Source organism: Acidithrix sp. C25 (genome assembly GCF_904848545.2).
This window is the reverse complement of record NZ_CAJHCI020000007.1, coordinates 461372-519042: the sequence shown is the minus strand read 5'-3', so window position 1 is coordinate 519042 and position 57671 is coordinate 461372. Positions and strand designations below refer to the sequence as shown.

50 protein-coding genes, 2 tRNA genes and 1 pseudogene (2 of these 53 running past the window's edge) are annotated in these 57671 nt (G+C 47.5%); 24 read left to right on the top strand and 29 right to left on the bottom strand.

Features of this window, described 5'->3' with window-relative positions; translation table 11 throughout:
* The 8 genes from ACIDITHRIX25_RS83820 to ACIDITHRIX25_RS83785 all read right to left on the bottom strand — a co-directional run.
* A protein-coding gene (locus ACIDITHRIX25_RS83820) for a bifunctional folylpolyglutamate synthase/dihydrofolate synthase (RefSeq protein WP_201732020.1) crosses the window boundary here: on the bottom strand, window positions 1-386 show its 5' end (the start). Its footprint begins 901 nt before the window's first position; 386 of the gene's 1287 nt are visible here — the first part of the coding sequence; it begins with the start codon at window positions 384-386; its stop codon lies off the left edge, out of view.
* A 35-nt stretch (window positions 387-421) separates the two neighbouring features.
* The gene (gene clpX, locus ACIDITHRIX25_RS83815; RefSeq protein WP_052604114.1) at window positions 422-1693 is read right to left on the bottom strand and encodes an ATP-dependent Clp protease ATP-binding subunit ClpX; all 1272 of its coding nucleotides are present in this window, start codon (window positions 1691-1693) and stop codon (window positions 422-424) included.
* 90 nt (window positions 1694-1783) lie between these two features.
* Window positions 1784-2407 (bottom strand): ATP-dependent Clp protease proteolytic subunit, encoded by a 624-nt coding sequence (locus ACIDITHRIX25_RS83810; protein ID WP_052604101.1) that lies wholly within the window; start codon window positions 2405-2407, stop codon window positions 1784-1786.
* 57 nt (window positions 2408-2464) lie between these two features.
* A complete protein-coding gene (tig, locus tag ACIDITHRIX25_RS83805; protein WP_201732019.1) occupies window positions 2465-4003 on the bottom strand; it encodes a trigger factor in 1539 nt (512 codons plus the stop codon).
* An 897-nt stretch (window positions 4004-4900) separates the two neighbouring features.
* Window positions 4901-5986, bottom strand: a complete 1086-nt coding sequence (gene ychF, locus ACIDITHRIX25_RS83800; protein WP_201732018.1) for a redox-regulated ATPase YchF — start codon at window positions 5984-5986, stop codon at window positions 4901-4903.
* 335 nt (window positions 5987-6321) lie between these two features.
* A tRNA-Gly gene (locus ACIDITHRIX25_RS83795) sits at window positions 6322-6395 on the bottom strand.
* A 1300-nt stretch (window positions 6396-7695) separates the two neighbouring features.
* A tRNA-Pro gene (locus ACIDITHRIX25_RS83790) sits at window positions 7696-7765 on the bottom strand.
* A gap of 100 nt (window positions 7766-7865) precedes the next feature.
* Complete coding sequence (locus tag ACIDITHRIX25_RS83785) at window positions 7866-8378, bottom strand: DedA family protein (protein ID WP_201732017.1); 513 nt, start codon at window positions 8376-8378, stop codon at window positions 7866-7868.
* Window positions 8379-8535: 157 nt separating this feature from the next.
* On the opposite strand from ACIDITHRIX25_RS83785, the gene ACIDITHRIX25_RS83780 reads away from it, so the two are divergent.
* Complete coding sequence (locus ACIDITHRIX25_RS83780) at window positions 8536-9405, top strand: alpha/beta fold hydrolase (protein WP_052604105.1); 870 nt, start codon at window positions 8536-8538, stop codon at window positions 9403-9405.
* Window positions 9406-9816: 411 nt separating this feature from the next.
* On the opposite strand, the pseudogene ACIDITHRIX25_RS83775 reads toward ACIDITHRIX25_RS83780, so the two are convergent.
* A pseudogene (locus tag ACIDITHRIX25_RS83775) lies at window positions 9817-10748 on the bottom strand (IS1595 family transposase).
* 1931 nt (window positions 10749-12679) lie between these two features.
* Between ACIDITHRIX25_RS83775 and ACIDITHRIX25_RS83770 the strand changes: the two are divergent.
* From ACIDITHRIX25_RS83770 to ACIDITHRIX25_RS83725, 10 genes are all read left to right on the top strand, one after another.
* Complete coding sequence (locus ACIDITHRIX25_RS83770; RefSeq protein WP_201732016.1) at window positions 12680-14296, top strand: coiled-coil domain-containing protein; 1617 nt, start codon at window positions 12680-12682, stop codon at window positions 14294-14296.
* Window positions 14297-14570: 274 nt separating this feature from the next.
* Window positions 14571-14741, top strand: a complete 171-nt coding sequence (locus ACIDITHRIX25_RS83765; protein WP_201732015.1) for a hypothetical protein — start codon at window positions 14571-14573, stop codon at window positions 14739-14741.
* A gap of 694 nt (window positions 14742-15435) precedes the next feature.
* Window positions 15436-15756, top strand: coding sequence for a transposase (locus tag ACIDITHRIX25_RS83760; RefSeq protein WP_052604111.1), 321 nt, complete (start codon window positions 15436-15438; stop codon window positions 15754-15756).
* Window positions 15756-16625: an IS3 family transposase gene (locus ACIDITHRIX25_RS83755; protein WP_249685811.1), complete on the top strand. Its 870-nt coding sequence runs from the start codon at window positions 15756-15758 to the stop codon at window positions 16623-16625. The genes ACIDITHRIX25_RS83760 and ACIDITHRIX25_RS83755 overlap by 1 nt, the downstream gene beginning before the upstream one ends.
* A 354-nt stretch (window positions 16626-16979) precedes the next feature.
* Window positions 16980-17165: a hypothetical protein gene (locus ACIDITHRIX25_RS83750; RefSeq protein ID WP_052604475.1), complete on the top strand. Its 186-nt coding sequence runs from the start codon at window positions 16980-16982 to the stop codon at window positions 17163-17165.
* 424 nt (window positions 17166-17589) lie between these two features.
* Window positions 17590-18435: a RecB family exonuclease gene (locus tag ACIDITHRIX25_RS83745; protein WP_052604476.1), complete on the top strand. Its 846-nt coding sequence runs from the start codon at window positions 17590-17592 to the stop codon at window positions 18433-18435.
* Between the two features lie 27 nt (window positions 18436-18462).
* Complete coding sequence (locus tag ACIDITHRIX25_RS83740; protein WP_201732014.1) at window positions 18463-19008, top strand: phosphatase PAP2 family protein; 546 nt, start codon at window positions 18463-18465, stop codon at window positions 19006-19008.
* Window positions 19009-19095: 87 nt separating this feature from the next.
* A complete protein-coding gene (locus ACIDITHRIX25_RS83735) occupies window positions 19096-19500 on the top strand; it encodes an NUDIX hydrolase (protein ID WP_052604478.1) in 405 nt (134 codons plus the stop codon).
* Window positions 19501-19525: 25 nt separating this feature from the next.
* The gene (locus ACIDITHRIX25_RS83730) at window positions 19526-20134 is read left to right on the top strand and encodes a DsbA family protein (RefSeq protein ID WP_201732013.1); all 609 of its coding nucleotides are present in this window, start codon (window positions 19526-19528) and stop codon (window positions 20132-20134) included.
* Window positions 20135-20241: 107 nt separating this feature from the next.
* Complete coding sequence (locus ACIDITHRIX25_RS83725) at window positions 20242-21060, top strand: SDR family oxidoreductase (RefSeq protein ID WP_052604480.1); 819 nt, start codon at window positions 20242-20244, stop codon at window positions 21058-21060.
* Window positions 21061-21199: 139 nt separating this feature from the next.
* Here ACIDITHRIX25_RS83725 and ACIDITHRIX25_RS83720 read toward each other — a convergent pair whose 3' ends face one another.
* The 3 genes from ACIDITHRIX25_RS83720 to ACIDITHRIX25_RS83710 all read right to left on the bottom strand — a co-directional run bounded on the left by ACIDITHRIX25_RS83720 (window position 21200) and on the right by ACIDITHRIX25_RS83710 (window position 22248).
* Window positions 21200-21412 (bottom strand): hypothetical protein, encoded by a 213-nt coding sequence (locus ACIDITHRIX25_RS83720; RefSeq protein WP_201732012.1) that lies wholly within the window; start codon window positions 21410-21412, stop codon window positions 21200-21202.
* Between the two features lie 151 nt (window positions 21413-21563).
* On the bottom strand, window positions 21564-21908 hold the full coding sequence (locus ACIDITHRIX25_RS83715; protein ID WP_213333479.1) for a HAMP domain-containing protein: 345 nt from the start codon (window positions 21906-21908) through the stop codon (window positions 21564-21566).
* Window positions 21909-22104: 196 nt separating this feature from the next.
* Window positions 22105-22248 carry a hypothetical protein gene (locus ACIDITHRIX25_RS83710; protein ID WP_201732010.1) on the bottom strand — a complete coding sequence of 48 codons (144 nt, stop codon included), beginning with the start codon at window positions 22246-22248 and terminating at the stop codon, window positions 22105-22107.
* Between the two features lie 448 nt (window positions 22249-22696).
* Between ACIDITHRIX25_RS83710 and ACIDITHRIX25_RS83705 the strand changes: the two genes are divergently transcribed.
* The 4 genes from ACIDITHRIX25_RS83705 to ACIDITHRIX25_RS83690 all read left to right on the top strand — a co-directional run bounded on the left by ACIDITHRIX25_RS83705 (window position 22697) and on the right by ACIDITHRIX25_RS83690 (window position 25547).
* Window positions 22697-23176, top strand: coding sequence for a hypothetical protein (locus tag ACIDITHRIX25_RS83705; RefSeq protein WP_201732009.1), 480 nt, complete (start codon window positions 22697-22699; stop codon window positions 23174-23176).
* Window positions 23177-23179: 3 nt separating this feature from the next.
* The gene (locus ACIDITHRIX25_RS83700) at window positions 23180-23698 is read left to right on the top strand and encodes a hypothetical protein (RefSeq protein WP_052604483.1); all 519 of its coding nucleotides are present in this window, start codon (window positions 23180-23182) and stop codon (window positions 23696-23698) included.
* A complete protein-coding gene (locus ACIDITHRIX25_RS83695; protein ID WP_052604484.1) occupies window positions 23695-24753 on the top strand; it encodes an FAD:protein FMN transferase in 1059 nt (352 codons plus the stop codon). Before ACIDITHRIX25_RS83700 ends, ACIDITHRIX25_RS83695 begins: the two co-directional genes overlap by 4 nt.
* Before the next feature lie 86 nt (window positions 24754-24839).
* Window positions 24840-25547, top strand: a complete 708-nt coding sequence (locus ACIDITHRIX25_RS83690; protein WP_201732008.1) for a hypothetical protein — start codon at window positions 24840-24842, stop codon at window positions 25545-25547.
* Between the two features lie 142 nt (window positions 25548-25689).
* On the opposite strand, the gene ACIDITHRIX25_RS83685 is transcribed toward ACIDITHRIX25_RS83690, so the two are convergent.
* On the bottom strand, window positions 25690-26742 hold the full coding sequence (locus ACIDITHRIX25_RS83685) for a hypothetical protein (protein WP_201732007.1): 1053 nt from the start codon (window positions 26740-26742) through the stop codon (window positions 25690-25692).
* Between the two features lie 353 nt (window positions 26743-27095).
* Between ACIDITHRIX25_RS83685 and ACIDITHRIX25_RS83680 the strand changes: the two genes are divergently transcribed.
* The 4 genes from ACIDITHRIX25_RS83680 to ACIDITHRIX25_RS83665 all read left to right on the top strand — a co-directional run bounded on the left by ACIDITHRIX25_RS83680 (window position 27096) and on the right by ACIDITHRIX25_RS83665 (window position 31660).
* Complete coding sequence (locus tag ACIDITHRIX25_RS83680; protein ID WP_052604488.1) at window positions 27096-28256, top strand: GAF domain-containing sensor histidine kinase; 1161 nt, start codon at window positions 27096-27098, stop codon at window positions 28254-28256.
* 820 nt (window positions 28257-29076) lie between these two features.
* Window positions 29077-30111: a cell division protein ZapE gene (zapE, locus tag ACIDITHRIX25_RS83675; RefSeq protein ID WP_201732006.1), complete on the top strand. Its 1035-nt coding sequence runs from the start codon at window positions 29077-29079 to the stop codon at window positions 30109-30111.
* A 162-nt stretch (window positions 30112-30273) separates the two neighbouring features.
* Entirely contained in the window at window positions 30274-31035 is a 762-nt protein-coding gene (locus ACIDITHRIX25_RS83670) for a dihydrofolate reductase family protein (protein WP_052604491.1), read from the top strand.
* 73 nt (window positions 31036-31108) lie between these two features.
* Window positions 31109-31660, top strand: coding sequence for a hypothetical protein (locus tag ACIDITHRIX25_RS83665; RefSeq protein WP_201732005.1), 552 nt, complete (start codon window positions 31109-31111; stop codon window positions 31658-31660).
* Between the two features lie 164 nt (window positions 31661-31824).
* On the opposite strand, the gene ACIDITHRIX25_RS83660 is transcribed toward ACIDITHRIX25_RS83665, so the two are convergent.
* The 7 genes from ACIDITHRIX25_RS83660 to ACIDITHRIX25_RS83630 form a co-directional block, all read right to left on the bottom strand.
* On the bottom strand, window positions 31825-32784 hold the full coding sequence (locus ACIDITHRIX25_RS83660; protein ID WP_052604493.1) for an LLM class F420-dependent oxidoreductase: 960 nt from the start codon (window positions 32782-32784) through the stop codon (window positions 31825-31827).
* Between the two features lie 362 nt (window positions 32785-33146).
* Window positions 33147-34658: a DUF5719 family protein gene (locus ACIDITHRIX25_RS83655; RefSeq protein ID WP_201732004.1), complete on the bottom strand. Its 1512-nt coding sequence runs from the start codon at window positions 34656-34658 to the stop codon at window positions 33147-33149.
* 58 nt (window positions 34659-34716) lie between these two features.
* Window positions 34717-37710 (bottom strand): glycosyltransferase family 2 protein, encoded by a 2994-nt coding sequence (locus tag ACIDITHRIX25_RS83650; RefSeq protein ID WP_201732003.1) that lies wholly within the window; start codon window positions 37708-37710, stop codon window positions 34717-34719.
* 273 nt (window positions 37711-37983) lie between these two features.
* Window positions 37984-38901: a GDP-mannose 4,6-dehydratase gene (locus ACIDITHRIX25_RS83645; protein ID WP_052604496.1), complete on the bottom strand. Its 918-nt coding sequence runs from the start codon at window positions 38899-38901 to the stop codon at window positions 37984-37986.
* 1 nt (window position 38902) lies between these two features.
* Complete coding sequence (locus ACIDITHRIX25_RS83640; protein WP_201732001.1) at window positions 38903-40039, bottom strand: glycosyltransferase family 4 protein; 1137 nt, start codon at window positions 40037-40039, stop codon at window positions 38903-38905.
* A gap of 54 nt (window positions 40040-40093) precedes the next feature.
* Window positions 40094-41224: a glycosyltransferase family 4 protein gene (locus tag ACIDITHRIX25_RS83635; protein ID WP_052604498.1), complete on the bottom strand. Its 1131-nt coding sequence runs from the start codon at window positions 41222-41224 to the stop codon at window positions 40094-40096.
* Window positions 41225-41228: 4 nt separating this feature from the next.
* Window positions 41229-42383: a glycosyltransferase family 4 protein gene (locus tag ACIDITHRIX25_RS83630; protein ID WP_201732000.1), complete on the bottom strand. Its 1155-nt coding sequence runs from the start codon at window positions 42381-42383 to the stop codon at window positions 41229-41231.
* Between the two features lie 584 nt (window positions 42384-42967).
* On the opposite strand from ACIDITHRIX25_RS83630, the gene ACIDITHRIX25_RS83625 reads away from it, so the two are divergent.
* The 3 genes from ACIDITHRIX25_RS83625 (at window position 42968) to cofE (ending at window position 45737) form a co-directional block, all read left to right on the top strand.
* Window positions 42968-43942: an NAD(P)H-dependent flavin oxidoreductase gene (locus tag ACIDITHRIX25_RS83625; RefSeq protein WP_201731999.1), complete on the top strand. Its 975-nt coding sequence runs from the start codon at window positions 42968-42970 to the stop codon at window positions 43940-43942.
* A 129-nt stretch (window positions 43943-44071) separates the two neighbouring features.
* Window positions 44072-45013: a 2-phospho-L-lactate transferase gene (gene cofD / locus ACIDITHRIX25_RS83620; protein WP_201731998.1), complete on the top strand. Its 942-nt coding sequence runs from the start codon at window positions 44072-44074 to the stop codon at window positions 45011-45013.
* Window positions 45014-45017: 4 nt separating this feature from the next.
* Window positions 45018-45737, top strand: a complete 720-nt coding sequence (gene cofE / locus ACIDITHRIX25_RS83615; RefSeq protein WP_201731997.1) for a coenzyme F420-0:L-glutamate ligase — start codon at window positions 45018-45020, stop codon at window positions 45735-45737.
* Between the two features lie 77 nt (window positions 45738-45814).
* Here the strand turns inward: cofE and ACIDITHRIX25_RS83610 are convergent, their stop codons facing one another.
* From ACIDITHRIX25_RS83610 to ACIDITHRIX25_RS83570, 9 genes are all read right to left on the bottom strand, one after another.
* A complete protein-coding gene (locus ACIDITHRIX25_RS83610; RefSeq protein WP_160291720.1) occupies window positions 45815-46795 on the bottom strand; it encodes an NAD-dependent epimerase/dehydratase family protein in 981 nt (326 codons plus the stop codon).
* Window positions 46796-46807: 12 nt separating this feature from the next.
* Complete coding sequence (locus ACIDITHRIX25_RS83605) at window positions 46808-47878, bottom strand: nucleotidyltransferase family protein (RefSeq protein ID WP_052604504.1); 1071 nt, start codon at window positions 47876-47878, stop codon at window positions 46808-46810.
* 153 nt (window positions 47879-48031) lie between these two features.
* A complete protein-coding gene (locus ACIDITHRIX25_RS83600; protein ID WP_201731996.1) occupies window positions 48032-48757 on the bottom strand; it encodes a hypothetical protein in 726 nt (241 codons plus the stop codon).
* A 134-nt stretch (window positions 48758-48891) separates the two neighbouring features.
* Window positions 48892-49773, bottom strand: coding sequence for a glycosyltransferase (locus ACIDITHRIX25_RS83595; protein WP_201731995.1), 882 nt, complete (start codon window positions 49771-49773; stop codon window positions 48892-48894).
* Between the two features lie 48 nt (window positions 49774-49821).
* Window positions 49822-50706, bottom strand: a complete 885-nt coding sequence (gene rfbD / locus ACIDITHRIX25_RS83590; RefSeq protein WP_201731994.1) for a dTDP-4-dehydrorhamnose reductase — start codon at window positions 50704-50706, stop codon at window positions 49822-49824.
* A gap of 85 nt (window positions 50707-50791) precedes the next feature.
* The gene (rfbB, locus tag ACIDITHRIX25_RS83585; protein WP_052604508.1) at window positions 50792-51805 is read right to left on the bottom strand and encodes a dTDP-glucose 4,6-dehydratase; all 1014 of its coding nucleotides are present in this window, start codon (window positions 51803-51805) and stop codon (window positions 50792-50794) included.
* 101 nt (window positions 51806-51906) lie between these two features.
* Window positions 51907-52986, bottom strand: coding sequence for a glucose-1-phosphate thymidylyltransferase (locus ACIDITHRIX25_RS83580; protein ID WP_052604509.1), 1080 nt, complete (start codon window positions 52984-52986; stop codon window positions 51907-51909).
* Window positions 52987-53003: 17 nt separating this feature from the next.
* On the bottom strand, window positions 53004-54149 hold the full coding sequence (locus tag ACIDITHRIX25_RS83575) for an acyl-CoA dehydrogenase family protein (protein ID WP_201731993.1): 1146 nt from the start codon (window positions 54147-54149) through the stop codon (window positions 53004-53006).
* 170 nt (window positions 54150-54319) lie between these two features.
* Window positions 54320-55111: a biotin--[acetyl-CoA-carboxylase] ligase gene (locus ACIDITHRIX25_RS83570; RefSeq protein WP_052604510.1), complete on the bottom strand. Its 792-nt coding sequence runs from the start codon at window positions 55109-55111 to the stop codon at window positions 54320-54322.
* 52 nt (window positions 55112-55163) lie between these two features.
* Here ACIDITHRIX25_RS83570 and ACIDITHRIX25_RS83565 point away from each other — a divergent pair, with 52 nt between their 5' ends.
* Window positions 55164-56933, top strand: coding sequence for an acetyl-CoA carboxylase biotin carboxylase subunit (locus tag ACIDITHRIX25_RS83565; RefSeq protein WP_201731992.1), 1770 nt, complete (start codon window positions 55164-55166; stop codon window positions 56931-56933).
* 225 nt (window positions 56934-57158) lie between these two features.
* On the top strand, window positions 57159-57671 hold the 5' portion of the coding sequence (locus ACIDITHRIX25_RS83560) for an amidohydrolase (RefSeq protein ID WP_201731991.1). The gene runs 678 nt beyond the window's last position; 513 of the gene's 1191 nt are visible here — the first part of the coding sequence; the start codon lies at window positions 57159-57161; its stop codon lies off the right edge, out of view.

The following is a 57671-nucleotide window of genomic DNA, read 5'->3' as shown; positions in this document are numbered from 1 at the left end:
AGAGCTGTCACTATCTCAAACCATGAAAGCTCAAGGCCAAGTTGCTCAATTACGCCCTTGACTACCAACAATTCAGAGATCAAAAGGTTGTCATCGATAGCGATATTATCGATTCGAATTCTTTCATTCAAGATGTGAACGTGGGGAGAGGTAAAGAGACCAACACGCCGACCCATAGCGCAAAGAAGTTCGGAAGCAATATGAGAAACGGTACCCTTACCATTTGTTCCTGTTACATGGATGATCTCAAAACTATCCTTGTTAACCCCAAGTGCTTGAAGAACCGCTCGAACGCCTTCCAGCGAAGGTGGGCGTTCAAATTGCCGCGACCTCTCGAAATTTGCATGCGAATCAAGCCACGCCAAGGCATCGTGCTTAGACCACAAGTGCGCACCGCCTTTGAAAGAAATTAACCAATTCGCTAAGAGGCTCGCCTAGAACGCGGAGGCCTCTCGGTCGATTTCTCCTTTGGAATAAGAGTTGGAGCCGCCTTTGAAGAGACCACCTTTGCGTCAATTACACAACGTTGAATGTCATTCCTCGATGGCAATTCATACATTACATCCAGAAGTACTTCCTCCAAGATCGCTCGCAATCCGCGAGCTCCTGTCCCTCTCAGAAGGGCTAGGTCCGCAATCGCCTCAAGACCATCAGTTGTCACCTCGAGTTCCACACCGTCCATCTCAAAGGTGCGACGGTACTGCTTGACTAACGCATTACGAGGTTCAACAAGAATCTCAACTAGCGAATCACGCTTCAGATTCGAAACTGCCCCAACTACTGGCAGCCGTCCAACGAACTCTGGAATAAGACCGTACTTCAAAAGATCTTCTGGTAGTGCGGAATGAAAAAGCTCGGTAGCTTCAAATCGATCGTTAGAAAGATCAGCGCGAAAACCTATGGTCTTTTTACCAATTCGCGACTCAATAATCCGTTCCAATCCAGAAAAAGCACCTCCACAAATAAAAAGAATATTTGTGGTGTCAATCTGTATAAATTCCTGATGAGGATGCTTTCGACCACCTTGTGGCGGAACCGAGGCGACGGTACCCTCTAAAATCTTTAGCAGCGCTTGTTGGACGCCCTCACCAGAGACGTCTCGGGTTATTGAAGGATTCTCAGCTTTTCTAGCGACCTTGTCGATCTCATCTATATAAATAATGCCGGTCTGCGCTCGCTTTACGTCGTAGTCAGCAGCTTGGATCAATTTCAAAAGGATGTTCTCAACATCCTCTCCAACGTAACCTGCTTCTGTTAGAGCTGTCGCGTCAGCGATGGCAAAAGGCACATTCAACATGCGAGCCAAAGTCTGCGCAAGTAGCGTCTTGCCACAACCGGTTGGACCTAACAGCAAGATGTTCGACTTTGAAAGCTCGACCTCTTTATCGAGGGTTGAACTCTGCTGAACTCTCTTGTAATGGTTATAAACCGCAACAGAGAGGATCTTCTTGGCGCGTTCCTGACCAACGACGAACTGATCAAGAAAAGATGAAATCTCTTGGGGCGTAGGCAACTTATCGACTTGAAGATCGGTCTTTACACCCTCATCTTCCGAGATAATATCAACGCAAAGCCGAATACACTCATCACAAATGTAAACACTCGGGCCAGCAATCAGCTTGCGTACCTGCTTCTGAGACATTCCGCAAAAGCTGCACTTTACGACCTCTTGGCCGTCACTGTACTTGACCACTCCCACTTCCTCCAACCTAGGGAATCTATCCTAGCCCCAACTGGCCACCGTGGCTAACCAAGGGAGATCCAAGGATAGCCACATCCATAATTAGTTGACGATGGACCTTGTCTCAATAGCGAGCCTCGAAGCCAAGACCTCGTCAATAATTCCGTATTCCAGGGCCCCAGGTCCATCCAAGATGAAATCTCGATCGGTATCATGCGAAATCCGCTCAACATCTTGTCCTGTATCCGAAGCCAACATCTCGTTGAGAATATCTCGCATACGCAATATCTCTTTGGCCTGAAGCTCAATATCAGTTGCCTGTCCACCAACGCCTCCGTAAGGCTGATGAAGCAGAACCCTAGCATGGGGAAGAGCGTAACGCTTGCCTTTCGCTCCGGCAGCTAATAAAACAGCCGCGGCAGAAGCAGCCTGTCCAAAACAAAAAGTTGATACATCCGGCCTGATAAATCTGATCGTATCATAGATGGCGAAGAGACCAGTGATGTCGCCACCTGGAGAGTTGATATATAGATTTATATCTCTCTCTTGATCCTCATACTCAAGGAAGAGCAACTGTGCACAGATTAAATTTGCAACTGCGTCGTCAATTGGGGTACCTAAGATAATGATTCGCTCACGCAAGAGCCGAGAATAAAGGTCGTAGGACCTCTCGCCGCGACTGGACGACTCAACTACGGTCGGTACCAAATAGTTATATGCTTTCACTTAGCCTCCTACAACTTGGCGATTCGTCTACAGCATCTAACGCTCAAAGCGCTCGATCTATTCGCTATCTTCCGTTACTAACTCTAAATCAACCGATTCTTCTACCTCGACATCTGCCGTCTCGGATCCTTCCAAAGCCTCGGCCTCCTTTGTGGAGACCTCTATCGAAGATGGAGCAACTTCACCAGTTACGTCCCATCGGCTCAACTCGTTTCCATTCGCGTCCACAAACTTCGAATTTTCAAACAACCAGTCGAGGGCCTTTCGCTTTGCAATTTCCACTCTCAAACCAACCAATTGACCGGCCTCACTCAAACGAACACGAACATCCTCAATGTCCACGCCATTCGACAGAGCAATCTTGCCCAGCTCTAGATCGATCTCCTCAGGCGTTGCGTTCAAGCCCTCAGCCTTCGCCAGAGCCCTAAACACCAAGTCAAATCGACTTTCTACAATAGCTTCAGCTGCGATTTGAGTAGATAATTCATCGGCAGTTAAGTTTGCAAGCTCAAGATATTTGGCCAAAGATAGACCACTATTTTCAATCCGGTGTCCGAAGTTGTGAGACATATTCTCAAACTCCATCCTTACCAAAGAGGAAGGAAGTTGCGCCAATCCAGCGATCTCAGCCAGTTTGTTCGTTACGACATGACGCCAAGTATTTCTAAGCATCGACTTGTGATAGTTATCGAGATTCCTCTTGATATCCTCTTGTAGCTCCAAAAGTGTCTCAAATTCAGAGGCTTCAGAGGCAAACGCATCGTCTAACTCGGGCTTTACTAGAGCCTGATGCTCCTTGATGACACCCTTGACGATTGTCGATGCTTTCTCGAAATCGTTCTCTACTGGCTCCAATTCGGGCTCTTGAGCAACGGACTCCTCCGAAATATCTTCTGCTTCTAGATCGTCGAAGTCTAGATCGTCTAGTTGATCCTCGTCAGTTACATCCGTCAATACAAATTCGAAACTTTCGCCAACGGCCTTACCTAGAAGGGCATCAGACAAGCCTTCAAAAGGCTCTGGCGCGCCAATCCTATAGACATAGTCACTGATATCCGTCGGTGCTTCGCTATCATCAGAGGTGACGCTTAGATCTACGGTAACAACTGATCCCTGGGATATTGCACCGTCTGAATCCTCTAATGATCCCAGTGCCTCCCGAAGTCGATCTATCTGTTCGTTGACTTCATCCTCTGAGGCCTCGCCTGCTGGCACCTCGAAAGTTAGATCTCCATAACCTTCGAGATCTAGAGTTGGGCGAACCTCTACGATAACATCGAGCTTCAGAGGACCAGCCTCTTCGCCTTCTAGAACGGTTACCGCTGGCGCCGATATCGGCTCAACCTCGTTCTCAATTATCGCTTGTTCGGCCCAACGATTGCTATTCTCATTGATCGCTTCCATACGAGCAAAACCAGCACCAAGCCTAGACTCAAGGACCTTTCTTGGGGCTTTACCAGGGCGAAATCCTGGCATACGAATTTGGGACGAGACCTTACGAAAGGCCACTTCTACCGCTGGGAGCAACTCCTCTTCGGAGATCTCAACGAGAAGCTTAATTTGATTATTTTCGAGTAGCTCGCTTGAAGAATGCATATGATATCCAAACTAGCGCGAATATAGCAATCTAAGGACATTTATAGGCAAGGCGTTTATAGGTTATGGAAATGAGAGCCCTAAAAACCTACTTTTGTAACGAATCTTGATCAAAAAATAACAAAGCTAACGAGAAATCCCTCAAAGTAATAAGTGAACCTGTTCACCAATGGTCAAAACATCTTCTCCAAACTGGTCTTATCTTTGATCCCAATTAGATTTTCAACCCAAATTGAAGATGCGCATCACATTCTCTAACTAGAAATTCCAGGATCTGCCAACCATGATGACTTCGACCAAAAGCTATTGGATAGCCCTTTCGATCACCATTTAATCGAACTCAAGTTCTGCCGCTCAAATTATCATTTAGGCGGAATAAAAATCGCTCATATACAAGAAATGTTGAGATAGGAGCCAAGACGCTCAGAGCACTGAAGAGCCAAGCGGCCGTTCACCCTTCGAAAAGTTTCGCACCGCCAAGGTCCATAAACGTCCGTTTTGTGAGCCACTCCAGCACAACCCTAAAACAGCTTCATTAGCTGTTCAGTTGAATACGGCAGAACTCACTATCCTAGGAGGCCATCGCGCAATTCATAAATCGACTCTTTCAGGTGGTATTTTTTTGACTCCGAATGCAGTTACTATGCCTGATTCGGCATTAAGTGCGGAGCTTAAAATCCAAAACGGGTAAAAATCAACTTATGCAATTGTCTCCGTGCCGACAAACAACGCCCTCGACAACAAGCAGATACCCATCCACCAGGCCTTAGAGAATCTATCTGACTATCCGAAAAACAATTTGGGCTCTGATCCCACCAATTATTCACGTACGCTTCGAATGGCTGCACCTCAAAAGTTCTCACGGTTAGAGATCCAGGACAACCCTTCGCCACGGATCTAAACGTTAAATCGAAACTCGACTACGTCTCCATCACGCATAATATATTCTTTACCTTCTATCCGAGCCTTCCCTAAGGATCGAACAGCCGCGATAGACCCAGCCTCCATCAAATCTTCAAAGCTGACTACTTCTGCCTTAATAAAGCCGCGTTCAAAGTCAGTATGAATGGTACCTGCGGCTTGGGGGGCAGTGTCGCCAATATGAATCGTCCACGCCCTAGACTCCTTTGGGCCAGCAGTTAGGAACGTTTGGAGCCCTAAAGTTCTAAAGCCAACATGAACCAGTTGAACCAATCCTGACTCAACCTGACCAAAGCTAGCTAGGAGTTCCGCAGCGTCGTCTTTATCCAAGAGCGAAAGTTCCGCCTCTATCTTGGCACATAGCACAACAATTTCAGCAGGCGCAACCATAGCCGCCAAGCGAGCACGTAATTCTAAATCGGAGAGTGCATCTTCATCTACATTAAAAACATAGATAAAGGGCTTGGCGCTCAAAAGATGGAGATCATTCAGGAATGTCGCGTCTAGTTTGCCAGAGCCAACTGCCCCAGCAATTGTATTACCGGAGTTTAATATCTCTTGCGCCTTTTCCAAGGCCGACAGAGCTTGAGCGAGTTCTGGCCTTTTCCTGGCCTCTTTGGCCAATTTGACTAGCCTATTCTCGACTGTTTGTAGATCCGCAAGAATAAGCTCGGTATTGATTGTTTCAATATCTGAACTCGGAGATATCTCGCCATTTACGTGGATTACGTCAGGATCGGAAAAGACCCGTACTACTTGGCAGATTGCATCGCTCTCCCTAATAGAGGCAAGAAATTTGTTACCGAGCCCTTCGCCAACCGACGCACCTTTGACGATTCCAGCTATGTCGACAAAGGTAACCATCGCCGAAACAATCTCTTTGCTTGAATAAAGCGACGCTAAGGAGTCAAGTCTCGGGTCAGGCACAGCGACGACCCCTACATTTGGTTCAATTGTCGCGAACGGATAGTTAGCCGCCAAGACCTCATTTTGGGTCAACGCATTGAACAACGTTGACTTTCCAACGTTTGGTAGCCCAACGATTCCAATTGACAAACCCACGAATCAATCCTCCGCTATCACAGTCGACCCTCTTACCTAAAGGTCCACCGCAAAGTTTAGGACTTCCACCATGAAAACAATTCAACTCCAAAAGTCAATCTCTTGGACTCAGAGGCGTTAGAGGAGAAAATATAAGTGTGACGACATCTAACCACCCAGGGGGAACTACCGATACGTATCGGATAAACAAGATCACCTAGGGCTAGATAAAGAGTCTTACCGCGTATGAAATCGAGTACTCCACCCCGGTAGAAACAGAAGAGCCAACAAAACGGCCAGGGGTCAATGGGAAAACGAATTGTGGAGCCAACAGTAAACAAAGTCGAGCTCCATTTTGGAGCGGGTGACGGGGATCGAACCCGCACCACCAGCTTGGAAGGCTGGAGCTCTACCATTGAGCTACACCCGCAATGCGAAACACCATCTTAGCCGAACTATCCCATAGCCCCGACACATCATCGTCTATAATTCTTCGATTCAAAAGTGTGACATCCTCCCCGTCCTTATGGACGGGGCTTCCTAAGCTGCTTAGGCAACTTTAGGCGTGGTGGTGCACTTAACTGGGTCGCTGTGGCTGTGTCTTGGTAGACGTGGCATGCGATGTCCCTTTGTGCTCTGTGACACCAAGCCCTGCGGCAGTTAATTTTGGCCGCATTCACATCTGCGTTGTTCTAGAACTAGGTTCCATACATAGCGAGCATCGAAGGAGTGACGAACAAGAACGGGCAGTTCCTGTTCTTGCGGTTACAAGGCCTCACGAATACTGATACCTGTATTATGTATTATGCGCCGAGGGTGTGGCGGTCTTATTTTGGGAGCGCAATTAATGGTCGCTCGAGGCTGTCCTTAAAGGCGGGATTTGCGCTCTTATTCGATCAAAATTGTCATTTGAAGACATTAATCTAACACATCCGCCAGCAACCAAACAATTAAGTCTTGCACAAAAGTAAAAGTCGGGATCTGCTGGTATTGGCAATAAGGCGACACCTAGGCCCTAAAGATAGAGGATCAGCCAATGCTCAAGGGCTCAAGGGCTCAAGGGCTCAAATCAACGAGCTATGAACAGGTCAGCGATATTTCTACATTTTGGGTGAACTCTCACAAACTATCATTTACTTGAAAATGAACGCAATACGAGTGAGATCGTTGGCTCCATAGCAAGGGCTGGCAAATCAACGCAATAGCCCCATAAATAACAATAGATATCCTATTCATGGGGCTATTGATACTTTGAAGCTCAAAAAATAAGCGACAATTTGCCTATTTAACGATCTCCAGAAACAAGAGAATTAGCCGACCATCTATAAAAAAAAAGGGGGGGGGACTAGACGGAAACTTTTATCCACCTAACGGGCGGGAAATCAGACCTTGGCCAGACAACTCGAAGAGCAATCGTTTAATCTCGACTCCGAGAGGTATTTGAATTTTTCTGCAGCGTCGCAAATCCAATAGAGTCACAAGTCGATTCTCTATCAACATCGACCAACTACACGGATAAGACCCCGCGTAACAGCCGATGATAAATCTTCTATCGAAAAGATTACCCGAGTCCGAACAAATAAATTCGCTAACCATAAATCTAGATAAGATTGCGAAGCGATAGTAAAAGGAAATAGCAGCAAGGATATCAACTTAGATTAAAAATGCGAGGCCCGTACTGATGGGCTCGAACAATAACCTCTATCAAAACTCAGCATTCAAGTCAAATGGTCGGGAGGGGGATTTGAACCCCGACCCCCTGGTCCCAAACCAGGTGCGCTGCCGCTGCGCCACTCCCGAGGAAACTACATCATAATAGGCTATTTGGCTATTTGATTCCCCGAAGAGCGAAATCGTGCAATGAAAAATCTTGCGATGATCACAACAAGGATCACAGCAATCAAATATCCGGCATATTTAACGTATGAAGAAAACTGAGTCCAATTAGATCCCACTCCATAGCCCAATCCAGCCAAGGCAGCACACCAAGGCAGTGCGCCAATGAAGGTGAATAAACCAAACCGCACCGGGGGCATCTCTGCTGCACCTGCCGGGAGAGAGATAAAGGTTCGAACAACGGGAGGATTCGCCCTATTAAAACTGCAGAATCACCCCGTCTGGCAAACCAACGTTCGGCTTTGTGAAGATCTTCCTCTTTGATCCTCACGTAGCGACCGGCTCGAAGCACCAACGCCCTTCCGCCAGTTCGACCGATAATCCATGCAATGTAACTACCGATCAGGTTGCCAAAAGTACCCGCCAAAATAACCATCACGATATTCAACTTGCCTAACCCAGCAAGAGCGCCCGCAAAAGGCATTATAACCTCAGAGGGTATCGGTATCAAAGCCGATTCCGCGGTCATGAGCAAAAATATAGCGAGAATTCCCGAACTTGAGATGAAATTTTCCACGACGTTACACTAGTGGCCATTGACGATCTGTCGCACAATACGCATTTGAAATGCGAATTTTCAAAGATTGAGAACCCTTTTAACCTTGAGAGTTCCGGCTTACCTTGCCTAGAATGAAACGGAAGTTCCAACAACTAAGTAGATTTCTTTAAGCATAATGTCAAGATATGATGAAATTAAAATAACAAAAGTAGCCGGAAGCGACAACGCATCCATATTGGTGGAAGATTTCGGAGGAGAAGGTCACAACCTTCTAATTGCCCACGCTACAGGATTCAATGCTCGAATGTATCTTCCTCTGGCCATTGCTCTTAGGTCAAAATTCCACTGTTTTGGTATCAACGCACGTTATCATGGCGGCTCAAGCGGTGGCGATTCTCTGAACGTTGACTGGGGAACTTTTGCAAACGATATCGAAAGAACGATCGAGGTTTTAGGTGGAGATTCGTGGGCGGGATTTGGTCATTCCTACGGAGGTGCTGCTCTGATTCTAGCGGAGGCAAACTCGCCCGGTCTCTTCAAAAGGCTAGCCCTATTCGAGCCGGTAGTACCGATTGAAGGTAATTCCTCAAAGCCAGATTATTCAAACCACCTATCGGTTCTAACCAAACGACGCCGACGACACTTTGGGACGAGGAGGGAAGCGCATTCAAATTTTGAATCAAAGTTCCCGATGTCTAGCTTCGATCAAACCTGCATCGATTTATACCTGGAAACGGGTCTCAAACGAACATTGGATGCCCAATTGGAGCTAACCTGCCCAAGGGAGATAGAGTCCGAAATCTACGCTTGGGCGTCATGCAATCAAGCGTATTCCAATTTACCAAAGATTGAAATACCAATGCTGTTTATTTCAGGTGAGACTACGGACGCCTTTGATCTCAACTACATGGAGCGCCTACGAGAAAAAGCCAAAAGATCCGAGGTCGAAATGGCATTGGCAATGAGTCACTTTGGGCCATTCGAAAAGCCTGAAGTGGTCGCAAAGATGATCACAAATTGGTTCGATTTACAAGAAACTAATTAGACACAGCCTTGCAGTTCGCCAAAATGCTCAAAATCTGAAGACTCCTACGTCAAAGAAATCCTCAACCATTAACACCTGCCCCCCTTTTTTTGAGTGAATATTAAAAGGGGGAGAACCAAAGCCGATCTTCGATGAATCAATTCCGATGAGTCGCACAATGCGGGACACTCCCTTATGAGGGTTTATCTCCTACGGCTGCTTAAAATCAAGTTGGTCCAGTCCCAATCGCAGCCGTCCCAAACAGATGAGCAAATTTCCCCGGAGTGGTTGACTCACTTCCGTATCACACGAAAAACTACCGGATTCGCCAATGGACATCCGCGATAATGCCATCTTCACAAAAGCCTCTGCCTTGACTACAAGGGGTATCAACTTTCGTCTCTAGCAGGTACATATTTAATAACATACTTATCAAGTTTCGTAAGCAAGAGCCATTTTGGAATCAGATTCGCGGAGTAGCGGATGGGGAGACGCAAACACACATGTATTGAGAAGTCGCTCGACCAATGACATTTCAAAGTGCCTTGCGTTGAATCGGTATGCGAATTCCTCGAGGCATAAGTTGCTTATGTTCCTCATCTCCGTGGTATGTTCCGTCGATAAATTTCTTGCAGTTCCCAATTTAGGATCTTGAGCCATTTGAATGTTACATGTGCTTGTTCGTCTTTGGATAGAGTGAACCCGTGCGCTAGTCCAAGGTCTTTCAGCACATACCCGTAACTTGGGTTACCATCACTTATCAGCTTGGTATTAGAATCTCAACGTCTCACAAAAACATCTTTGGGTGATTTAGCAGTGGTATCTTTGATTACTTCCATGAAGCAATGAGTAGGAGCACCATTGCTAATCGACACTCCAATTAGGACATTGGTTTGTTTTGTTCCCTTTCCTCTTTAGCCTTCGCCATGGCTCTCACCACCTAAAAAGAACTCATCTACCTGGACGTTTCCTCCAAGTTTATATAAACCATTTCGGTCAGCCATTACGCTCAGCCATTACGCTCAGCCATTGCCTTAGGTAGCTTATTTAGCATCAACCAGCCAGTCGAATAAGATACTTGAACGAATTTAGCAGGGGCTCTGATGGCTAGGGGGTAGTAGCCGAAAGACCACGCTTGTCGTTGGACAATAGATAGATAGCGGAGAACCACTTGGATAAAGAGATATGGCTTCGATGGAAGATGGTTCTGGAGGTAACGCTAGTTTGACGGTGAAAAGATTTACATTGAAAAAGTGGAGCTCGAGACGCTGCATTTCTTGAAATGATTTGGCCTTACTAAAGTAAATTGATCGAAGTTACACTTTGAGCATCTAAATCCCTCATAGCAATAGCAATTTGATCAAATGATCTTCACATGCTTACTTTGAAGCGAAGCGTACCATAAAGCCTGAGAGATCCACCATGCCACCTTAGTAGAACATCTGTTCTACTAAGGATTAGCTCCAATCTGGTCTCGGTGAAGGCGAAACTTACGAAACTTGATAAGTATGTTTAATAATGCATCATTCTGATAAAACATCTGTTCTAGAGACGTGTCGAGACAGAATACCTTCGCATTGCAACCAGCATATGCAAGTTGATTCGATCGCATTAAGACAAAGCAAGCACGTTTTATGTTCCTTAAAATATGGCTTTTATCAGTTCGATACTTTAAACCAGATCGCTACAAGAATGCGCCATCCAAAGATGCGCTTTATTAGCTTTAGGTCCTCAATGCAAAAATAAGGATGCAATACAAAAACCTGAATTCCTATCCGCACTCACTCAAACTTGTACTAAAACTGGCCTGAAGTCAAAGCAAGGCACCCCATCTTAACTCCAAAAGCTTGTCTGGCGTTTAGTGTGCCTCCAGAATGCTCCTGGCACTTGTACGATATTCATACCATTGGGACTTACTCTAAGTCTCCCATCGAACTGGCAGTCATCAGTCAGGTACGACAGATCCGACAAGGCTAAAAAGAACACAGCTGATCTAATCGCTTAGTGAACCGCCAAGTGGATCAGCATCCGAAATTGAAAAGTCAAGATATTCACCAGCAAAACCTACCTTGATCTCAAAAAACTCGCACTTGGAAAGTCAAGGACCCTCTATATGGGATCAAGTCCCACATGCAGGAAACCATCTTGGTTGTGGGACGCCGTCGACAAATGCACCACTAAAAGTCCACATCCGACTAGCCGAAGAGTCCTACTCAAAGGTGGAGTTATATAGTAGACCTGACCAGGAGAACTACAAATTTCCAATCGCACAGAGCCAGAACTCGGTCAAATTTGTCTGCATTGAGTGGTTTAACCCCACCAAGAGCATACATAGCGCTAGACAACGTTTAATCTCAAGATCAAGAGCCATTCATCAAACGATTTCCAAAGGCGCCACCTGTCAATCAGCTATTCAATGCCCCAACTCAAAAGAGTCAAATCTCTCGATTATTCTCACAATACAAGGTGCCTGCGGAACATTTGAAAAGGCCAATCTGGGCAACTTGAAGGTCAGAAATAACTATCTCAATGTCGCTAAGTGAGCACAAATTGTCACGATATGTGGCTTACTACATTACCGACTTTCTTTAATGTGGTTTTTCATATATTATCGATCCAGGACCACCACCCAGTGGCGGAAAATAATTGCATAAAATAAACTGAATGTCAAAGCTCTATATCCATAGAAATCGAGACATTAATGTAGATGTAGTGCAACAGTCAGTGGCTAAAACCGAGATTTTCGTTGCTCGCTGTGTGATTGGACCACCAGATAAAGACAAAGCCTCTCTCGGTGCAGAAAGCGCCAAACCTTGATACTCCAGCGATCTCAACCTGCCCATTTATTCAAAGTAACAAGAAGCGATCGAGTTCGCCATTCAAACCCCGAGCGGCCAACGAGCAAACCCAAAAAGCAAACAAAGCATGCTTTCATAGACCACTTTTATCCTTTGATTGTTCGATAGATCGGGGTCGAACCGGAAATTTAAAGAAAATTTAGCGCATTTATTTCACCAAATTCTTACAAACTACTTCTTGATTGGCAATCGTTTTCTAGCAATACTTACCCTGGGGGTAGAGATCCTTACCTTGAAGCCGGCCACAATTTCCCAGCAAAAACGACCACTTGCAAATCGAACCGAAGTCAGCAAAGGCAAACGATTTGACCATAATGTCATAAATACAGCCTTAGCCTCAGTATTTTTTAATAAATTTACAAAATCCCAGATTGAACGCGGTCGAAGTGCGCTAAATATACTATAAGAGTAATTTTAGGAAAAAAGAGAGGTCCCGATTGAATCAATCGAGGAATGATTTCCAGCCAGCGTCAACAGAATCCATAATCGCGAGATTACGCACGGTTCGACGAGGATATTCGCCTGAGGATGTACGCGAATCCTTGGAACGGTTTCAAACAAACTTGACAGAGTCAAACCGGACAATCAGCGAGCTAAAGCAAAGACTAGCCGAAGTAACAGCAGAACTAAACGATGCCAATTCACGGCCAGAACCAATCCCTCTGCCAATGGACGAAGCGATGGCAGCAAAAATGCTCGGGGACCATGTTTCATTTATTATCTCCAATTCCGTAACGGCAAGCCAATCAATAAAAGAAAAGGCCGAGGCGGAAGGCGCCGAACTTCTGAGCCAAGCAAAAAGGGAAAAAGAGGAGGCATCAACTCTCGCCAGCCAGATGCTCTCTCAGGCTCAGAATCAATCTGAACAAATGATTTCTAGCGCTCAGGCAGAAGCCAGGTCTGAAACAGAAAAAGCACAATCACAGGCTGACGAACTTCTGAGCCAAGCAAAAAGGGAAAAAGAGGAGGCATCAACTCTCGCCAGCCAGATGCTCTCTCAGGCTCAGAATCAATCTGAACAAATGATTTCTAGCGCTCAGGCAGAAGCCAGGTCTGAAACAGAAAAAGCACAATCACAGGCTGACGAACTTCTGAGCCAAGCAAAAAGGGAAAAAGAGGAGGCATCAACTCTCGCCAGCCAGATGCTCTCTAGAGCACGAGACAAGACTGCCGATATCATTACAAGCGCTCAGGCAGAAGCCAAAACAAAAATTGACCAAGCTGACCAGATAATAGCCGAACGACTAGGTGCGCAAGAATTATTGGCCAAGGAGATTTTAGATCGTGCAAATCAACTCGCTTCTGAGACCATCTCAAACTCCCAGAGGAGTGCGGATCGAATCCTAGCTGATGCCCAAAAAGAAGCCACCTCGTTACTTACCTCTGCGAGGGAAACGCGAACAGAAATTCTCTCCGACCTCAAAATTCGTGCAGACGAAGTCCGAGGCCACATAGACACGCTCGCAAGAACTCGAGGCTGGTTCCTAGAACTTCTCCAAGATGCTCAACGACGCGTCACGAGTGTGGAAAGTGCCCTTACTGTCTCCATAAATTCTAATTTGGAATCCCTGGAAGGCTCTGTTGAGGCCCTAAATCTCTACTCGGTTGAAACTCACTCCTCAGCCCAAGCTGACAAAATTTCAATAGAGAGCCAAAGCATCGAGGTAGAGTCAGCCTCAGGGACAAACAGAGAAGTATCGATAGAACCCGCAGGTCATCTAAGTAACGAGAATCACCCACGCAATGACCATAGTGAAGTCGAATCCAAAAACACTTCAATCGAGCAAGATCCTGCTACATCAAGCGATTCAGCGCCTTTGAAAGAGGTTGAAATAGACCTTACCTCTTCCCCTGATGCAATTATCTCCGTAGACGAAGAAGATATTCAACAAAGCCGTGCCTCGGCTCCAATCGCCGAAGACCCTGTTGATGAATCGACCAAAACGTCGGAGCCGCCAGCCAAAACCACACGGTCAACTACTCGGACATCAACCACGCGACGACCACCCAGGACACCCAGGGTTCAAGAGGCAAGCACCCCACCATCGGAGTAAAACCACGTCTCGGTGTTAGCAAAAAGGACCTTCCGCGAATTCAATCCGGATGGACCTTTTTACCAGAATGTGGCATTTGGCGGAATGCCCCTGGTTTTAGCCCTGGGGATATAGCGTCCCACCGGGGCGAAGCGCCTACAACTGTGCTCAAACATTGCGCTGATTAGCCACCTACTGCTTGATGATTTCTAGCGGGGTGACGAAGACTCCTAGTGACGAAGACTAAGTCTTAGCTACAGGTCTAGCGAGGCTGTGGCCAAGACTTAGCAACTCAATGCGCAGCCTCAGAGACGACCAAGCTTTGATCTACTTTGACGAGAGGATCGATGCCATAGTGAATATTCCACAACTGGGGATCGACACTAACGAGGAGATGGAGTTGATTGGCCATGGTCTAAAGTCCACTTTGGCCCCTTCTTTGGCCCCTTCTTTGGCCCCTTCGTGATGCAAAGCTGAGTAATGATTTCCTCGAGCTAAGGCTCGATGAGTGCCTTACTTTAGATCATCGTCGGTAATTGATCTGTCGTACTTAGAACATGATAAATACAGCGCTAGACAATTTTTTGTTATTGGGTTGTTATTGGGTTTGATCTCCATATGAGCAAGCTATACACCGAAGTGTTATCACGCAAACTTGGCTCTTCCGCCATCTGGTACAACTACCGATTGCCTATTTCTAAAGATGCTGGGTCAAGACTGCAAGCCTAACGAGACAGTGCTGAATGAGAAAGTGCCTAACGAGACAGTGCTGAATGAGACAGTGCCCGATGGGTCTGGAGCCGCTGTGTTCAAGAGTCCAAAGCAGCCTTTAGCACATCTACTCCTGAGAACAAGATTAGTGTGGGCCGGCAAAATTGTGTAAAGACCCCACCCATTGGCGATGCGAAAATGAGTGTTTGCCAAATGCTTCCTCAGTTACCCGGCAACAGACCATTTGAGACTTCGGACAAGCCAGGTCAAAGGCTTTCAACCGCACAAGGAGTGGATACCCCTCAAAGAACAGAACAAAAGGAACAGGACAAACCCGATCACCAGATCAACAACAAATAGGCATAACCTCTTACAGTTACATTGAGGTTCCCCAGATTTAGTGGACACCTGTTAAGCCAACATAGATTGTTGGTAGAAAGGATGTCATCATGGGAGCAACAAGGCGTAAATTCACCCTTGAGTTCAAGACTGAAGCTGCTCATCGAGTTATAGATTCCGGCAGGAACGTTCCAGAGGTAGCTAGTGAGCTATCTATTTCCCAAGAGGCTCTATATAGGTGGGTAAAAGATGAACGAATACGTCTAGAGGCAGCTTCTAGTGTCAATGAAGGACCACTGAGCGCTGATGAAAGAAGAGAACTCATAAAGCTCCGTCGTGAGATGGCAGAGCTCAAAAAAGATAATGAGTTCCTGGGAAAAGCAGCCGCGTACTTCGCAGCCAAGCAAGCAAACAAGAAAGATTTGCCCTGATGGAAGCGGAGTGCGCTAACTTTGAGATAGCACGAATGGCGCGACTACTTGAAGTGTCTCGATCTGGCTACTATGCCTGGCTACATCGGTTAGAGAACCCAGCCGATGCCAAGGTGGCTAGAAATGACCTTGAGGCAAAGATACTCTCCATTCACAGGGAATCTAATGGAACTTATGGCGCTCCAAGAATCACCGCTGAGCTTCACGATCGCGGGGAGGTAATCAGTAAAAACAGCGTTGCAACTCGGATGAGAGATCTTGGAATAGAGGGTATATCCCCCAGATCATTCAAAGTCAAAACCACTACCGCTGATCCAAAGGCTTGTTATCCCAGTGACCTCGTCGAACGTGACTTCGACAAGGGATATCTAAATGCCGTTCTTACCTCGGATATCACTTATTTGCGAGTTGGAGAGGGATTTGCCTACCTTTGTGCTATTCGTGATGAGCACTCCGGCAGGGTGCTTGGATATTCTGTCGATCGCCACATGAGGACAAGCCTTGTCATTGAAGCACTCCAGCAGGCAATCTCCCTCAGGGGAGACGATATCCAAGGCGCAATTTTCCATACCGATCGCGGGAGCCAATTCACCGATCGTCGCGTCGTGGAACTCTGTGAACAGAATGGCATTATCCGGTCAATGGATAAAACTGGATCTTGCTACGACCATGCAACAGCTGAATCGTTCTGGTCGATCTTCAAACACGAGTACTTTTACCGGCACGTATTTGAAGGTATGTCCGAATTGAGGGCTGGGATTAGGAGTTACATGGACTTTTATAACCATAAAAGGCGGTACTCGAAGATCGGTAACGTCTCACCAGTTGGTTATGAACTAACATTATTGGAGTCCGCCAAGGCGGCGTAGTCAATGTGTCCATTATTTATGGGCAACCTCACATCTGGCTGGAGGCAATATCGTCCACCCGGTCTGGTCGCGTCCTTTTTTATCTGAGCCGTCTTTTCTAAGGAACTTTTCAAGACGGAGTTGGTGATTGGTGAGTGAGCTTCGTCATCTAAGTGAAACACGAGCCACTCCCCAAGAACGGAGCGATCATAGGGATTGATTGGGTAGTAAATGAGATTGCTACCATAACAGATGACACCTACGACTTTCCTCATCCTGAAAGACCAAAAACCTCCCAGATCCCTCTTTCTCGCTATCAACGCAAGATGGCTCGACGTAAACCCAGAGTGGACGATCAACTTCTAAGGGCTACCGATGCGCCAAGAAAAATATGCCGCCAAGGCTTATCGCAGCGTCGCACAAAAACGACAAGTTGAATCATGTAACTACGCCAAGTTATTTGTGATGAACCACGACCAGGCCGCCATGGAAGAGTTAGAACCAAAATCTCTCACTAAGACAACCATGGCTAAGAAGAAAGATGATGCTGTCATAGCGTAGCCAAGAGCAGACTGGTGTTTATATGAATTAGAAGCACGCTTCAGGCCCACAACCCCTCCATCCAAGGTAGACGACTATCGGTTGCTTCAGCTGCACTGCGAGAACCAAGCACTCGCTTAGCATTGTCCCAACGAACCTATTCCTGTTATGTTTGTGGGTTAGGAAATTCAAGGGACAAGAATTCTGCGGCCATGATAGTCGTCTGGGCTGGTTTGAATGCGGCTGGTATTGATGGCATAAGAGCTGAGTGTCCGCTGGGCATTCAAGCAGCCTGAGCCAGGAATCACCCGTATATCCGTGGGGTGGTTTCAACAGTTTTGGATAGTACCATTCCAAAACTTCCAACTTTCGTATTGACGACTATTAAAGGTCGCTGTTCTGGTAGCGTTAAAGTCCATAGCAAGTCAGTTGAAAAGTTCTAAAAATGGGTTTACAGGTACCAGGTTCGATTACCGCATCGAAGGTCAGCTCCTTCAAGGAGTGCGGCTTAGCATTTCGTTTGTCCGTCATTGAGAAACTACCTCAGCCCACTACCCTCTGGACAATTCGCGGTACATTGACCCACGCCGTTCTTGAGCGAATGTACTTTCAGATAGAGCCCAAAGACCGGACTAAAAAGACAGCAATTGAAATCGTCCGGCAAGTCTGGAATGAGTCCCTTGTTGACAATAGTCTTGAGGTCATTCTTGGACCCGGCCATAGTCAAGCCGGTCGCGACGCTCTGTTTCAGGAGACTATAGCATTAGTCCTCAAAGACTTTGAGGCCGAAGACCCATCACATGTAAATGCAATCGCAACCGAATTGCGTCTAGAAACTACGCTCGGCGACACGATACTTAGGGGAGTTATAGACCGTCTAGACCTCAATGACGATGGGTCACTAACTGTTACAGACTACAAAACAGGTAAATTGCCTGGGCAAATCCAAGAAAACGAACGTCTGACGGGGGTATATTTCTACGCGCTTTTGTGCGAAAGAGTATTAGGCACCAGACCCAAAAGCGTCCAACTTATCTATCTCAAGGATGCTACGCGGATCGTCGCCACCCCTACAGATCAAGTTTTACGAGGACTTGAATCCAAGACAGAGGCAATATGGAAAGCCGTCTGCCACGCCTGCGAGAAGGAAGATTTCCGACCACGGCCATCTAGAATGTGTCGTTTCTGCCACTATCAAGAACTGTGTCCGGCCCAGGGTGGAAGCCTAGCGCTAATTAGTGATTTCAAGGCAACACACGTAGCCAATAAAAAGCGCTGCGAAAATAACTAAATCAAAATAATTGATTGAGGAATCGAATTGATTGATATCCAAGAATTTTTTACACCGTTCGACGAACGAATAGACAAGTTCTTTCTTCCCTTGCGGGATATTCCCGCTGCGAATCAAATCCTATTCGCAGCATCCAACGTCGCGGACCACTCATTGATTTGGTTTACCTTAGCGGCAGCACGAGGTGTACGCAAAGGTGGCGCCAGCTATGCCACCAGGGCAGCTTTTGCGCTTTTGGCTGAATCAGTACTTGTGAATATGGGGATTAAAACAATATTTCGCCGCAAGCGTCCAGAATGGGAGGGAGAACGCCCTCACGAAATACGCCAACCACTGACGAGTTCATTTCCATCGGGCCATGCGAGCGCCGCGTTCACTAGTCTTATTATTCTGGGTGACAACGATCGTCTATGGCCAATCTATCTAGGTCTCGCACTTCTAATTGCGCCCTCACGAATTCACGTTCGTATGCACCATGCCTCTGATGTTCTTGCTGGCGCCATGGTCGGCATAGGCTATGGAATGCTGGTCAAAAAGGTATTTCCGATCTCAAAAAGTATAAAAATAGATTGAATCCAATCAACACAAGGTTGGGTATTCATTATTAAGCCCTCAGAGACAAAACAATATCTAAACAATTACCAAACAGAAAGAAGTTCAATGATTACAGCTGCCGGAGGTGTGGTTTTCCGAGAAGGAATTAACGGGTCGCTCGAGATCTGCCTAATTCACCGTCCTCGTTATGATGACTGGACGCTACCAAAGGGCAAAGTTGAAGTTGGCGAAACGCTAGCACAAGCTGCGTTACGCGAAGTTGAAGAAGAGACCGGGATTAAAGCAGAGATCGTCCAAGACCAAACTCAAGTAGTCAAATACCCCTTAGAAACCGACCTAGAAAAAGAAGTGCACTATTTCTTGATGAAATCACTCGTGCAAAATTTCACAAAAAATGAAGAGTCTGACGAATGCCTTTGGGTAGACGTTAATCTCGTGGAATCTAAATTGACATTCAGCCGAGATTTCGGAGTGATTACAGGCTTCGACCTACTCCTTGGGGAATATTAGAGGGACAATTAGGGATTAGAAACATATGACAAAAATAACCAAATTTTCGGTCAACTTCGACTATCGATGCCCTTTCGCTCGCAACATGAACGAGCACGTTGTAACCGCCCTCAAAGAGGGGGCCGACTTTGACGTCAGTTTCATACCGTTCAATCTGTCACAGGTTCACGTTGAAGAAGGCGAGCCATCTATTTGGGAAGACCCTGACAAAACAGATGACCTTTTGGCAAACGAGGTTGGCTACATTGTCTCAAAACTCTATCCCACAGAGTTCCCAAGTGTTCACCTAGCACTATTCGCCCTTCGGCACGAACAGGCCAAGAGCTTAAAAAACTTCGGCGAAATCGCAAATCTCCTTGAAGAACATGGGGTTAACCCCGCACGAATCCAAAGCGAGCTCGACAACCACACCTACTCGAGAGAGGTGCAGAAACTCCATGAAACCCAAGTCAAAGAGCTCAAAATATTCGGCGTACCCACAATTTTCTCTGACGATCAAGCTGCATTTGTAAGGATTATGACAAGACCGCTCAGCTCCTCGGAATCATCCACAACCATCATCGAAAGAGTTCTAGATCAGATCTTCAACCATCCAGAGCTAAATGAAGTGAAACATACAACCGTTGCTCGATAGGATTGCTTAAACCCCATTTTTATGACAAATCGCACCACCTTATAAATCAACGTGGGCGATTTGTCATTTATCAAGCGCGATTGAGTTGTGCGCGATAACATTCGCTCATGGAAATTGAGAATAAAGTAGTCCTTGTAACTGGAGCTGGATCAGGTATTGGCCGTGCTATTGCATTAGCATGCGGCATGGAAAACCCCAGTGCTGTTATCTGTGTCGATAAAAACACCGCAAATGTCGAAAAGACAGTCAGTCAACTACGAGAAACCAAAACCACAGCATATGCAGAGACGATCGACCTGACAGATCTTTCGGCGATAGCTGACCTTGGTGAAAAAGTTCTCAAGCGCCATGGCGTCGTCGACATACTCTTTTCCAATGCTGGCGTCTCGTTTGCAGGTGATCTCGAAACTTCAGAGGAGGATTGGGAGACTTCGTGGAATGTAAACCTTATGGCTCAAGTCCGTACGGCAAAGGCACTCTTGCCAGCAATGATCTCTAACGGAGGAGGGTACATAGTCAATACAGCGTCCGCTGCTGGTTTACTCACCAACCTTGGTGCCCTCTCTTATGCAGTAACCAAACATGCATCTGTTGCTCTGTCAGAATGGATAGCGATCAACCATCGGCCAGACAATATCCGAGTTAGCGTTTTATGCCCCATGGGAGTCCGTACCAACATGCTCTTTCCAGATGACGACAGGACAGCGTCTTCAAAGGCCGAGTCGCTTGCACAGCGAGCAGTTCTAGATGCCGGCGATATCCTCGACCCCTCACAAGTAGCCGAGGTTGTAATAGCCGCAGTAAAGGCAGAAGAATTCCTAATCTTGCCGCATAAAGATGTTCTTGGATTTTACAGCTTCCGTGCTAACAACACTCAGAAATGGATTACCTCCATGGCCAAATACCAGGAACAGATCTCAAAATAGGTCTAATCTGCCCCGTTCGTCAGAATCATTTAGAACAACAATAAAGGCCCATACGCCCACAAAGCCGCGCTAAATGATTCTGCCGATGCTTCTTTATGGATCAGCCTAACCCGACGCTAGCGATCTCTGCATTCAACGCCTAAGAGTTCGCCAACCTAAATCGAAGAGCTGCCTCTTGGTGTGAATTATCATTTGTTTCCACAGAGAGACTCTTCGAGGTCTTGAAGTGACCTGCTGGCCGAGCGAGAACATCATGGACCTTTTCAAGATTTGCAGATGCTAAAGCGGCATTCCAAGCCACACCGAGAAGTCTCACCCGCTGAACGTGCCACCCCGGGAACGATCTCTCCAATTAAAGCCCTCATCCCCTTGGTTGCTATCGAAACCGAACCAACTCAATTCAATGCACCTTCGCTCAAAGCTAAGACGACCTCTGATTGCGCCGCGGTCTGATTCGAACTAGCACCGATAGTGCTCGAGGTCTCCTTGATTGCTCGAGATTCTTACATTATCGAAAAGATCGAGTCAACAACACTATCGATTGTCACCGCTATCTTATCCTTGAAACGATTGAACGTAGAGCCAATCTCCCCGATCTCATCACATCTAGAGTTGTCCAAGTTGACCCCAAGGTCACCGTTGCCATTGGCAAGTTCCCCCAGAAAATTAGATAGATCATTCAGCGGGACATGAATAACCCTTCGATATCCAACATTAAGAAATCCGAGCAAGAAAAGCAATAGGACCGCATCTATCGCTACCATTGCGATGTCGACAGTTTGACTTGTGACCATCGACGCTAAGGCTCTATTAGATATAGCAATTGACTCCTTCTCTACCGTAGCCATTGCTGGCATGATGTCAGTTAACGGCTAAAGATTACCCAGCGTTTGGGTGCATGAAGCTTGTTGAATTTCGTCAGCGCCCAAATCAGCGATGAACTGCTCGCTATATCGATTATCAGAGTTAATATCGCGCTTTACACGGTCCAAGAGTAACCAAAGTGAATGACTAGGAGCCAGATTAAGCGAAGCCATTAACTCATTAAGAATTAGAGTCCTCGCCTCTTGAGAGTGAGGTACAGTCTTGGAGATCAGCTGAGTTCGGGTGAGCTTGGCTGGATGAGGTTGCCGCTACCAATACAGCCTTATTCATCTGATCGTCGTAGTTGTAAAAGTCGCGCTCCATCTTCAAGACCTGCGATGAAAGACCTTCTGATTTGGTGCAGTAGTAGGCAACCGATAACGCTAACTACAAAGAGTCTAGAAAAACCGAGAGCGAACCCACCAGTGCCAATAGTGCTGCAACACCCAACCCCGCCCGTACTTTGTAGTCAATATTCCTCCGAACGCTAATAGTTGCTTTCACCAATTTCCATAGTTAAAATCCTGATCAAATCAATCACTTACTACCTTTCGGACTCTCCTGATTAGAACTTTATGCATTTAGCCTGAATTATCTAATTCTGTACAAGAAATAAATCATGAAAGAGAATTCATTTATTCTTCTTTATTCTTCTCAAAAACATTAGAAAATTCTCACTTAACGCTCATGGTTAAAGGCTCTTAGTCGACGACAATCAATATGTGACCAAAAATGGTCGAAACAATCGACTAGGTAAGACCCGGAGGGCAATTTGAAAGTCTCTAACCCGATTAAAGTTTTAGTTTCAGCTGGAGGTGGACTAGGTGCAATATTAGCACTGCATCAAGCGCAGGTCTCGTTTTCAAGCACCAATACCGCATCAACGAAACCAGTCGACCCCGTTGCAGCACAAAAAGCCCAGGTAGCTTCCATTCAAAAAGCAATAAGCACCCTAAGTCAGCAAGAACAAGCCGTACAAGCGCAATTAACCCAGACCAAAAGTCAACTTGCCGCCAAGCAAGCAGCTGTAGCTGCTGCCAGTCAGGCAGCCATTGCCGCCCAAAACCAAGCTCAAGCTCAAGCTCAAGCTGCAGCCGCGAGAGCAGCGGCATCCGCCTCGGTGGCCGCTCAACCCATAACACAATTTGTCGCTTCATCGCCGACGGCTTCGGGAGGCGCACCGGCTGCTACCACCAAGGCTTCCTCGCACAAGTCAGATGATGGGGGCGGCGATTCAGGTGGAGACAATTAATCTGTGAGGAAAGTACTGGACGAAAAGGCTCGCAAAAAGAGAAATACCAAGATAAAAAATACGGCGAGACGTGTTGTTCCCTTCATGATAATCGCACCAGCCTCGGTGATCGGAGCTCATGTAGGCGTTGACTTCGTATCAACGCCTACACACCTATATCCGCTCAACCTTAGCGCTAGCGCTAAAGCCGCAGCAGCGGCCGCCCAAAAAGCTACCGCGTCCATCAATCAAGTAGCCCAAGAGGTCAACAAGACCGCAAATGCACTTGCTGGGGTGGCTAATCAAAGCGCGGGAAACCAAAGTGCTATAGGTGCAATCCAAAATGGAATCACTCAAATTCAAAATACACCCGTACCGACTCTCGGCCCTCTCGCATCTCCTGCTCAAAATTCACAAGCCACATCTGCTCCCAGAGCTGCCGGCGGCGCGTCAACGCCATCAGCGAACTCACCAGCGCCGGTGATTAGAATCCCGACTGCTCAAATTCCTGCTGCAACCACTAGGGCAAGCCTCCTGGGATGACTGATAAACCAGTCGCAGGGCCAATTCAAAAGTGGACGATTCGTGCCATGGGATCAATTTTTAATTTTCAAGCAAAGATTACCGAAACACAAAAGGATTCTCTATCTAAATCGACATCAATTGCATTAGAAGAGATGGAACAATCCTGGAGCCGCTTTCGAGATAGTTCAGAATTGTCGATTTTGAATGAATACTCCCTTCTTGAAAATCCATCGAAATACTTCAAGACGGCGATCTTCGAGGCAATTAGCTCGAATAAAGTCACAAGCGGACTCTTTGAGCCAAGAATCCTAGGAGCGCTCAAAAAAACCGGGTATTTGGTTAGCTTCGAATTGATGGACCTCGAGATAAATGACCCATCAAGCATGAAAGACACCTCCTCAAAGACAACTTCCCGAAGATTGAATGCCTTGGAGAAAGAGATCTTTTATGACCTAGATCATGATCTGCTCCTAAAAGATGGACCTCCTCTAGATTTTGGCGGAATTGGCAAAGGGCTTGCACTTAGGAATCTAAGTCGGCTCCTTAAGGATTTCTCTGGATCTTCACCCCACTTGATTGAGGCCGGAGGAGATATCGTAACCTTTGTCGGGAACTACCCCGAGGAACCTTGGTTTGTTGATATCGAAAATCCATTCTCTGTTGAAAACCTCCCACTAATGGTTCGTCTAGGGAACAACTCTGTCGCTACCTCATCCACGAAGATACGATCATGGCGCCTAAACGGCACACAAAAACACCACTTAATCGATCCAGCTACCATGGACTCCTCGGATTCGGACTTAGTCTCGGTAAGTGTCATTGGAAAAGACCCAGCACATGCTGAGGTTTGGTCCAAGAGCCTTTTTCTCCTAGGTTCCAAGAAAGCCCTCGAGCAAGCAGCTTTTCGGAAGATTAGCGCATTCATGATCACCTCGAAAAAACAAATTCTCTACTCAAAAAAGTTTGCTGGGTCAATGGAAGTTCGAAGCAAAGATCAATCATCAGTTCCTATCGCGGCAGTCCATGATATATCGCTCCCCTATTTTGCATATAGCGTCGGACTTGCGAAATAAAACTGCTATGCATTAGCTTCTTGTCGATAAGAACTTATCTCGCTAATCCCTCAAGTCGATAATACCCACGATACAAGTAGGAAAATATGGCCACTTCGACCAACGATGATCAAAAAAATAGTCTTGAAGAGATAGAAGAAGATTCTCCATCTATACTTTTCGCGGTAATCGTCGGCTCAGTCTCAGTTGTAGGAGGCTTTGAGCTAGTACACTGGCTAGGCGCCAAAGCAAAGCCGACACTTGCGCCATGGTTAATAGCTAGAGGCACAGGGTTAGCGCTAGTAATAATAACGAGTCTTTTGGTTGCAGTCGGGCTATGGATGGTCCACCCCAAACGCAACAAACGAAAGAGTTTCCCACATATAATTACATTGAATTCAGCTCACAAAAGTCTTGCCGGGGTTGGATCGGTGCTCCTCTTTTTGCACGTTAGCTCGATAATCGCTGACAGTTTCGCCAAGGTCGGCCTGCTGGGCGCGTTCGTACCCCTCAAGTCAGCCTATCGGCCAATTCCCGTAGCTCTTGGGACTGTCGCTCTTTACCTGTGCTTAGCAGTAGGTTTCACCGCATGGCTAAAGGTAAGAACCAAGCTCTTCAACTGGAAGATGGTTCATCGTTTCGCAATCGCTGCCTATTGCTTAATCCTTGTACATGGAATCACTGCCGGCAGTGACACCGTATTAGTTTCTGGCATATATGTTGCAAGTGCCATTGTCATCACCATATTGGCAACCACTAGGTACCTCTTTGACCATAAGGAACATCAAAAGCAAGCGGCCACCGCCAAAAACTGATAACTAAAAGCGCATCCGCTAAAGAGTAATCTTGCTCGGCACCCAGGGCAATAACTAAGGACGACCCTCCTGTGCCAGATCTATTTGCCACGCGCTAACCCATCTTTCGCCAAATAGCATGGTTCAAAACAAATAGCATGGTTCAAAAAAAGGCCCGCAGGGCGCTAGCGGTCTCCTCAGGTGTGACATCGACCATAAGTTCGCTATAGAGCTTTTCAAAATAGGTCACATCGGATCGATAATAACTCTCTGGGTTCGATCGAGCCACGATTCTAAAGAGTGGATTCGCCGAAATCTCTCTAGCATCAGGGCCGCCCCCAGTCAACGCGAAATTAAAACTCGATAAGTTCCAATTTGCATATGCCGAGATGATCTTAGAAATTCCAAGAGCAAGATCAGATAGATCGATCGGATCTATCTGAGGTATATCACCTTGTCGAAGAATAACGCCCCAAACCTCACGAAAGCCTGATGGAGCAAAAGGGGCAAAAAACGCAACATTTCCAATTGAACCGACGTAGCGCTCTCCAAGATGGATCTCGGCCTCGACCAGATCCTCCATCAGACTTCTTCCGAATCGCTCCTTGTGCAACGCCATCTCCTGTATCAAATGGCCCTGATGGCTAAGTGGCATGTAGTCATGGGAAGATTGCAGATGGGGATGGATGAGCGAACTTCCCGAAGAAGGCAGATAGTTCGCATTGATTGAGCTATAGACCGCTTTGTGGTCATAATCCCTAATAGCCCTAGCATGTCGAACCATCGCCGAAAAGGCGTTGCCAACGACACTATGGTCAAACTCGTCGATAGGCACAAAGTGCCTAGATGTATCATATATCCCAACTGAAGAGTAGGTCGAGTAAGCAAGAATATTGGGGACTACTAGTGCATTTCCTACGCGTATCCTTCCTTCGGCAACCATCTCACTTGGGAACGGAAAGGTGTACTTCTCATATGCACCAGGACAGAATGGACAAAATCCCCCGACCTTAGTCAGCTCACTCACATCAACCTTAACCTCAGGCTGCAACTTAGCTCCAACTACAAAACGTGCGCGACCTTTGAAGATGGGGTCGATTCGCTGAATAAGAGGAATCTCCGTAAATCTACCCCCGTTGGTCAAATCTGGGACCTTACCAACGGTATCTATCTGTGAGAACTCAATATTATTTACCGTTTTAACGACTCTCTGCATCTATCTCCCCAACGCTTTGTACCACTCCCCCTTTGCCAAAAAATTCAAAAGAGAAAGTGGCAATACTATAGCCAAAGTTAGTAAATAATTTATAAACAGACTTGAATTACCCAAAACCCCGATTGCACTGCCACGATAATTGGGGTCTTTACCTACAGCAGTTGAGGTCTCGTTGCTCGCCCAAAAAAGGTGGTTTTGGCCCGCAAAGACACCCTGCATAAGGCTCTCGGGTTACAATTTGGTCAATTAGTTTGCTATAAAACGACTTAATCCACCTATTCCACTAGGCACATGAGGGGGGGGCCGAATGCATTAGTAACTTACATAGATTAATATTAAGATAAATTGTAGATATGTCATTATCCAAGATCAAAGATGTTTCAAAGCTAAGGCATCTTTTGGACGCAGTTCTAGTTGTCGAAAGGGATCTATCGCTTACGGTAGTTCTAAAAACACTCGTGCGCGAAAGTGCGACATTAGTCAATGCGCGCTATGGCGCATTAGGCGTTCTCGATCCTTCAGGTACATCATTGGTTGAATTTATTACATTTGGTATGGACGAAACTGACGAATCCAAGATTGGAGACCGTCCCAAGGGCCACGGAGTCCTTGGCCTATTGATTTCGCAGTCGCAACCACTGAGAATTGACGAACTCCAAAAACACCCCGATAGCTTCGGTTTTCCTCCGTTGCACCCTAGGATGACGAGTTTTCTCGGACTTCCCATCATGGTCGGGGAGCGCAACTTCGGCAACCTCTATCTAACTAACAAGATCGACAATTCAGAGTTCGACCAAGAAGACGAAATACTTGCTGGATATCTAGCGAGAGCAGCTGGAATTGCAATCGAGAACGCTCGTCTTCATTCAGCAGTCGCCGACTTCGCACTCAGAGCAGATAGAGAACGCATTGCCCGGGAACTCCACGACGAAATAATCCAAAGACTCTTTGCAATAGGACTCTCCCTCCAAGCCACGATACGACTAGTCGCCGAGGAGGATGCAAACGAGCGCATCCAAGGTGCAATCGATGACCTAGACGAGGCGATTAAAAAGATAAGAGCCACCATCTTTGCGCTCGAAACGACAAGGACTCGCCAACAATACTCATTCCGCGCACAGGTTCTAGCACTTACCAAAGAGCTGCATCCAGTTTTAGGCTTTGAAGCGAGCGTCTCTTTCACCGGACCTATTGACACAATGGTAACCAATAAGTTAGCGACCAATGGCCTCTCGGTCCTTAGAGAGGCTATCTCTAATATCGCCAAGCATTCAAGAGCATCCCAAGTACAGATCAGTATTTCAGCCTCAAACCAGCTAGTCATTGTGGTTGAAGACAACGGCGTGGGACTTGATCCATCCGGTTCGGCGGCCTCCAAAGGTCTAAAAAATATGGCGGCACGCGCCTTCGAACTTGGTGGCACACTAGAACTCCGTCCCTCTCAGACACTCAAAGGTGCCTGTCTTGAATGGAGAGTTCCCTTCTTACAAGTAGATGATCTTGCAACCCAATAATCACCAAGGCGCATTTCTTTGTCCTATTTGCCGACCATCTCTTTTGGAGTTTTGCCGATCTCAAAGCTAGATCGGCCCTACATTCGTATTGGCACTTTTCTAATTGGCCACAAACCCTCTAAGCGCCTTGCGTTTTGTTCTTACCCCACGATTGGTACAGGTAGAGGTGATCATCTTTCGTTTCTAAATTGGAATATCATTATCTTGGCAAACGATGGCAGATAGTAGTCCAAATGTGATCGGAAAACTCCGCTTCTTTAGAATCTCACCAAGTTACCTGCCTTCTTTGACCACAATAGCTCTGTGAGATTTAGCCAACTCCAAGTGGCTCAACGTTGACATGTGAGACATTGGAATCTAAGGTCTTGAAGTTTGGACGATCAAAGAGAGTGACCCCTGGCAGTTTCGCCTTGCATCATCGAGCCCATAGGGCCAAGAGTAAGCTTGTGATACCATCGCGTTCCCTTCTTGATCACTAAAACATATGGGGTTTTGACGAGAAAGCCAAAAGTATTCGCCTGGTTTAGGTATTGAAATATTGGTCAGCACATCAGTTGGGCCACTCAAGCAAGATACCAGCTTATTTAGTGAAGCGCATATTGAAAAAGGCTGGCGATCGTGAGTAATATTGCTAGTTTTGAGCCAGAACTTCCACCTAGTCGCATCAGAACAAAGCTGCCATATCCACACTGGTCGGATCATTGTGCTACTTTGCTTTGCCTAGAAGTATTGTCGATCTCTAAAATTAGACTGAGATTAGTATCGAATTTCAAAAAGTGACACAGATCTAGGTCCTTGATATTTTTCAAAATGGAGTACTTTGCTTTCAATTGCCAAACGAGATGTTCCTTTCGACGTAACGGCCGCCTTCGACCTTCTAATTCCACCATCGCGCTTTAACAACACCCGATTTGATAACTATTTCCCGAACCCCAACTACGAGAGTCAGAGCTTGGCCAAAAAGGTCACTAGCGAGTTCATATTGACAAAGACAAAAATGCCAAGGCGAACAGTAATTGGCTCCTTGGGCCTAAAAGCCCAGCCCAAACCGGGGAAAGGCCTCTATCTAGATGGAGGGTTCGGTGTTGGCAAGACACACCTTTTAGGATCGATGTGGCAAGCTTGCACTGCACCAAAAGCATTTATAAGTTTTGTTGACTTAGTGAACGTAGTTGGAGCCTTTGGCTTTGAGGCTTCCGTCGAAAAGCTATCCGAACTATCGTTCCTGGCAATAGATGAATTCGAACTTGACGATCCAGGCGACACCGTCCTTATCTCTAATCTCCTCAATCGAATAATTCGCCGAGGGGTCGACATCGCCACGACTTCCAATACGCTACCGGACAAATTGGGACAAGGACGCTTTGCGGCCGACGACTTCCTTCGAGAGATTCAAGGGCTAGCCGCCCACTTTGAGGTATTAACCATTGACGGCCCCGATTATCGAGCAACCGAGCTTCATATCGAAGATGAACCGCGCTCTAGTGACGACCTGGTAACGATGGCGGCTTCAATGCCCAACCAAAGCGCAGTCTCATCCGACAGCCTTTTTGGTCTACTGGAAGCCCTAACAAGGCTACACCCAATTATGTATTCCCGCCTTTTAGAGGGCTTAGCTCTCGTAATCGTAACTGAGGCTAAGACAATTGATTCATTAGCTGCCGGCCTGCGATTTGTAACATTCACCGATCGTGCCTACGAGCATGGAATACCAATTATGATCGGAGACACATCCCTAAATGGCCTCTTCTCAGCTTCAATTCTATCGAGTGGCTATCGCAAGAAATTCGGCCGAGCACTATCTCGCCTCTCACAACTTCGCGACGAAGGAGAGCGCGTCGCCGCACCGATCTAAAACCTTCAAAAAATGACCTCGCAATAACTCATTGAAAGATAAATATTGAGCCAATCCAAAAGGGTAACTAAACCCCGCTCTATTGGTATACGATAGAGAGTCCTCCTCATTCATAACAAATCGTCTAGGACTATCAAAATAGAAGAAAGAGGCGCCTTCAACATGAATCTCATATTCCCCGAAGCCTCACCAATAATCGGAAGTGATGAAGCTTCCATAGGATCACTTGAGAAGATCTATGCACCGATCACTTGCATCGATGGTGACCACTGGAGAGCCAATATGGTCTCTTCCTTAAACGGGTCAATTGAAAAAAACGGCCGATCAGCAGGCCTCTCCACACATGCAGACCGAAAAGTCTTCTCTATAATTCGCGCCTTCTCCGACGCGGTTGTAATTGGTGCGAATACCGCAATCATCGAAGAGTATACATCCCTACCACAGACACCCGATGCGCTCATGCACCTACGGCGAATCAACACATCCCCACAACTCGTCGTGGTAGGTAGAGATCTAAATAAGATTCGTGACTCCAAGCTCATTGAGTCAAAAGATCAAATAACTCTAGTGACATCTAATTCTCAAAAATCACAATGCGCTGGGCTTTTACGCACCTTCCTCGTCGAACCACAACTCCTTCTTCTTGGAGAAAAAGAACCAGACCTAAACCTACTACGGAAATGGCTGAGACAAAACAATCTCATCCGCATAACGCTCGAAGGTGGTCCATCTTTCTTGAAGCTGGCCTTTTCACACAAACTTATAGATGAAATCGCCCTAACAATCGTTCCCAAATTAGAGATATCTTCCCATGGTGGATTCTTGGGACTTGGAGAGCAGATCCCGGGATCCGAATTAGAACTTCTGTCAATCCTAGAAGACCACGGAACTCTACTCATGAGGTACAGGGTCATTGCCAGTTAACTAAAGTAAACTTCGGCTATGATCATCATTGGTAGATATCGTTTCCACTCTAGCCAAAGGCGCGAACTTAGCCATGCTTATCAATATGCTCCCTAAACGCAGAAAGCCAATGTCAAAAGAGGAATTTCTTAGCGCGGTTATCGATCTGACTAAGAACTCAAATAACGAATATAGCTTTGATCAAGCAACAATGACCCTCGCGTGGACTGATGGACCGTCTGTAGAGACCACCTGGGAACGACTTCAAAATCCAAACGGATGGAAAGCAATTGTAGGGGTTCCATCCGATTCAAAACAAGGTGAAAATGTCCCGCCATCTACATTGTTTATAGATCGCTCCTTCTCGCCGCGCACGGTATGTTCGTCATTGGTACGGTTTTATGGATCTAAATCAAGATACCCTGATTTGAATTCCACCTCGGACATGGACTATATCTACGGAATACTGCGCCTAGATGTGACGCTAGAACACTTCAAGATCGTTGATGCAATAACCAACGCCCTTTTAGAAAGAACCACAAAGTTGCCTAGTGACACCCAAGGGTATCTCGAAGCGGCAAATCTAGCTTTAAAAGAAGTTGGCTATGAGGCCCTCTGGGCGAAGGCATTCAACACCATCGACTAAAAGCGGTCCCAGCCACAGTGAAACCGCTTTGTCATGGCAATAATCTAGGTTGGCTCCCAATAAACCCTAGATCTCTATTTCTCAAACGTATTTCTTCACTTTCTCTTTAATAGAGAAGAAGAATAGTCTCGAAAAGAGATCTCTCTTCGATGGGGCTCGACCCCCTATTCGCTCGAGCCAGGAGCCAAAGATAGAGCCGCTTCATAGGTATCAATACCGAATGGCAGAACGGCAAGTGCAGCTACATCAACCCCGGCGCCAAAATATTCCGCTATGCGAGCTTTACATTGACTCGGCGTCCCACTCACTATTAACTGGTCAACTATCTCTTCGGGAATTGCAGCCAAGGCACCCTTTCGATCGCCACTATCCCATAGTCTCCACATCTGTTCCAGAGCTTCCCCACGGCCTAGCCATCGATGAAAATCTGCGTAAACACCCACGTTAAGGTAGGCAGCTATAGCTCTTCGCCCCGCGTCTAACAGTAGATTCCGTTCAACTCCCGGAGCGACAAAGATGCGAGCCACAATCTCCTTATTCTCGCCTACGAACGGAACGACCTTGGCAACGTCCGCGGGCGATAGCCAATTAATTATTGCACCATCTGACTCGCGACCCGCCATAGCTAACATCTGAGGCCGCAGGGCAGCTATCAATATCTTGGGTGGCACGGTAGGCGGTTGAGCAAGGCGAAAACCCGAGATCTCAAAGGTGTCAAACTTCCGGTCCACCTTCCCACCTTCAAAAGCTTCTCGCAAAAAGCGGGCGATATCTCTCGTTTTATAATAGGGTCGCACAAACTCCGATGCATTCCACTTGGAGACGATTACATCTGATGAAGATCCAATTCCCAAGTAAAAGCGTCCCGGTGCTAGTTCGGCCAAAGCTGCTGCGGACATTGCCATAGTCGCTGGCCCTCTGGTAAAGGCTGGAACTATAGCGGTGCCCAAGTTGAAAGTTGGCTCCCATTCATTTGCAAGAATCAACGGCGTGAATGCATCATACTGGCCGACTTCAGCACTCCATAGATCTTCGTAGCCTACTTCACGAAGTCGCCTAATTGCTTCACGTTGCTCCCCGAGTGGAATTCGATCCAAGGGAATTGTAAGTCCATATCTAGCCATAGATCCATGCTAGGTTAGATCGAAGATTCAAATGGGCCGAAATAAAAGTTTTGGACCGAACTGACCCACCTATCAAAGAGATCCCAGATTATTGCGACCAAAAGTCAAATTGACCCTCGCCGACTCCAATTGCCATCCACAAGAAACACTCGTTTTTCAAAGATCTTGCCATATAGATTTGAAAAACCAATAAGTCTAAAATGAGACATTACGGCCGCCTTGCCATATCCCACAAGGCAAAACGATTAAATTAGCCAACTCGTGCATTCTGATCAGCTTCTTATCCAAGTCGCGAAAAGATATGAACCTTGAATAATCCTAAAGAGATAGCTCATCATGGTCACCAGGGGTCCGAACCTAATTCAGTCCAAAGGAATAGATGGAATTGGAATTATAGAGCCATCGGGGGTGACATAGGCAAGAGCCATCTCGGTCGGTGCCGAAGATCGAAGGGTAAACAGATCGGGAAAGCCAACAGAGTTAGTGGTTGGAAATAGCTGCACGCTCGATGGAGACGGGACAACGCCAATGCCGGCATTGGCGTCAATTCCACTCTGTTTTGAGGAGGGAGCCTGACCATCGACGAAGGCCTTAGAAAATAGCGCTGTCTGTGAACCCCTTGCAGAGACAACCTGACCTCCTCCATAATAGAGCGCGAGTTGGTTATACTTGGCGCCAAAGGGGCTTATGTCAAGCATCGAGAGCCACGAGGGCCAATAACTACCATAGCCACTCTCAATGAAATACCCATTCAGGGGACCTAAATCCGAACCGGCCAAAGTTGCCAGCGCAGCCACCGTATAATTCGAATGAACTCGAACGAAGAAAAAAGAGCCCACTGGTACACTCGCCACCGCCTTCAATGGGACGACAAGAGAGCTCTGAGGCGGAACTGTCTCGGAAATAGTTGATACCTTCGCCCCATGGCCTATCGCCGGGGCCTTAACAGTAGTTTGAGCACTTAAAGTCTTGATTGAGATCAACACATTCTTTTGACTTGAAGAGAGGTTTTCCAAATTCAAGTCGACGCTCTGGTTGGCGGTCTGAACCAGAAGTGGAAAGTCAGTGTTTGCAAAGATCTCAGGGGTAGTACTCGCAAAAACCATCCCATTGGCCTTTGAGTCTGAGCGCACCTCGAAGCCACCGGCTACAATTCTTCCGATTCGAGTTTGAATTGAGGCTGTAATTGCAGGGGTATTTTGAAACCAATCGGCCAATCTAACGTCGATCGAAGAAAATGCTGGGACTACTACAGCCTGAAGCGGACCTGGATCAACTGGCCCTGTCGGTGTCACAAAGCTAATATCTACAATTGCATCCGTAGCGAACGGGTTGAAGATCGACAGAAATCCCTTAGAGGCCGAGACCGTATTAAAACCTTGAACGATCCAGGTAGGGCCAGGCGATGGCTGACAGAATCCTTCGGCATTACTGCTGGGCAGGGAGGCAACTAGCGAGACCAGATCGGCTCCACCTGTAAAATCAGCTGAAACCCCCGTTGCGCTCTTATAAAGTCCACGCATTCCAAAACGTCTAAGGGACCCTCCAGGAATCTTCATCTTCAGATGCTTGGCCTTAGCGTTTTTGCTATAGATGTATATTGAAGCAGTCTGAGAAAACTTCGAAGTATTGGTCAAGACCAAAGAGAGCGATCTCTTGCCAAAATACTTAGCCTGAGGAAGCGAGCAGTACCACGTTGAGGAGTCAGACGCGACCGGAGAGACCGAAAAAGAAGGTACGAACTGCGACTGTTTGACTAGCACCCTGCTGGATGCACTGTTAGCAAAGACGACGCCAATCAGCAAAACCGCCAAGAAAATGCCGACAATACCCTCACGTCTATGTAGTCGAAAAAACTTTCTTATGAAATCCACGACTACAACGTCTCTAGGTGAAAAAGAGGCGAAGGTCTCCACTGAATCAATTGAAAAATCATCTATGCACCTCTAGATCGGATTTTGGATTCTCAATGGTATTCTCACCAATTCCAGATGCACCTTGGTTTCTTTGGTCCCTTTGGGTAGCTAGCGACACTCTTACCCTAGTAACAACCCGAGACGAGATAAAACCGCCACCAAAGACTAAGTCAACAAAGCCAAGCCAAACTAGGACCTCGAAAGATCCTAAAAACAGTGGCCATGAAGCAGACGGGCCATGAGGAGATGGGAAGTGTGCTATCTTCCTACCATGCACGACATAACCTGTTACGCTTGGATCGGTCAAGACTTGGATCAAGTCCTTCTGTCTTGAAAGCGTAAGAGTCACCCGAGCAACAGCAGGTGATACCCCAGACTGCGGATAGATCAGATTTCCGATGCCCTCACTCGCAAGATAGGATCCCAGCCGAATTGTCTCGAAAGAAGATGCTCGAGCTAAACCGGCTTGAACACCCCCATACTTGCCAAGTTGAATCGGTGTGTAGACGTTCTCAAAAGACAGGCTATGAGAGTTGGTCACTGCTAGGCCGACACCTGAGTCAAACCACCAACTACCTGCTGGAATTGCAGCTGGATCTCCAATCCACAGAAGGCGCGAAGATGCGATCTTAGATGATGTAGACCATCCCAATGTAGACCCATAGCCACTCACAGGCAGACCCAACCGACCACCTGATATGGGAGCTCCCACCCCAAATGAAGCCACCAAAAGGCCAATCACTGAAAGTGCGCCGGCAATTTGACGAACTCCGAAGGTCTCTCTGGGGAGGTCTCGATAGAGGCCATCTACGCCATTAGCAGTTGAATATGCGACGATCGCCGCCAGGAACGGCATAAGAAAGGCGAGGGGAATCGGATCCGACCCAAAGCCACCACCATTAGATCCTATGATAAAAGCGACAAAGACGATCGCAAGAATCAAAGCTCGGATCGACCGACGTGTTCTTAGACCTCTTGTAAAAATGGGGGAAAGTATCACGCTCAAAAGCGAGAGGATGGCAAACGAATTAATCATCGCTCCTCCCGAAACTGAGAAGTCAAAGATCGACCGAACCGCTAAATCAAAGGGGGGCTCGGCCCCAAATAGAGACGCCACAGTTGCGCCCGAATGGATGTATCCTAAAAACCAAGTCGCATTCGCGACTAAAGCGACCCCAGCAATACCAAAAAGAAAACGCAACATCGATCGAATTTGAGCCATCGAATGGCGCTCAAAGACAGTCGACGCTATCACCGCCAACGTCAGGATCAAAAATACAATAAAAAAAGCCGGCGCGATAGAGGTCGCTATAGCGACGATGAATGCGCCTCTAAAGAACGATCGAGCACGAATCTTCGAACCAGGCGCTAACTCCTCTTGGAAATCCAATACGATACCCAAAATCCACGGTGCAAAGGCAAACGTTACGAGGCCAAAGAGAGTGCCGACTGAGATCAGTCCAGTCAATATTCCAGTTGAAAAATACGAAAGCATAGCGATCGAAGCTGAAAGCGGGTTGCGATATCGTGCACCCAGTCGAAAGGCGCCGAAGAGGCCTGTTGCAACCAAACCAATCAAGAAAAGGTGATAGAAGAGACCGGTTGCCCCAAAGAAGAATGTTCCGATCACGCCCAACCATAGATAGCCAGCTGGAACTGAGGTAGGCGATATTGTAGAGGAAGACAACGACCCTGAAAAGAAGTCAGACAACAGACTTGTCCCATGTGGGAATGGCTCAAACTGGCCAAACACAGGTAGATTTGAAAACAAGACGTGGCGCCCCGCGACAAGTATAAAGACGAGGATCAGACCCTGGATTACGCGAGCAAACCTACGTTGTACATATCGCGTCGCCAAAGATGTAGGATCGATGGCGTCTTCGCTCAGATTCTCTTTCTCTAAAAAAGCGCCTCGATCGTTGCGTTTTGACCGCTCAACTTCATACCTAATTTGAGCACGTGTGTTCCTCTGATGCGCAAAAAAAGCCGACAATCGAGCCGATCCTCGCGCCAACTTTAGAGTCATATCTCTAAAATCTAAAAGACGCGACTGAGCACCGACCTCCCATCGAACCGATTGAGTCGGTGATTTTTTTGCTCCGTCCCTGAGGCCTTTCAGTATGGCCCTAGCGGTACGCCATCGGCCAGAAACTGCGAAATATGCAGCCTCTAAGAGTGCAAGCAGCCAAAGTTGGATCTTTGAATACCGACGAGCAAAGCCAGAGGAGTTGTTTACTATGCATCGCATCTGATTTGCACGAACGTAATAGGATCGCTCGGCGCGACGCAATTTACGCCTTATGGGTTGAAACTTCGAATTGACATAGGCGCCATCAACACCATTGACCAAGACCCCCATGTGGCGGACTTTGGCATAAGAAGATGCAATTACGCGAGCCCCAGCCAATTGCGCACGATAGGAGAGCTCCACGTCTTCGCCAAAGAGGTAGATCTCAGGGTCGAAGCCGCCCAGAACATTAAAGAGATCGTATCGCACCAACATCGCAGCACCCGGAGCCGCAAAGACCTCTTCAACGATAGGAAACTGATCCTGGTCGAGATCGCCAACGTCGATTCGTGATCGCAATGCTGCCGTGCGGTCAACGTCAAAACCCAATGAGGTAATTCGATCAGGATAAGACCAGCTAACGATCTTTGGAGCCACTATCGAGGCGTTCATCCGCAGTGCATCTTCGACCATAATTGAAATTGCATCTGGCGCTACCGCCGCGTCATCGTGACATATCATTAGATATGTCGCTGAGGTAACATTCCTCACCGCAGCATCCACTGCAGCACTAAAACCTAGATTTGTCTCGTTTCGAAGAAAAAGAGCATTTGGGAGCGATGCCCCCACCCTTTGGGCGAGAGTCACTCTTGAACCGTTGTCAACGATAATTACTGAAAAATTCGGGTAGTCTGAGGCCACAATTGCTTGAAGCGACTCTTCGAACCAATCACCGGGGTCATTGGCTACCATGACTACTACAACTAAAGGCGGAACTGCCATATCGAACTAAATAGGCTAGCTTGTCGATTCGCCAATGCCCACACAAAGTGGGGAGCGAAAGTGCTTTGTTTGAGTTATGCTGGCAAACAAGGACATAAATTTGTTTGGAAAATTGATTTCTGGATTACTGATCGACAAAAAGTGAGGTTCAAATGGCCAAAAGCCCTTCCGATGAACTAAAGGATTTGACGTATTCAACCGTAGGCTTTGCTCTTTTAGGACTCCAGCGTCTTATGGTGGCACGCAACGACCTATCAAAGAGCGTAAATCGGGCTATAGGCGATCTTGCCAATATGACAGAACATCTAATAGGGTTTCGTCGAGACTGAATTTCGCTTCGAAGTCAAGATCCCGAATCAACTTTGAACTATCTCCAACTAGTCGCGCAACCTCAACCGGTCGGACCAAGGTGGGGTCGGTGGTCAACTTTATCTCAACGCCCAAAAGGTCAATCATGCGATTTATAAGATCCAAGACCATGACTCCGCGACCAGACGAGATATTGTAGAGGCTGTTTGCCTCTCCTTTTAAGGCTAAATCGACGTACGCTCGAACCACATCACGGACATCCAGAAAGTCTCTGACTGCATCAAGATTACCGACGGGAATCGATGAGCCTCCATCGCGCTTTGCCTGGCAAAGTCTCCTGGCAATCGCAGCGACTAAGAAGTTATCCGATTGATTGGGGCCAATATGATTAAACGGGCGTGCAACTATCGCATCCAGCCCATAGGCACGACCATATTGCAGGACAAAGGTCTCCCCGCATAGCTTCGAAGCGGCATAAGGGCTAAGCGGCATCGGCGAGACTTTCTCGTCCACCTTGTCAAGCTCTTTATGGTTGCCATACACCTCCGAAGAAGAGACATATACAAAACGAAGTTTCACATTCCTAGTGGCGATAGCTCTAAGAATATTGAGCGTTCCACCAGCATTTATCGACAGATACCTCTCTGGCTCGCGCCAGGAGGTTCCGACATGGCTCAATGCGGCAAGGTGAAAAACCACCATCTCGCCACCAAGATCAACAAAACTTTCGATTTCAGAACTAATGACCTCAAAGTCACAGATATCGCTATCAGGCGTCAACTCCGTGGCTTCAATTCCTCTTTGGCGAAGTTCCCCCAGGAGATATGGTCCGACAAATCCTCTGCTTCCAGTTACAAGCGCGCGCAAATTCTCCCCCGACATTTCAAATTGATAGAATACTACGATAGAGCTCTAAGTGCCGTTGTCCACTTATGGTCCATGAATACTTCGCTAGGAGTTCATCCTTGGAGCTAAGGCCTAATGATCTATCCCTCTCACCACCACCGAAGTGGTCATAGACCCCTATTATCGCCTTAGCGATCTCATCGGTATCATAGGGATTCACAAGATAAGTCGATTCATTTGCATATTCGGCCATCGCAGAATCAACTGACGTTATCAGCTTTGACCCCATAGCCAACGCTTCTAAACCCGGAAGGCCAAATCCCTCCTCGAGAGAGGGATAGAGTGTTGCAACCGAGCCGGCATAGAGCGAACCCAAATCGGCGTCAGAGACATATCCCAAAACCCTGATTTTACCGCTCTTCACGAAGGGCTCCAAGGTGGCAAAGAATTTCGAATTTCGCCAACCACTCAATCCTGCAATAACAAATTGAAGGCCGGGGATCTTTGTAGATGCGAAGGCATCAAGGATGCGCCCTAAATTTTTACGCGGCTCGATTGTGCCACAATAAAAGAGGTATTCATCTGATATTCCATGGCTTAGCTTAGTTACCGCAATCGATTCAGAAGAGACTACCCCAAATTGACTTACGTCCACTCCATGAGGGATGACCACTCGCTCCCCACTGTTAGGATAGAAAAGTTCAAAGCGGTCTCTGGCGAATTGAGATGGGAAGATCAATGCATCTGCCCGCTTGGCCGCCTTAGCGATTGCATGACGAAAAAAGCCCACTTTAGTGCGCTCGTGCCACTCTGGATGATCGATAAAGGTTGTGTCGTGAACCGTTACAACCACTCTTCCACCAAATGGCTCTGGCGAAGTATAGTGAATTCCGTGGTGCAATTTAACATTTCTTCGCCGAAGTTGCGAAGCCATGAATAGGCGTTCGTAGGCTAAGCGACTAACGCGACCATTTGGCACCAACTCAGCAAACCTTAAAGTCGGAATCAGAGCCGTCATACGATCGCCATCACCGCTTCTAGTAATCCCCAGAAACGAAAGTGTCTCTTGGTCATTTTGATCCAATACTGCCTTTAGCATCTCGATGCCATACCGGCCAGCGCCAGTTAGGCGATTAGGAATTGCACTCAGGTCGATCGAGATCAGCCCCTCCATTGAATATATTCCTTTGGCTCTATCTCATAAATCATTCGGTCTCCTGCGATCTCTCTATATGCCATAGAACTGCCTACCTATAGTCAAGGCCGATTGCGACCATTTCATGGCAGAAATTGTGATCAAACCTTCACGAACGACCCTAGAAGAAACCTTCGAATCGGTCACTACCTCAACGATTCCTCTTGAGATATCCTCAATCGAATATGGGTCAACTATTACAGAATTCTCAGATGAGGTTGAGGGCAACAAGGATGCGACCACCGGGGTAGCAGATGCCATCGCCTCAATCGGTGGAAGGCCAAACCCCTCGAAAAATGGAACATAGACAAGGGCGCTCGCCCGTTGGTAAAGGCCGGCCAGTATCGAAGCGTCCACCCTACCAACGAGGTGGACACCCTTGGTGGGCGCTATGGCCTCTCCCCAACCACTAGGACCAACTACCACCAGAGGAAACTCACCCCCGAGAAGCGGCCGAGCCATTTGAAGAGCCTTTATAACCCGGTGAAGATTTTTCCTAGGCTCCATCGTGCCCACAGACAAAATAAACGGGGAGGATACTCCGACCCTGCGCAACAGGTCATCGGCTCCGAGTAGGTCGGCGATGGGCAGATGGTCCGAACCAGGCGGAACAAGAGTAATTCGATCTCGGTCAAAGCCTGCATCGACAAGGTCGTCCAAAGATCGATTAGAGATTGTAATAACAGAAGAAGTTGAATTCAAAATCTTCTGAAGTCGAGCTTCGTGCCAAACAACTCCACGAGGAGTCAACGTCTCAGGCACGATTCTATGAGCTAGGTCATAGATGGTATAAACCTTGGAACTTGGGCCACCTCGCAGGGGTCCTGCAATGGAAAGGCTCAACAACCTATCAAAACCCTTTGGTGTCGAAAAGTTGCTATAGTCCCATAGTCGATTGAGAATGCGGTTGTGGACAATGGCATTGGAGTACTTGACTCCGTATTCCCCAAATGGATCCGGTGACGATCCCTGCCATTTGGATCCAAAGATCTCACAATCCACCCCTGATCTAATCAGAAGTGGGGCCAACTCAGCCAAAATATTATGAGTAAAGGCCCCAATTCCACCCGGCACTATGGCGTGTAGCTGCTCTGGGATAATAAGGAGTCGCCCATTTTGAGTCAGATTCGCCACATTGCCCCTCTCTTGTGTCTCAATCTCCAAAGCCTCAACTCTTTTGGACCTCAATAGCTTTCAAATAGATATCTCTAAGCCCTAGAGCGCACTTTGCCCAGGTATATCTACCAACGCGCTCAGTTCCACGAATTCGAAGCTGCGCAACTAATCGATCGTCGTTCGTCATTACTTCAATCCTCTCACCAAGACCATTCGCATCACCCACATCGAAATAATCGACCGCGTCACCAAGTACCTCTGGGAGAGATCCCGCCCTAGAGGAGATCACAGGAACCCCCATGGTCATCGCCTCAATGGGCGGAAGTCCAAAACCCTCATAGATTGACGAATAGACAAAGACCGACGCTTTTGAGAGGAGCCATCTGCGCATCGCAGAAGTTACATAACCCGGTAGAACTATTCGATCCGCAAATGGAGACCTGGAAATCCTCTCTTCAACTTCGTCGGATCCCCATCCCGGACCACCGGCGATCACGAGCATCAAATCCTCATTTGCCCGTGCGGCAACCTCAAATCCTCCAATCAGAGTTAGAAAGTCTTTCCGCGGTTCAATCGTGCCTAAACCCAAAACAAACGGGCGCCCATTCAATGCGACCCCTTCTAGGGCTGGATCAAAGTGATCGTCACTCACACGAGCTGACCCCGCCGCCAGCTCGTGAAGCTGAGCAACACCAGGTGCCACTGCTATAACTCGTTCACGATCAACTCTAAAATACTCAACAACTTGCTCAGCGATAAATTCGCTGTGGGTGTGGACCAAAGCGCCATTTTCTATCGCCCGCCCCACCAATCGGGGGAAGGCTAGCGTGGCAGGTTCGGCCAAAGAAGGATACAAAAGTGGCGTAAGGTCGTGAACCGTAACAACTCTGGCGGCCCTCGCGCTAGGAGGTACCACGAAGTTCGATCCATGAACTACATCTAGGCTCCCAACGAAGAGTTCAATTGGAGGGAAGTTAACCTTCGACCAGAGCTTCTGAAGCGGTCGGGCGGGCATTGGTAGTTGTTTTGACGGCGCAACTCCGCCTAGAGCGGCTGGCAACCGACCTCTATTCCTCCACGTAACCGCAAATGTCCTTAGATCAACCCCTTCAAGGGAATCGAGACTGCGAATTGCTCCAGAGCAAAACTCCCCGACTCCGGTTCTAGGCCCCAACAATGGCGTGGCATCAAATCCCACTTTTATCATGACTTTTACAATCTCGTTCGCAAAACCTTAGTAACGTAAAGATAATCGCCCACCTAGTCAAAAAAGACAAATTGAACCTCGCCTGTTCTAAGAGGCCGACATAACGCCACTAACTTTACCAATTGACAGCTCAAACAGACCGATTGCCAAGAGATGAGGAGCTAATTTCACAAGCGCTCAAATAAATGCAAAAAAATGAGTCTGGGTGAGAAGTTACCGCAATAGCGAATCTATTGACTTCTAAAACCAATTCGAATCACAGTTCACCAAAGAGCCGTGGAATTCATCAGATAAAAGTTCTGCATCAATTCGCTGCTTCAAATTTGGTGAAGGCCTGAGCCATAGGAGCTATCCGGGTAACTCCTTATCTAATCTCTCTAAGTAATTATTTAGCTGCAGGTTACAACTGAAAAATTAAATTGAATTAGCAAACAATCAAGTCCGACCTAATTAAATCACCTAGCCACTTACGAACCACATGTTGGGGTGTGTCAGATAGAGTAGTTTGGAATCAAACAATATTCCGCCAACGTAAGATCGCGCCAGAAGATACTTTCAAGCAACCAAAAGGAGCCAGCAAAGAAATGCACCCTATAGCCAAAAGACTTACTCAATCTCTACGAATTCCACTTATCGGCGCGCCACTTTTTATAATATCAAATCCAAAACTCGTGGTCGCTCAATGTCAAAGTGGCGTCGTTGGGTCATTTCCAGCCTTAAACGCAAGACCAACCTCACAATTTGACGAATGGCTCTTTGAGATCGAAGAGGCACTCGCAGTAGGGGGAGAGAGCGATCAAGACACCAAAATTGCCCCATTTGCTGTCAATCAGATAGTTCATCGATCAAACGATCGCCTAGATGCAGATTTGGAAGTTACAATCGCGCACAAGGTGCCCATCGTCATCACTTCCTTAGGTGCTAGAAGCGACGTCTTTGACGCAGTCCATGAATATGGGGGGATCGTTTTTCATGATGTCATAAATAAAAAATTTGCCGAAAAAGCCTTGGAAAAAGGGGCAGATGGCCTAATCGCGGTTGCATCTGGAGCCGGCGGTCACGCCGGATCGACCTCACCGTTGGCTCTAATCTCTGAAATACGTGAAATCTTTGACGGACCTCTACTGCTATCAGGCGCTATCGGAAACGGAGCTTCACTTCTCGGGGCAATCGCTATGGGTGCAGACTTTGGATATGCGGGCTCAATCTTCATCGCCACCACAGAAGCTAATGCATCGGCGCCACACAAAGAGATGGTGGCAGCCTCAGACTCCTCAGATATCGTCTACACCTCCCATTTCACTGGAGTTCATGGCAACTATCTCAAGCCGTCGATATTGGCATCTGGGCTAGACCCAGATACCCTGGAAGCTAAGTCCGCAACGACGATGAATTTTTCAAGTTCAGGTACAAATGTAAAGGCGTGGAAAGATATATGGGGCGCCGGTCACGGAATAGGCTCGGTCAAAGCCGCCCTAACCACAGCCGAGCTCGTCACTAGAATCGAGGAAGAATTCATGGCAGCAAAGATCTCGTTGGCCGAAAGATTAGCGCTCTAGCCACCAAGTTTTATGTAGTTCGTGGGTCAATAGAGCTCAAAATGTCACTATCAGATCAACAATTTCGTGAACCACCCCTCCCTTGGGAAAGGGGATTACACTTGCGTTAGTTCAAATAGGATCGTACAAATGATTACAGTTCTTTGCGGCGGAGTCGGCGCCGCCAAATTCTTAGAGGGCCTTATCGCACTGGATCAAAGCCAAGAGATAGTCGCGATCACCAACGTCGGAGATGACGATGTCATGCACGGCCTATACATCTGCCCTGATTTGGATACCATCACCTACACCCTTTCAGGCGCGGTAAATCACCAAACCGGGTGGGGCCTCGCCAACGAAAGTTGGCGTACCATGGAACGCCTAAAGGGCCTAGGTGGCAAGGTTTGGTTCCAATTGGGAGATTTAGATCTCGCGACTCATCTCTTTAGAAGCGAACGCCTCAGAGAGGGTGCCACGCTCGAACAAGTTACCAAAGAGATCTCAGACAATGCCGGACTGAAATTGAAGCTACTTCCTGCCACTAACGACAAGATACGAACAAAGCTCGAGTTGGTTCACCCATCCGGAGAGACCGAGAGCACCTCATTCCAAGAGTACTTCGTAAAGTACCAACATAAGCCAATAGTAAAAGACGTTTTCTATGTGGGCTCTAAGAGTGCGAGCCTGAGCCCAAGTGTCATAGAGGCACTTGAAGAGTCAGAACGTATCATAATCGCACCATCTAACCCAATACTTTCAATTGGACCAATTCTTGCAATTCCCAAGATCGCCGAGACAATTGCCAGACGTCGAAGCGACGTGGTGGCGATTTCGCCCATAGTGGACGGTAAGGCGTTAAAGGGACCGGCAGATAAAGTTCTTGAAGCCTTTGGGTATCCAGCTAGCGCCCTTGGGGTTGCCCAATACTATCGCGATTACATCTCAAGGTTGATAATCGATCTGATCGATTCAAATTCCATCGATCAGATCGAGTCCCTAGGGGTAAGAGTGGTCGCCACTAATACCATAATGACCACTATTGATTCAAAGATATCATTAGCGGCTTTGGCCCTAACATCATATGAGAGATAGGACTATGGATCCAAATCAAAGTGGAGTCGTTACCGCCATAGCCATCCACGGATTACCCGAATTCAAAAAGGGCGATCCCATAGCCGATATCGTCATTCAAAATACCACTTTGAACCACCATGACGTTATCGTCGTTACCTCGAAGATCGTTTCAAAAGTTGAGGGACGCATCATTCAGGCGCCTAATGACGGCTTCACGCCCGAAGAGATCCATGCAATCATCATCGGTGAATCAAGACGCGTCCTACGCCAAAGGGGTCAGCTTGTGATCACAGAGACCCAAGGCGGCTTCGTCTGTGCAAATGCTGGAATAGATCAATCCAATATGCCAGATGGTTCGATCTGTCTCCTACCTGCCGACCCAGATCGCTCAGCTCGAAGAATAAGAGATCGAATCAAAGCACTTATCGGAATAGATGTCGCAGTAATTATAAGTGACACCTTTGGCCGAGCTTGGAGGCGCGGCGTTACAGATATAGCCCTAGGATCAGCTGGAATAGGTCCAATCTCTGACTTGAGGGGTACTCTAGATAGCAACGGTCGCCCCCTTGTGGCTACGGAAATAGCTATCGTGGATGAAATTGCCGCAACCGCCGAACTCACAAAGCCAAAGTCAGGGGCTATTCCCGTTGTTATAGTGCGAGGAATAGATCCGAGCCATTTCCGTGAAGGCTCAGTTAAGGACGAGATAATTAGACCCTACGGAGAAGATCTCTTTAGGTAATAGTCAGCTTAGGTAGTAATAGACTTAGAGAATAGTCGAGGTTCGCTTGCCACAATTTGACCAAGCCTCCCTGTCGATTACTTCTCCTTTGAAGCCTTATTGATTCGCCGATGAACAAATTCATCAGGGTTAGATCGATACCAATCGACTAAATCCATCAATCCATCACTTAACGAGGTAAAGTGATGCCAACCAAGTTGAGTCTCGGCCTTGACTGCACTTAAGGCACTCCTTTGGATCTCACCTTCGCGCTTGGGCAGGAGCCTTGGACGAAGTGTACTCCCTGTCACATGGACGATCTCTTCATGCAACCTAGCGATCGTCGTCTCTATGGATGTCCCAATATTCAAGACGAGGCCACCACCATTGTCAATCGAGCGGACTAGCGCATCTACCACATCATCGACGTGAACAAAGTCTCGACTCTGGCTGCCATCGCCATAGATAGTACAGGGTCGGCCGGCCAAAGCTCGCTCCATGAAGGTTGAGATTACCCCACTCTCTCTGGAACACCCTTGGCGGGGACCATAGACGTTGGCAAAAACCAAAGCTGTATATTCAAGGTCGTGGTTGCGCCGATAGATATCCAGATAGTCTAAGACTGCCCGCTTTGAAGCACCATAGGGCGAGATTGGATCGAGTGAGACAGACTCATCCAGCGGAAGAAGATCAGCTGGAGGATCCCCATAGATCGCTGCAGATGCGGCAAAGATAACTTTAGAACAACTAGCGCCAAGTGCTGCCTCAAGGATCCTGAGCGAACCACCTAGATTCACCGCCACATCTTCTAAGGGGTTATCCATGGAGAAAGTTACATCAGTCTGAGCCGCCAAGTGGAAGATGACCGAGGGACGTTTACGTTTAGTCAACTCAATCATCGACGCAGAACGCACATCCATTTGATGAAAGGCCAGCGAGCCTAGCCACTTAGCTCGGGCATATGCCAAATTTGCTAGGCGACCCGTGCTGAGATCGTCCACGATGTCGACAAATAATCCCTGGGATAATAGCCGCTCGACTAGGTGCGAGCCAATAAATCCCGCACCACCCGTAACCATGACCCGATCCATCTAGCTCGGAATCTTTTGACCGCTTAGACGTTCGCCCGCACCAATGTCGCAGCCAAGTGCAAGGACTGAGAGCTCCTCCACGATCGTCTCGGGTGGAACCTCTACTTCATCGCCAATTATTGAATCGGTTATTCGCGAATATGAAGCCACGATTGCTCGATCCATCACAATAGAATCCTCTATTACTGCCCCTGCCTCAATAACCACCCCGTCACCGATTATGGAGCGAAGAATCACTGCGGACTCAGCTATTCTGGCATTTCGAGCGATCAAAGAGTCTTCACTTACCGTGTATCCCTTTGGAAGTTTGCCAACCAACAAAGACTCCTTGGAGGAGATGGAGCCTCCACTCGCCCCCACAAGTATCCTTCGAAAGTGCATGGAAGTTGAATAGAAGTTACTCACCGTGCCGGCATCTACCCAATACCCTTCAAAGGGCTCAGCGAATAGGTGGCCATCTGAGACAAGTTGAGGAAAGACCATTCGCTCTATGGAAACGCGCTCCCCGCTTTCCACCGACGACAGAGCTTGGGGCTCAAGCACGTAAATGCCTGCATTTATAAAGTTTGATGGGGCTAATTCGCGCGCTGGCTTTTCTATAAAGGCCAGTACTCGACCCGCCGAATCTGTTGGCACCACGCCAAATGCCGAAGGATCTTCAACTGGAACTAAGGCAATAGTTGCCAAACCACGATTGTTCAAGTGGGCGCTAACCAAGGTCTCCAAGTCAAAATCACAGAGAACGTCGCCATTTACAACTAGAAATGTGCTGTCAATCCCTGCGTATTCGGCTGCAAATTTAATGGCTCCTGCAGTGTCAAGTGGAGTCTCTTCTACCGCATAACAAATTGGCACCCCGCCAACCTTACCGCTTGGAAAAGCCTTGATAAAGACGTCAGGCTTATAGCCAAGCGAAAGTACGACCCTGTCAACTCCAATTTGTCCAAGCCTCGTTACAACTCGCTCGAGCATGGTTATACCGGCCACTTTGAGCATCTGCTTTGGAATCTCGTGAGTAAGTGGACGCAAGCGCGTACCCATACCTCCGACTAGAACAACTGCTTGCAACATGCCTCCTTGCGCCACCTAAGGCCGAAGCGTCGGGTGCGGACCTTGTAGAACCATCATACCCTTAGAAATTTTAAAAACAATATCGAAACGCCTCTTGAACTTCACATTCTCACAAGACAAAGGTGTGGAAATTGTATTTTGGAAAACTCTTTGCTAACCCTGTGCCTTTGTCGTAGAAGTCGCTGGAGCCGCAGTTGTCGCTGGAGCCGCAGTAGTTGTGGTTGTAGCAAGTGCTTGTGTTACAGGCAGGTTTACGAGCGCCTTAGTAGAATTTGGCTTTGGAAGAGACTTACCATTTGCCACCAAACCAACAGTTATGAGCTGCTGATTTCCAAATACAATATTTGCAGGATTTCCGGTGACGATCTGTCCTTTACCCAAAAGTGAAGACCAAGTCTCTACCTTTATCGAAGCAGGCTTACCATTGCATGTTTGACCTGTTGCCAAGGAGGCATGTCCTGGATAGGTCACCTTTGACGAGGAGACATAAAGACCTGAATAATTCAGAACAAACTTGCCAAAAGTGGCATTAGAGCCCTCATCCAACTTGGTTTTAGGCGATACAGTTATCAAGCCATTGCCCGTTGTATAAAATGAGAGCTTCGTTGTATTCTTTTGGGCTGGGAGATTAGGTAAAAAAGTTCCACAGTCATAGACGCCAAGTGCAACGTGCCACGTTGTACCCACAAGGGGAGGCGCAGCCTTTGCTCCTGTTGGATTGAGTCGTTGATACCGCGAATATCCGATCACGAAGAATCCCACCACCACAACTAATGCTATGGATGTATAGAAACCAATAGGTACAGCGCCGCGCCTAGACCTACTGCCACCAGTTGCGGCCGCTCTCGCCACTCTTTTACCTACGGATTGCTTTGACATATGATTTCTTGACTCACTCCGAATAGATTTTTAGCCCTTACCACTCTAGCCGTTGAGGGGAAAATGACGCTTAGCCACAATAAATCCCTTGACTATCATCGGCGAATAGCATAAATTTCAAGTCTTTTAGTCGACTAAAGGGTCCTACCTTCTAAAAAACGTCTGTATCTCGTCACTGCAATCGTAATCAAAAATCGCAGGACGACACCGACTCCCACCAAAGGTAGAGCCAAAGCCTTGTACCCCAAAAGCGTGGAACTCGAATAGATCAAAAGCGAACGGTGGTGCATGTAGGCCACAAAATATGGTCGAGAACTAGACGATCTTCCTTGATAATGAATAGCTACCGCCTCCCTATCGTGGCCAATATCATATCCCTTTGCTATTATCCGTCGACAGAGATCTACATCTTCCATGAACATAAAATAACGTTCGTCAAAGCCACCAACCTCTCTAAAAAGGTCGCTTGAGATCAACATCGCAGCACCCGAAATCCATCGATCATCTCCAACGCTCTCGTTCTCGATAGAGTGATAACGCCTTGAAAATGGATTATTACGCCACAGTTGTCCAAGGACGGCATGAAAAGCCGAAACTGCCAGAGACGGGAAGCGACGCACCGATGGATAGATTTCTCCATCGCTATTTTTTATAAGTGGTCCCGCTATGGCGACATTGGTTCGCTCTTTGAACGAGGAGAGCTCTAAAAGCGCATCACCGCTTATAACACAGTCCGGATTGCAGATAAAGAGGTCAAAACCCAAAAGGTCCTTTGATACCTCGTTTATTGCTCTCCCGTAACCCAAGTTCCCGACCATGGATCTTAGGACCAACCTAGAAGTATCGATCTCATTATGAAACTTCTCTTTTATCAATTCCATCGATCCGTCACTACTTGAATTATCAGCTACGACTATCAATTCGCTAGGCCCCATCAACAGGGCGCCTATACAATCACACAGCAACGAGCCGGTATTGTAGTTGACGACAATCGACGCTATCTTTGGAGATGACATATCACTTGGGCCTTAAATTAAAATTCCATCTCATAAAGATTCAGCGGGCTAGAGATAGCTATCCCGCAACTGAGCTATCAGACAAGATACAGACTCCTGCCAGATTGGAGTCTCTCCATAGCCTCCTAGACGAAGGGCGCTGTGATCCAATACCGAATAGGCCGGTCGAGGAGCTTTGCGCGAAGAATCCAACTGACTTGTGGCAATTGGTAGAACTCGCGATGGATTTGCCCCTAAGGTTTCAAAGACAAACTTAGTCAAGTCATGCCACGAGGTCACTTCGCAATTTGTGACGTGATAGATCCCACTTTGTCGATCCGAAATCAGTTTAATCATAACATCGACCAAATCTGTGACAACCGTGGGTATCCCAAACTGATCATCGACAAAGGTAACATCTCCTTGGCCCTTAGCGAGGCGAATCATCGTCTTTAGGATGTTATTGCCGTATTTGCCCATAACCCAGGCTGTGCGAACTATCAGGTCGCTAGAGTCAAGTTCCAACTCCCCAGCCAACTTAGACTTTCCATAGATCGACAAGGGATCTGGCGCATCCCACTCCCTATAGGGTGTCGTTCCTAGACCATTAAAGACGTAGTCAGTGGAGAGATAGAAGACACTAGCTCCTACTCTTCGTGCGCCTTGCTTTAGAAAACGTGTCCCCATTGCATTGATGGAATAGGCCAATTCGACTTCATCCTCGCAAAGATCCACTGCCGTCAGCGCACCACAGTGAACGATGATATCTGGCAAGAAGGAGTCGATCGCTCCAAATACCTCAACTCTGTTGGTAAAGTCAAGTTCATCCTTGTCGGTCGCCAAAACCTCCCATGAACTTTCCTTTTGAGCAACGGTTTCAACGAACTCCGAGCCAACCTGACCCTTTGCGCCTGTCACTAAAAGTCTCAATATGACCTCAATCCAATTCGTCAAAAGACGACATCATTTGGCACTTTAGCCACTGACAATGTGTAGCAATGGGTGCCAGAGAAAATAAGTTCCGATTAGGAGTGAAATACTACTTCGATATCCAGCTGCTGCCAGGGCCCTCTACGACAGGAGCTCGAAGTTTCAGTGGCTCCCACCAGCTTCTATTTGCAACATACCAATCAATTACGTCGGCAATTCCATCGTCAAATTCAATCTCAGGCTCCCACCCAAGCTCTTGGCGAATCTTTGACGAATCCAACAGATAACGTCGATCGTGACTGGGACGATCAGGAACAATGGTCTTAATTGACTCGTCCTTATTAAGGTGCTTGACGACTAAGTCCGCAATGTCTAGAATGCTCTTTTCAACGCCAGTACCTACATGATAGGTCTCGAACTCGCGCCCCTTGTTGATGACGAGATCTATCGCCTTGGAGTGGTCTAGGGCATGTATCCACTCTCGCCTATTGGAGGTCGAGGCATATAGCGGAAGCGGAAGGTCATCAATTGCATTGGTAACAAAAAGCGGAACCACCTTTTCAGGAAATTGATATCGGCCGTAGTTGTTAGCGCAGTTCGTTATTGAAATCGGGACCCCATAGGTCAACGCATAGGAGCGAACAACATGATCTCCGCCAGCCTTAGAGGCGTTATAAGGCGTCCTAGGCAAGTAAGGAGAGTCTTCCTTGAATCCTCCTTCTTCATCTAGATCCATGTCTCCATAGACCTCACAGGTGGAGACGTGGTGAAAGCGATCCACCTTAGCACGCCTCACACCCTCCATAAGTCCTTGAGTACCCATAACATTCGTTTGAAAGAAGCGACCTGGATCCAAAATAGCCAAAGAATTATGAGACTCAGCAGCGAAGTTGACCACGACGTTGATCTCAAAACGCTTGAGGCTCTCAAAGACTAGATCGCTATTGGCAATATCGCCTTTGACGAAATGAAAAGAAGTAGCGACGTCGTCGAGCGAGTGAATATTGCCCGCATAAGTCAATGAATCATAGACAACGATGGTATCGGCGGGATGTGCCTTCATCCAGTATCGAACGAAGTTGGATCCAATAAATCCAGCCCCGCCAGTCACTAAAATATTCATTAAATTTCCATCCTAAATGGTATTGTTTCCAAAATAATTCTGGCCTATGGTAGCCTAACTAAGCGCAGAAATCCGCTATCAAAGCTCCATTTAAAGCAAAGCTAAGCGATTTCAACGATCGAATGATCCCCAACCACGAGCCGATTAGCTATCGGGCGAGCTTGGCGCCGGCGCACCGTTACTTGCTTGCCCAACACTGACCCCTCGAGCGACTGGATACCATCCACAGTAGTCCCGGCTAAAAGGATCGAATTTTCAATCTCCGTTGCCTCAATCAGGCAATCCTCCCCGATGGAGGTAAATGGCCCTATGAAGCAATCTTTCAAGACGCTTCCACGTCCTATAATTGCCGGCCCTCGAAGACGCGATCGCAGAATTGTCGCTCCTTTTTCGATGATTACCCGCCCCTCAACGACAGAAAGTTCATCTACCACTCCCATGGTATTTGCTTCAATGTCTTCAAGAACAAGGCGGTTACCCTCTAATAGAGCTTCGGGCTGTCCGAGGTCCTTCCAATATCCTGAAATCTGCTTACTGGAGACCCTGGCCCCTGAATCTATAAGGTATTGAATTGCATCAGTAATCTCAAGTTCCCCACGTGCAGATGGCATTATTGATTCGACAGCCTTGTGAACCGAGGTGTCAAAGAAGTAGACCCCGACTAGCGCCAAGTCCGACGGCGGCACCTTTGGTTTTTCCACAAGTCCCTTTACGTGGCCGTCATCATCCAAAATGGCCACGCCAAATCTATGAGGATCAGGGACCCTTGCAAGTAAGATCTCGGCGCACACTCCAGGCTCACGCTCACGAAAGCTGTTGGCAAATTCTACAATTCCGTCTTTTATGAGGTTGTCCCCTAAGAACATGACAAAAGGAGAGTCACCTAGAAACTCCTTGGCGATCATGACACAGTGTGCAAGGCCAAGTGGTTGCTCCTGGGGGATATAAGTTACCTTCAATCCAAAGTCGCTGCCATCGCCAACTGCAGCCATGACCTCTTTGCGGGTTTCGCCAACTATCATTCCTACCTCAACCACTCCGGCCTCGGCCAGAGATTCAAGAGCATAGAACAAGATCGGTTTATTTGCTAAGGGAACTAATTGTTTGGCAGAAGTATGGGTTATTGGCCGCAAGCGTGTTCCAGTACCGCCCGCAAGCACGAGTCCCTTGAGTGTCGTCATAGCGCTTTAGATAATAATCACTTTTGGGGCAAGCCAAGGCTACGGGCTATCACGAGCCTTTGAATTTCCGAGGTACCTTCTCCTATTTCTAAGATCTTGGCATCACGGTAATGGCGCGCAACAGCATTGCCTTCAATGAAACCTGCTCCCCCAAAGATTTGGGTTGCACTTCGCGAAACTTCGACGGCGGCCTCGGTCGCAAAAAGTTTTGCCATCGCCGCGGCCTGTTTGTATGGCTTGGAATTATCTTTGAGCCAAGCAGCATGATAGACCAGATGACGCGCTGCGCTCGCTTTAGTGGCCATATCTGAGCACATGAAAGCAACCGCTTGATAACGTCCTATTGGTCCGCCAAATGCATTTCTAGTCTTGGCATACTCTATGGATTCGACCAGACATCCCTCTATCAGTCCAAGCGCCAAAGCAGCTATTGCGATTCTTCCATCATCCAATATCGAAAGAAATTGCGCAAAACCTCTGCCTTTTGCACCCAAAAGGTTCTCATAAGGAAGGCGAACTTCATCCAAAGAAAGGCCGTGGGTATCAGATGCATGCCAGCCTAATTTACGATACGAAGGCTCAACGACCAGGCCCGGAGTTCCACTAGGAACCAAAAACGTGCTCACCCCGTCCTCGTCGCGGGCCGTAACGGTAATAACAGAGGTTATCGGTGTTCCGCTATTGGTGATATAAGCCTTTGAGCCGCTAATAACCCATTCATTGGTCTTTTCGTCCAAACGAACTTTCGTTCGAGTTGCTCCTGCATCTGAACCTGCATCCGGCTCAGTAAGGCCAAAAGCTCCTAGAGCCTTACCTTCACACATCGAAGGCAAATATCTCATCTTTTGCTCTTGTGAACCGAATGAAAAAATCGGATTCGCGCCCAAGCCAACGCCCGCGGACAAGGTGATAGCGACGGAAGAGTCCACCTTAGCAAGTTCTTCAATAGCGATACAAAGGGTCGAGAACTCTAAATTTAAGCCGCCAAACTCCTCTGGAAAAGTGATCCCAAAAGCTCCCAGCTCGCCAAGCTTAAGGATTGTATCAAGGGGAAATTCACCCCTTTCGTCCCAAAGATCAGCATAAGGGGCGATCTCTTTAGCCGCAAAGCTCTCGATCAGCTCTCTAAACTCTTCTTGGTGGTGCATTAACTCAAAGTCCATAGTCCTAAAGCCTATCGCTTTAGAATCGACCAAACAATTTAACTTCCAAAACCACATTCACCACCATGGCCTCATCTTTGAGTTTGTTCCAACTAAGTCAGTTCAAATCCGCCCCAGTCAAAAAAGTGGATTTACAAATGAAAGCAAGCTTTACTTCATCTGGAGCGACTTCAGCTAGAGCGAAAGACGTGGTGTACATCACCTGCTTGGACTGTCCTAATGCAGGAGTCCAATTCGACTAACAGATGGCCTTGATTCGATATATCCAATACGTTGCCACTTATCGATTCACCATCGTTCAATTCCACCCTTACGAACGAACCAATGGTCACGCATCTAGAGCGATATTGTCGCAATATCTGAACCTTCGGCGCAGGGTCTCCTTGGCTCATAGGTAGATATCGTCCAGCAAAGGCCTCGACAATGCGGCTGGCAAGCAAGAGTCTCATTGACAGATCCAGTTGATTCCCCGTCAAAATCGCCATCGAAGTCGCGTTACGCTTGAGAACCTCAAGCCGGCTATGGTCCTGATTAACATTTATGCCCATTCCAATGATCATGAATCTTCCGGATTTACTCTCACCCACCTCTGATAACATCCCAGAGAGTTTGGCACCTCCCACTAAAATATCGTTGGGCCATTTGATCTCGGCGACTACCCCATAGTCCTGCAATACCTCACAAGCAGAGATCGACATAGCCATGGTGGCATAAAAATAATCATCTAGAGGAACTCCGGGACGACACAGAATCGAAAAGAGCAGAGAGTCGCCAGGTTCGTCGATCCAGCTCCGCCCAAGACGGCCTTTACCACTTTCTTGATGATTAGTGCTTAGAACCATTCCCTCTGGAATATCTTCGATGGCACAAAGACGACTCAACTCGGTATTTGTGGAGTCAATACTTTCTATGTGTCTTAATTTCCAACCATTGTTGAGGTCAAGTTGTATCGTATAATCCATACATGCGAAACTAGACCATAAAATGATTGGTCAGCGCAATGAAAGGATACCGGTGTTCAAAAAAATTCTTGTCGCAAACCGGGGCGAGATCGCGGTAAGGGTGATTCGCACTGCAAAGGAGATGGGCATTGCCACTGTGGCTGTCTACTCCGAGCTAGATCGAGAAGCCTTACATGTACGCTTGGCCGATGAGGCCTACGCCTTAGGCGGACAAACAGCGGCCGAGAGCTACCTCAACACGGATGCAATCCTCAATGCGCTAACGCTTAGCGGCGCCGACGCATTACACCCTGGATATGGCTTCTACTCAGAAAATACTGACTTCGCACGAGCCATTGGCGAGATCGGAGTGACATTTATAGGGCCACCTCCCGAGGCTATCGAGGTGATGGGCGACAAGATCTCCTCACGGATCGCTGCTACAAAAGCAGGCGTCGAGGGCGTTCCTGGCACGGTAGAAGTCATCAAATCACCAGACGAAGTCATCGCCTTTGGAGAAGAGTTCGGTTGGCCCGTGGCAATCAAGGCAGCCTACGGTGGGGGCGGACGCGGAATGCGCGTAGTCAACTCGCCACAAGAGGCAGCTCAAGCACTAGAATCTGCCCAAAGAGAGGCAGAAAAAGCGTTTGGACGCTCTGAGAGCTACATCGAACGATATTTAACTTGGCCACGTCACATAGAAATGCAGATCTTTTGCGACAACTTTGGTAATGCGATCTGGCTCGGAGAACGAGATTGCTCATGCCAACGTCGCCACCAAAAACTTATTGAAGAATCTCCTGCACCTAACTTTGATGACTCTGTACGCCAAAGAATGGGAGAGGCGGCGATCAAAGTCGCACGAGCCTGTGGTTACAGAAACGCTGGTACCGTAGAATTTCTCTTTCAAGACGGAGAATTTTACTTCTTAGAGATGAACACGCGCCTCCAGGTCGAACATCCAGTTACCGAAGCGATCACCTCTCTTGACCTAGTAGAACTTCAAATCCGAATCGCAGCTGGGGAACCTCTTGGTATCACTCAGGACCAAATAAAGAGATCCGGACACGCCATTGAGATCCGGATCAACGCAGAAGACCCATCCGGCGGAAAGTTTCTACCTTCACCGGGAACTATCACCAAGTTCACCGCACCTAACGGTTTTGCGACCCGTTTGGATGCAGGATACATTCAAGGCGATACGGTATCTCAATTTTACGACAACCTAGTTGGTAAGGTAATAGTCTGGGGTAAAGACCGAGAGTCAGCACGGCGACGAATGGTCAGAGCTCTTGACGAAATTCAAATTGAAGGAATTCTTACTACAATTCCAGCACAACAAATTCTTCTTGAAAAAGCTGACTTTATAAATGCGACTCACTCAACCAAATGGGTTGAGGGTGTAGAGGAACTAAAATCCCTAAAGGTAGCACGTCCTACTTCGACGGACGATCAAGGCAATGAGGTCGTGGCACGAGATGTTACAGCCGAAGTCAACGGTAAGAGGATCAACGTTCGCCTCTACCTCCCTGAGATAGCAACCTCTGTAGCATCTGCCCCTCTGGCACCTGGAAGAAAGGGTGCAGCTTCGCCTAGATCGAGATCGCATGCACACGGCGCCACTGGTGGTTCCGGGAAGATCTCCGTTCCAATGCAGGGCACGATCGTAAAAGTTTCAGTCAACGTTGGGGACAAGGTTGACGCGGGTGACACCGTTTGCATCTTAGAGGCGATGAAGATGGAAAATGCAATCTTGGCCGATAAGGCTGGAGAGGTAACCGAAATTAAGGTTAAACCAGGAGATACGGTTGGCACCGGAGATATTGTCGTTGTAATCTCCTAGCTGATACCCCTTCGCAGATCGCTACGATTCAAGCTAAAAATAAATAGAGAAGATGGTCCCAAAGGCCTTTGAGAGCATCAAAGGAGATTCAGGGCCATCTTCTCATATACCTGAATTGATCTCCCAAAAGAGCCAGAGACTCACGTCAGGATCTAAAATTGGCGCGAATGACCACAAATTAAGTCTTGTATAATCTCTAAGTGTCACAGACAACTCGGAGGAAAAGTGTCAACTCAAATCAATGGAGCACTTGACTCCACTGCTGCCCAGATCGGTGATCTCTTAGTAGAACTCTCCCACAAAATCCATGCCAACCCCGAAGTGGCATTCGAAGAATTTAAAGCATCTCGCTGGACAGCTGACATCCTCTCAAACGCCAACTATGACGTGGCTTTCGGAGTCGCAGAGATGGAGACCGCTTACGTTGCTACGATCGGCAATGGAGACTTGGAAGTAGCTATCTGTGCAGAATATGACGCGCTTCCTGACGTCGGCCACGCCTGTGGTCACAACATAATTGCAGCTGCCGCAATTGGGGCTGGACTGATCCTCGCACCTTTAGTAGAAGATCTTGGCCTCAAACTATCCGTAATGGGAACGCCTGCCGAAGAAGGTGGCGGCGGAAAAATTCTTATGCTAAATGCTGGCCTCTTTGAATCAATAGATCTATCAATGATGGTTCACCCAGCCCCAAGCGAATTTGATAGAATGCCATGCGTAGCAGCTCAGCATCTAGAA

What these genes read in the sequence shown, in the direction of transcription:
- ACIDITHRIX25_RS83640 (WP_201732001.1), bottom strand. Translation starts at nt 40,039, where the DNA reads ATGGAGGGGCTGATCTCGATCGACCTGAGTGCAATTCCTAATCGCCTA.
- ACIDITHRIX25_RS83660 (WP_052604493.1), bottom strand. Translation starts at nt 32,784, where the DNA reads ATGGCTAGATATGGACTTACAATTCCCTTGGATCGAATTCCACTCGGG.
- cofD (WP_201731998.1), top strand. Translation starts at nt 44,072, where the DNA reads ATGATTACAGTTCTTTGCGGCGGAGTCGGCGCCGCCAAATTCTTAGAG.
- ACIDITHRIX25_RS83690 (WP_201732008.1), top strand. Translation starts at nt 24,840, where the DNA reads ATGGCCACTTCGACCAACGATGATCAAAAAAATAGTCTTGAAGAGATA.
- ACIDITHRIX25_RS83760 (WP_052604111.1), top strand. Translation starts at nt 15,436, where the DNA reads ATGGGAGCAACAAGGCGTAAATTCACCCTTGAGTTCAAGACTGAAGCT.
- ACIDITHRIX25_RS83580 (WP_052604509.1), bottom strand. Translation starts at nt 52,986, where the DNA reads ATGACGACACTCAAGGGACTCGTGCTTGCGGGCGGTACTGGAACACGC.
- ACIDITHRIX25_RS83680 (WP_052604488.1), top strand. Translation starts at nt 27,096, where the DNA reads ATGTCATTATCCAAGATCAAAGATGTTTCAAAGCTAAGGCATCTTTTG.
- ACIDITHRIX25_RS83610 (WP_160291720.1), bottom strand. Translation starts at nt 46,795, where the DNA reads ATGGTTACGGGTGGTGCGGGATTTATTGGCTCGCACCTAGTCGAGCGG.
- ACIDITHRIX25_RS83750 (WP_052604475.1), top strand. Translation starts at nt 16,980, where the DNA reads ATGCGCCAAGAAAAATATGCCGCCAAGGCTTATCGCAGCGTCGCACAA.
- ACIDITHRIX25_RS83745 (WP_052604476.1), top strand. Translation starts at nt 17,590, where the DNA reads ATGGGTTTACAGGTACCAGGTTCGATTACCGCATCGAAGGTCAGCTCC.
- ACIDITHRIX25_RS83665 (WP_201732005.1), top strand. Translation starts at nt 31,109, where the DNA reads ATGCTTATCAATATGCTCCCTAAACGCAGAAAGCCAATGTCAAAAGAG.
- ACIDITHRIX25_RS83650 (WP_201732003.1), bottom strand. Translation starts at nt 37,710, where the DNA reads ATGGCAGTTCCGCCTTTAGTTGTAGTAGTCATGGTAGCCAATGACCCC.
- rfbB (WP_052604508.1), bottom strand. Translation starts at nt 51,805, where the DNA reads ATGAATATTTTAGTGACTGGCGGGGCTGGATTTATTGGATCCAACTTC.
- ACIDITHRIX25_RS83595 (WP_201731995.1), bottom strand. Translation starts at nt 49,773, where the DNA reads ATGTCATCTCCAAAGATAGCGTCGATTGTCGTCAACTACAATACCGGC.
- ACIDITHRIX25_RS83645 (WP_052604496.1), bottom strand. Translation starts at nt 38,901, where the DNA reads ATGTCGGGGGAGAATTTGCGCGCGCTTGTAACTGGAAGCAGAGGATTT.
- ACIDITHRIX25_RS83670 (WP_052604491.1), top strand. Translation starts at nt 30,274, where the DNA reads ATGAATCTCATATTCCCCGAAGCCTCACCAATAATCGGAAGTGATGAA.
- ACIDITHRIX25_RS83625 (WP_201731999.1), top strand. Translation starts at nt 42,968, where the DNA reads ATGCACCCTATAGCCAAAAGACTTACTCAATCTCTACGAATTCCACTT.
- ACIDITHRIX25_RS83600 (WP_201731996.1), bottom strand. Translation starts at nt 48,757, where the DNA reads ATGTCAAAGCAATCCGTAGGTAAAAGAGTGGCGAGAGCGGCCGCAACT.
- ACIDITHRIX25_RS83715 (WP_213333479.1), bottom strand. Translation starts at nt 21,908, where the DNA reads ATGGCTACGGTAGAGAAGGAGTCAATTGCTATATCTAATAGAGCCTTA.
- ACIDITHRIX25_RS83570 (WP_052604510.1), bottom strand. Translation starts at nt 55,111, where the DNA reads ATGGATTATACGATACAACTTGACCTCAACAATGGTTGGAAATTAAGA.
- ACIDITHRIX25_RS83575 (WP_201731993.1), bottom strand. Translation starts at nt 54,149, where the DNA reads ATGGACTTTGAGTTAATGCACCACCAAGAAGAGTTTAGAGAGCTGATC.
- ACIDITHRIX25_RS83605 (WP_052604504.1), bottom strand. Translation starts at nt 47,878, where the DNA reads ATGTTGCAAGCAGTTGTTCTAGTCGGAGGTATGGGTACGCGCTTGCGT.
- tig (WP_201732019.1), bottom strand. Translation starts at nt 4,003, where the DNA reads ATGCATTCTTCAAGCGAGCTACTCGAAAATAATCAAATTAAGCTTCTC.
- ACIDITHRIX25_RS83735 (WP_052604478.1), top strand. Translation starts at nt 19,096, where the DNA reads ATGATTACAGCTGCCGGAGGTGTGGTTTTCCGAGAAGGAATTAACGGG.
- ACIDITHRIX25_RS83730 (WP_201732013.1), top strand. Translation starts at nt 19,526, where the DNA reads ATGACAAAAATAACCAAATTTTCGGTCAACTTCGACTATCGATGCCCT.
- ACIDITHRIX25_RS83630 (WP_201732000.1), bottom strand. Translation starts at nt 42,383, where the DNA reads ATGATAAAAGTGGGATTTGATGCCACGCCATTGTTGGGGCCTAGAACC.
- ACIDITHRIX25_RS83755 (WP_249685811.1), top strand. Translation starts at nt 15,756, where the DNA reads ATGGAAGCGGAGTGCGCTAACTTTGAGATAGCACGAATGGCGCGACTA.
- ACIDITHRIX25_RS83685 (WP_201732007.1), bottom strand. Translation starts at nt 26,742, where the DNA reads ATGCAGAGAGTCGTTAAAACGGTAAATAATATTGAGTTCTCACAGATA.
- ACIDITHRIX25_RS83725 (WP_052604480.1), top strand. Translation starts at nt 20,242, where the DNA reads ATGGAAATTGAGAATAAAGTAGTCCTTGTAACTGGAGCTGGATCAGGT.
- ACIDITHRIX25_RS83780 (WP_052604105.1), top strand. Translation starts at nt 8,536, where the DNA reads ATGTCAAGATATGATGAAATTAAAATAACAAAAGTAGCCGGAAGCGAC.
- ACIDITHRIX25_RS83710 (WP_201732010.1), bottom strand. Translation starts at nt 22,248, where the DNA reads ATGGAGCGCGACTTTTACAACTACGACGATCAGATGAATAAGGCTGTA.
- ACIDITHRIX25_RS83765 (WP_201732015.1), top strand. Translation starts at nt 14,571, where the DNA reads ATGCGCAGCCTCAGAGACGACCAAGCTTTGATCTACTTTGACGAGAGG.
- cofE (WP_201731997.1), top strand. Translation starts at nt 45,018, where the DNA reads ATGGATCCAAATCAAAGTGGAGTCGTTACCGCCATAGCCATCCACGGA.
- ACIDITHRIX25_RS83695 (WP_052604484.1), top strand. Translation starts at nt 23,695, where the DNA reads ATGACTGATAAACCAGTCGCAGGGCCAATTCAAAAGTGGACGATTCGT.